Origin of the sequence: Mesorhizobium sp. IMUNJ 23232, from assembly GCF_044326205.1 — a bacterium.
Classification (GTDB): Bacteria; Pseudomonadota; Alphaproteobacteria; order Rhizobiales; family Rhizobiaceae; genus Kumtagia.
Genome location: NZ_JBIRCY010000044.1, coordinates 1 through 54,948, shown reverse-complemented (window position 1 = coordinate 54,948; position 54,948 = coordinate 1). Strand labels below are relative to the sequence as shown.

Below are 54,948 nucleotides of genomic sequence, written 5' to 3'. Positions count from 1 at the left end.
ACGCCTACGGCCTGACCTACCGCAAGGACCTGTTCGAGGATCCGAAGGAGAGGGAAGCCTTCAAGGCGAAATACGGCAAGGAACTCGCGGTTCCGCAGACCTATCAGGACGCCAAGGAGATCGCCGAGTTCTTCACCCGGCCCGACCAGGGTCTTTACGGCTGGGGCCAGATGGGCGGCCGCGACTACGACTTCGCCACCACTGCGTCCAACTCGTTCCTGTGGTCGTTCGGCGGCGAGCTCTACAATCCCGCCACCATGGAAGTGAAGGGCTACCTCGACTCGCCGGCCTCGGTCGACGGTGTGCAGGCCTATGTCGACATGTTCAAGTTCGGTCCTCCCGGCTCCGGCAACTGGGGTTTTGACGAGGTCAATGCCGCCTTCCAGCAGGGCCAACTCGCCATGGCCATGCAATGGTTCTACTTCAACGGCTCAAACGCCGATCCGAAGGTGAACAAGTTCGCCGACAAGACCGCCTTCGCCGTGCTTCCGGGCGCTGTCGGCCGCGACGGAAAATTCCGCCGCCAGTTCTCCGTTGGCGGCCAGGGGATGGGCATCAACAAATACTCTAAGAAGCTGCCGGAACTCGAAAAATTCATGGAATGGTATTTCCAGCCCGAGCAGCAGAAGCGCTACGCCGCCGTCTGCCAGACCGGCCTGAAATCCGTGCTGGAAAGCCCGGACTGGCAGGGCCTGAACTCCTACAACCGGCAGTTCTCGACCGCGCTTGCCTACCTCAACGACTACTGGCACCTGCCGGAATATCCGGCACTGCTGGATGAACTGCAGCAGGAAGTCTCGAACGCGGTTGCCGGCACCAAGACGGTGCAGCAGGCGCTTTCGGACGCCGCCGAGAAGAACGAGCGCACGCTGGAGCGCGCCGGCTACGAGATCAAGCGTGGCGAAAAGACCCCGGAAGTGCCGGACCAGGAGATTTCCCCGGTCGGCCAGGACAAGGTCGTTCCGGTGGAATGATCCCCTTACCCTCCCCCTTGTGGGGAGGGTCGCGGAGAAAGCTGAGCGGCACGCGAGGATTTTGACGCGGGGTGGGGGTTGCTGATGAAGTGCTCGACATTCTCTTCGTGTGAGCAGTTAAGGTCACCCCCACCCGGTCTCGCGGTTCTCCGCTTCGCTCCGATCGCTCGCCGACCCTCCCCACAAGGGGGAGGGTAAGCCGGCCGCACCGCCGGCTCACAATCGTCAACTGGACTGCTTCGATGAGCACATCCAAGACCTCAGCCATAGACCTCGCCGGCCGGTGGCTGCTCCTGCTGTTGCTTATCGCCTACACCTTCTACAATCTCGGCCCTATCTTCTGGCTCATCCTCTCGTCGCTGAAGAGCCGCGTCGACCTGTTCTCGATGCCACCGAAACTGCTCTTCACGCCGGACTTTTCCGGCTACCAGAGCGTCTTCGGCGTCGGCGCGGCGGCGGGCAGCGCCTCGGCCGTCGGCGTGTTCGATTCGCTGGTCAACAGCGTGCTGGTCTCGACGGTCGGCACCTTCCTCGCCGTCTTCCTTGGCACACTCGCCGGCTATGTCTGCTCGCGCTTCAATTTCAGGGGCAAGGGCGACTTCATGTTCTTCGTGCTGTCGACCCGCATGCTGCCACCGGTGGCGGTGCTTGTCTTCTATCACCTGATGTTCGCGCGGCTAGGTCTCGCCGACACGCGCACCGGGCTGATCCTCGTCGCCATCTTCGCCAATGTCGGCCTCGCCACCTGGATCATGAAGGGTTTCTTCGACGGCGTGCCGCGCGAGGTCGAGCAGATCGCCATCGTCAACGGCTATTCGCGCATGTATGCCTTCACGCGCCTCGTGCTGCCGATGGTCAAGGGCGGCATAGCGGCCTCGGCCGGCTTCTGCTTCATCTTTGCCTGGAACGAATTCGCCTTCGCCTCGATCCTGACCACCACGCAGGCCAAGACGCTGCCCGTAAAGATCTCGTCGGCGGCCGGCGCCACCGGCATCGAATGGACTCAGATCTGCGCCGCCGGCGTGGTGCTGATCATCCCCGTGCTGATCTTCTTCTACCTGATCCGAAAACACCTGCTGATGGGCATGACCTTCGGCGTGCTGGGGCGGAGGTGAGACGATGAGCGCCGCTTCCCACGACAAGCGCCAGGCCGAGCTGAAGAAGCGGTCCTCCGGCCGGCTGATGATCTTCGGCTTCCTGTCGCCGACTTTGGCGATCCTGATCTTCATGGTCGCCTACCCGATCTTCTCGCTGATCTATTATTCCTTCTTCAACTTCTCGGCGCTGCGGCCCGCCGCCGGCATGAAACCGGTCGGTTTGAAGAACTACACCTTCCTGCTCTCCGACCCCGAACTCTGGGACCGCTTCGTCTTCACCGGCAAATTCGTGTTCATCTGCGTGGCCATGCAGATGCTGATCGGCATTTTCGTCGGCTACCAGTTGCAGAAGAATTTTCGCGGCCGCGACGTTGTGTTCACGCTGCTGATGATGCCGATGATGCTGTCACCGGTCGTCGTCGGCTTTCTGTGGCGCTACATGCTGAATTCGGAATGGGGCGTCATCAACTATCTGCTGACCGTCGTCGGCCTGTCGAAGGTCGATTGGCTCGGCCAGACGACACCGGCGCTATGGGCTGCGGCGATTGCCGACACCTGGATGTGGGCGCCCTTCATCATTCTGCTCGCCACCGCCGCCTTCCGTGGCATTCCGGAGACCATCTACGAGGCCGCGGAAGTGGACGGCGCAAGTCCGGCCTACAAATTCTTCCGCATCACCCTGCCGATGTCGGCGCCGGTGCTGTTCATCGCGCTGATCCTCAGGCTGATCGACAGCTTCAAGCAATACGACCTGTTCTTCGCGCTCACCGGCGGCGGGCCGGGGTCGAGCACGGAGACCGTGTCGTTTGCTGTGGCGAAAACCGCCTTCAGCTATTTCTACACCGGCGAAGCTTCGGCACTGGCGGTCATGCTGCTGTTCATCATCATCGGCCTGTCGATGATCCTGGTCCGCCATCTCGGCAAGATGGGCGAGAAATACTGATGGCCGAGATAGAACTCAAGAATCTGACAATCGACTTCGCCGGCTTCAAGGCGGTCGACAACGTCAACCTGACGGTCAGGAACGGCGAGTTCGTGGTCTATCTCGGCCCGTCCGGCTGCGGCAAGACGACGACCCTGCGCTGCATCGCCGGGCTGGTGAAGGCGACGTCCGGCGACGTGCTGTTCGACGGCAGGCGCGTCAACGACATGTCGGCCAGCGAGCGCAACATCGCCATGGTGTTCCAGTTCGTCTCGCTCTACCCGCATCTGAAGATCCGCGAGAACATCGTCTTCCCGCTCAAGGCACGCGGCGTGCCTCGCGCCGAGATCGCCCGCAAGCTCGACTGGGTCGTCGGGATTTTCGGGCTCGCCGCCGACCTCGACCGCTATCCCGCATCCCTGCCGCCCGGTGCTCGCCAGAAGGTGGCGCTGGCGCGCGCCGTCATCCGTGAGCCGGCCGTGCTCCTGCTCGATGAGCCGCTGTCTGCGATCGACGAGCAGTTCCGCGAGGAGATGCGCTGGGAACTCGGCCATCTCCAGCGAGAACTCGACGTCACCACCATCTACGTCACCCACGACCAGCGCGAGGCGATGAGCCTGGCCGACCGCATTGTGCTGATGAGCGACGGGCGCATCGTTCAGGTCGGCGAGCCCGACCGCATCTTCTTCGAGCCGGAGAATGTCTTTGCCGGCCAGTTCATTGGCTCGCCATCCATGAACCTGATTGATCTGGTGCCGGTGGACGGCGGTCTGAGGCTCGGCGACAGCGGCGTCACGCTGACCCCCGCCCGCAACCGCATCCCGCAATGGGCAGTCACCAGCCGGCGAAAACTGAAGCTCGGCGTGCGGCCGCTCAACGTGCATCTGGTCGAGCCAGGCGTCCCGATCGCCTCCTCCCTTGCCGTGGACGATGTATTCTCGGTCGGCCGCGACCGCTTCTTCAATTTCTCGATCGGCGGCAACGCCTATCAGGGCGTCGACAAGCGGCCGAACCGGACGACGCCAGCCGAGGCGGTGCATTTCGTGCCGGAAGGACTTCTGTTCTTCGACGCGGAGACAGGCCGGCGCGTGACGGGGGACGCGGCATGAGCGTCCCAATGCTGAGACTGGAAGGGCTGAAGAAATCCTACGGCGCCAAGCGGGCGCTGCGCGGCCTCGACCTAGAAGTGCCCGATAACGAGATCATGGCTCTGCTCGGCCCGACGGGCGCGGGCAAAAGCTCGACCCTGCTCTCGGCCGCTGGCTCGCTCAGTCTCGAAGCCGGCAAAGTTTTCCTGGCCGGACGCGACGTCACGGACATCGATCCGTCAGGCCGCGACGTTTCCATCGTTTTCGAAGGTTTCAACCTGCTGCCTGTGCTGGACGTGAAGGACAATATCGCCTTTGCGCTGCGGTCGCCGACCTACCGCGAGGACGAGGCCGAGATCAGGACGCGCGTCGGCCGCACCGCCGAGCTTTTGCGCATCTCGCATCTGCTCGACCGTGACGTGGACACTTTGTCCGGCGGCGAACGCCAGCGTGTGGCCATCGCACGGGCACTGGTGCGCCGTCCAAAGATGTTCCTGCTCGACGAGCCGCTTTCGGCGCTCGACCTGAAGCTGCGCGAAGGCCTCCGTGCCGAACTCAGGCAAATCCATCGCCAGCACCGCTCCACCATGCTCTATGCCACCCATGATTATCACGGTGCGATCGCCATCGCCGACCGCCTGGCGATCATTGAGAGCGGCGTCATCCAGCAGACGGGCACGATCGACGAGATCATCGCTCTGCCGGCCAACATGGGCGTGGGCAAGCTGATCGGCAGTCCGTCCATGGCGTTCTTCAGCGCGACGGTGGCGGATGGCTGGGGCGTGCTGCCTGGCGGGGCGCAGAAGATACCGCTTTCCGCCTTCGGCGAGGCGCGGCTGGCGCCAGGCCGCAAGCTGCTGTTTGGCGTCTGGCCGGAGGACATCGAAGTCGGCGCGAATGACGCGGCCGACGCCAATGCCGGTTCGGTCTACGCGGTGGACAACCGCGGCTTCGAACGCGCGGTGCAGGTCAACGCCGACGCGGGCTCGTTCCGCAAGGTCGTGCCATCCGAGATGCTCTTCAAACAGGGCGACGCCTGTTCGTTCCGCATCGCCGACGGCGCCGGCTATCTGTTCGACGCCGAGACCGGCGCGCGCGTCTCGCATTTGGGAGGCAAGGCACGATGAGCGCTTACCTCACCAAGAACTGGTTCTATCGCTTGGCCTCGGCGCTGATCCTGATCGGCTTCGCCATGCTGTGCCAGCCTTTCCTGCATGGGCTTTTTGTATTCGGTTTTCCAGTGCTGCTTGCCGGCGTGATCCTGTTCATGATCCTGGATCATGTGCCCGATGCGCGGCGACAGGAAGAGGAGGAGAAAATTGGCTAATCCGAAGAAGATCCTGAACGATCCCAAGAAGGTCGTAGCCGAGATGCTGGAGGGCTTGGTGCTGGCCAATGACGGCCGCGTCCGCAAGCTCGATAAGCACGCGGCGATCGTCCGCACCGACCTGCCCGAGAGCAAGGTCGCGCTGCTGATCGGCGGCGGCAGCGGTCACGAGCCCGTCTTCCACGGCTTCGTTGGGAAAAACATGGGCGATGGCGCCGCGTGCGGCCAAGTGTTCGCCGCGCCTTCGCCGGACATCATCTACGAAGCGGCAAAGGCCGTGCACCGCGGCAAGGGCGTGCTGTTCCTCTACGGCAACTATGCCGGCGACAATATGAACTTCGACATGGCGGTCGAGTTGCTGGAGGAGGACGGCATAGAGGTGCGCACCGTGCGCGTCACCGACGATGTCGCCGCCGCACCGCCGGAGCGCACGCATGACCGGCGCGGCATCGCCGGCGACATTTTCATGATCAAGATCGCGGGCGCCGCCGCGTCTGAACTCGACACGCTGGACGCAGTCGAGCGCGTGGCGCGCAAGGCGGTCGCCAATGTCCGCTCGATCGGCGTCGCGGTCGCCGCCGGCTCCATTCCCGAGACCGGCAAGCTGGCGTTCGAACTCGCTGACGAGGAGATCGAGATCGGCATGGGCGCGCATGGCGAGGCCGGCGTGTCGCGCCAGAAGATGGCGCCGGCCGACGAGATCACCGACCAGCTCATGGCGAAACTCCTGTCGGACCTGCCGTTCAAGCGCGGCGACGAGGTCGCGCTGATGATCAACAATCTCGGCGCCACGACGATGATGGAGATGCTGATCGTCAACCGCCGCATCCGCCAGATCCTCGATCGCGAAGGCATCGAGGTGCATCGCTCGGATGTCGGCACCTGGCTCACCGTGCAAGAGATGGCCGGCTTCTCGGTCACCCTGCTCAAGCTCGATGACGAGCTGAAGCACTATCTCGACATGCCGGCCGAATCCCTCGGCTATTCGCGGATGTGAGGCGGCCATGGCAAAAACGCTCGACGCGGCCGGCGCCCGCGACATGCTGGTCGCGGTCAGCCAGGCGCTGATCGACCAGACCGAAATCTTGACCGACGCCGACCTCGCCATCGGCGACGGCGACCATGGCATCGGCATGCGGCGCGGTTTTGAGGCCGCGCTCGAAGCGCTCAAGGCATCCGAGCCGGACAGCGTCGATGCCGCCTTCAAGACGATCGGCATGGCAATCCTGTCGAACACGGGGGGCGCGGCGGGCGCGGTGTTCGGCACGCTGTTCCGCTCCGGCGCCAAGGGTTTTGCCGGCGGCAGCATCGACGGGGCGAGCTTTGCCGCGTTCCTCGAGGATGGGCTTGCCGCCGTGCTGAAGCGCGGAGGCGTTATGGAGGGCCAGAAGACCATGGTGGACGCGCTTGCTCCGGCCGCCCGCGCGGCGCGGGCGGCATCCGACAAAGGGCTTGAGGCAGCGACGGCCGCCGCAGTCGATGGCGCGCTGCAGGGCGTTGAGGCGTCCAAGGCGATGATCGCCACCACCGGCAAGGCGCGCTCGCTGGGCGAACGCAGCATTGGCCACCCCGATCCCGGAGCGATCTCGATCTCGCTGATCCTCAAGGCGATGCGCGATTTCGTCGCCAGGGCCTGATCCCGGCCGCGACCAGAAACGAAGGACAAGAAAATGGCAGATCTCCACGACATCAAGGGCGGCAAAGATTGGAGCCAAGGCCGTCCGGCGGACACCGAGACGGTGGAGCGGGCATACGTGCTGTTCCGCGACCTGTCGCTGAAGCAGGCTGCGTGATCATGGCGAGCGCAGCGCCGGCAAATCTTCTGACTCGCCCGCTGGAGGGGCGACGGGTCGCCGTGACGGGGGCGGCGAGCGGCATCGGCCGCGCCGTGGCGTGCGCGTTTTCCGGCGCGGGCGCGACAGTCGCCTGCCTCGACATCAACGAGGAGGCACTCCAGGCGCTGGCCGCCGAGATCGAGGGTTTCGCGCTGCGCTGCGACGTGACTGACCGCGCATCGGTCGAGGCGGCGTTCGAAAAGATCGTCGAGCAGCTCGGCGGGCTCGACCTCTTGGTCTCCAATGCCGGATCGGCCGACCAGGGGGCGATCGCCGACCTGCCGATGGAAGCGCTGCGCAGAAGTTTTGATCTCAACTTCTTCGGCCACCAGCATGTCTGCCAGGCGGCCGTGCGGTTGTTTCGCGCCCAGGGCGGCGGCGGCACGATCCTGTTCAACATCTCCAACCAGTCGGTCAATCCCGGCAAGGATTTTGGGCCCTACGGCATTCCCAAGGCCGCCACCATGGCGCTGATGAAGCAATATGCGGTGGACCACGGCGGCGAAGGCATTCGTGTCGCCGGCGTCAATGCCGGGCGCATCCGCACCGGCCTGATGACCGACCAGATGATTTTGGAACGCGCCGCCGCGCGCGGCATGACGCCGAAGGAATACATGTCCGGCAACCTGCTCGGCGTCGAGGTGATGGCGGAGGACGTGGCGGACGTGTTCCTGCACCTCGCGCAGATGGACAAGGTCAACGCCGCCGTGCTGACCGTCGACGGCGGCGTGATGGCGACGTCGCTGCGGTAGCGCGTCATCGTCCGCCGCCTTCGTCGGCTTCGGCCTGCCCGGCCAGCACCCACTCATTGTGCTGCTCGAGCTTGATGTTGACCATGTGGCGCACCAGCGCGGTGCGCTCGGTGGTGTTGCAGCAGGGCGGCATCATCGGTCCGGGGAACACCGTCCAGTCGTCCTCGGCGCGGCGCGAGGCGCATTTGCGTGCCCGCCGGCAGGCCTCGCGCGTACAGGTCTTGTGCAGGCCGATGCAGGTGGCGGCCCTTTGCGAGAGACCGAGAAAAATGCCGAGGAAGTAATAAAAACCCTCCTTGTCACGGCGCCCCGCTTCATACTGCGCGTCGTTCTGGTATTCGCTACGCGGCGAATGCACGATGCGGAAGCTCGGATACCCCTCCGGCATCACCTCATATTCGAACGTGTCGGAAATATCGGGGTCGTCCCAGTCGTAGGGCGTGTAGGGTTTCGGCGCGAAATATTCTTCTTCGGTCATGCCGCGCGGCGGATCGCCGATCGGCCGCACGTCGAGCAGCTTTTCCATCCACCGCCTTTCGAAGGGTGTGAGGCTGGCGACGTCCGCCTCGGTGACGAATTCGGTCTCTGGGTTCTTGCGTCTGGGCATGGGTTCGCGCTCCCGCGCTTGTTGGCCGGGTTGGTGAGGGTCGGGAAGACGGGCGGCCGCGGGGTCGCTCATCTAAATTTTGTGCGACCTCGCGGCCGCCCGTCCGGCGATTTCTGGCCTCGTCCGTTCCGCTTCGCCTTGCTCCGGCTCCGGCATTTTCGCCTCGGCTGGCCCGGTCTTAAGCACTCGTCCAGTGCGCCCCGACCGTAGTGTCGAGGGAGGAACCTTCGGACGCGGCCTCCCCGGCCATGCCGCTTCGTCGGCAGCATGACGGAGGCGCCGGTTCCTCCCCGCTTTCAAACGACTCCGGAAGCGTTCCCGGCGGGAGAAACTGGCGAAAAGTATGCGCGCGTTTTTGGCGAGGGGGATAGCCAGCGCCGTTTTTTGTCAAAAGGCGGCTGCGATGCGGAATCGCCTGCGAGCGATTTCAATGGGTTGGCGAGGCCAGGCCGGCGCGCTCAAAAATATTTCTTCAAAACGGCGCATTTTTCATCCCCGTTTTAGGCACCGTTTTCGGAAAACCGCCGGCGCCCTACGCCCGCTGCGGCAAGCTTTTGCGCTTGAGGTTGTGTTCGCCGGCCTAAGGTCTTAGGCAGGGGGCCACGCAACAAAAAAGGAGAAGCCGATGCCGAGGCCGCCCAACTACAATCACGAACGCAAGGAACGCGAGCGCATCAAGGCCGCCAAGAAGGCGGAAAAGCTGGCCGCCAAGGCCGCCAAGAAGCAGTCGGAGACGGATGAGGCCGAGCCCCGCACCGAGGAAGAGAAGGCCGAGTAGCTGTTCAGACCTTGTCGGTGACCAGCACGGACGCCTCGCGCGCCGCGGCGACGAAGGCGCGGCGCGCCGTCATCGCCGGCTTGGTGCCGGCCAGCGCATCGTGGCAGGCCTGCAGCGCCTCGCGATGCTTCGGGCCGCGCTTGCCGGTCCAGTTGTTCAACAGATAGTCGGTCGCCTCGCGGGCGGTGTTCAGGGCCCTGTCAGGCCCTTGCGAGGACTTGACGGTGACGGGCGTCTCGAAGCGATTGTTTTCCATGGCCGGCGTCTTACGCCTGTTGCAGTGCGGAAGCGAGGGAAAAGGGTGGCGCCAGGAATTCGTAGGGCGGACGCCGCTTCGAATGTCGCCAGGCGCCCCCTGAGCCCGCCTGACCACAAGACGGGCAACGGTGCATTCTGACAGCACGAATAGTCGCCACGGGGCGGAAAAATCCGCCGTGGGAGCATGTTCACGGAGTACCATCAATCAAAGAACCGTCTGGGATCGCCCGACGAGATTACCTCCTAGTTGATCCCTTAAGTCATCGCGAATAAAATCGAAGCGGCGATCTCTTTCTTTTATAAGCCGTTCTCTGAAGAGACCCACATGTCTATCAACCATATACAATATAGAATAACCATAGAACTCCTCGACATTGAAAAATCTTAAAAGAAATCCTTGCTCATTCCAAATCTTGAAGAGGAGTACCTGCTCTCTTTCAAATAACCTCAGAGTAGATCTAGAAAATTCAAAGGTCTTTGCAACTTTGAAGAATATTCGGCTATTAAGGTGTGGCTTGGATGAGAAAGCATCCCCTAAGAGATGATGTTGAAGAGCTTCGTCGCTCCAAAAGCGGCGCCCAATAAATTCGTCCTCTTGTAAGGACCTGGAGAAATTGACCACTTTGTCGAGAAATTCTGGGGCTCGCATTTCCTCCCGATGGCGTGAGAGCGTATCTCGGACCATGACGGCGCGCCTCTTTCCGATGGCGATAGCGGCTGAATCCAAGGCCGCGAATACCACTTCGGGAAGACTCACGCGTATTGCCACCAATTCCGTTGTCGACGGAGTGTTCGAAGCAATTATTTGATCAATGCTATCAATAACATCTGGATGTAGTCCGCAGTTTCTTTTCCAAGCGTGCGCAATGCTCGGGGCGATCCTAGCGATTTTTGCTGCGCCCTTCTTCGCCGCTTCGTTAACGATACCCACGTCATTCAAAATATATCCCAGCTCCATATGCAAAAAAGGATGTTGTTTTACCACAGAAGCATATCGGGGCTCCAAAATATCTTTCCTTATGCGGTCTCTATCACCGAGCCAAGACCACTCTTTTGATATTGCAACGCAGTACAAGATCTTACTTCCTACATCTCTTTTCTCATGGTTAACGCCGGTGTAAAGTAGTCTGTCGCGAGGTAGCGACCTTACCGAGGCGAAACTATCAATATTTCGTCCATCATTTGATACTTGAAAGTACAAATTGCCGTCGCCGTTAGAAAATATTGGCGTTCCAATCAATGGGAAATTGTTGTCGCTAACATGTATGGCGGATAGTCTCATCATTGTAGATAACCTAGCTGTCGCAAAGCGCTTTCGACCTTGCTATAAACAACGCCGGCAAAAAATTCAGGATGGACGGCGTTATGAACGGAGTAAGGTTCGATAACAGTCGGACTCCATCGGTTGAGTGCCGCAACCCATCTCGACACTTCCATGAGACGTAACGGGCAAACTACTGCACGCAGCGCACCGCTGAGTGCGAGATCCTCCTCCAGTTGAGCCTCTATGGATGACGCGCGCTCATCTGGAGGCACCCGCGAAGACGCCTCTGGATCCGCGGGTTGTCGCGCCATTTCGTGCAGTCCGATAGCTTCGAATTGATCAATGGCGATATCAACATTCTTTCGGCTTGCTCCGGTAAAGTACTCATAATTACTCTGATAAAACGCAGAAACAACCCTTAAAATTGTTTCCAGAGTAGGTTCAAGGCTAAAGTCGCCAATTGTACTAGCCTTATCAAAAAATCGTTCATACTTTTTTATAAAAAAGCCACCTGTATCAAACGGGTACAATCTCGAAATCTTTTTAGCAATTATCCTTTCGTCAAATATTAAAGCCACAGGCCAATCAAATGGGAGATTTCCATTAAGGGTTTTTTTAATTCTGTAAGCAGGTCGACCATAAAATAGGTATATTAGTTCCTCTTTAAAATACCTGCATCGCTCTGTCTTAATAATATCAGAAGCAGCTATTTTGTCGAATTTGTACGTGTTGGTCAGGTGAATAAAAGGCAGGGTGTCGGATACCGCCTCCTGCTTGGCTACAAACTCATTGAGGCGGGATAGAGGGGAGGCTGTGACAACCATGTTCAGCAATGCACCGAGTCATCAAAGCACGAACATAGTACGTTAGGACGTTATTGTATACCGTCTTAGATGCAACCGTGCACGCATGCTTTCGGATCAAGGTCGTCGCGGATGCGCGACTATACGACGGCTCTGGAGTCCTTATGGTCTAATTTCGGCCTCACTCCTCGGTAGTCGTGCCGAAGAGATCGCAGATAAGCTGGACAGATCACGCCTCAACTCCCCGCCGAATACGCCGCGATCGCAGCCATGTTGACGATGTCCGAATCCTTGGCGTTCAGGCTGACGATCTGCACCGGCTTGTTCAGGCCGACCAGCAGCGGGCCGATGACGGTGGAGCCGCCGAGTTCCTGGAGCATGCGGGTCGAGATCGAGGCGGAGTGGAAGGCCGGCATGATCAGCACGTTGGCGGGGCCTGAGAGGCGGCAGAAGGGGTATTGCTCGCGCATCAGCCGATGGTTCAGCGCCACGTCGGCGGCCATCTCGCCGTCATATTCGAAATCGACGCGGCGCCTGTCGAGGATTTTGACCGCTTCCTGCACGCGCTCGGAGCGCTCGCCCGGCGGGTGGCCGAAGGTGGAGTAGGCGAGCATGGCGACGCGCGGCTCGTAGCCCATGCGGCGGGCAAAACCGGCGGTTTCCTCGGCGATGTCGGCTAGCTCCTCGGCGTTGGGCATGTCGTGCACGGCGGTGTCGGCGACGATCACTGTGCGGCCGCGCGACAGCACGATCGAGGCGCCGATGACGCAATGGCCGGGTTTCGCGTCGATGACGCGCCTGATGTCGTCGAGCACGGTGGAATAGTTGCGCGTCACCCCGGTGACCACGCCGTCGGCGTCGCCCAGCGCCAGCATGCAGGCGGCAAAGTGGTTGCGGTCGTTGTTGATCAGCCGCTGGCAGTCGCGGAACAGAAACCCTTTTCGCTGCATGCGCTCGTAGAGATGGTCGGCATAGACGGTGTTGCGGCGCGACAGGCGGGCATTGATGATCTCGATGCCGGATTTGTTCAAATCGACGCCGGCGTTGCGGGCGTTCTCCTTGATCACCTCGTCGCGGCCGACCAGGATCGCGGTGCCGAGTTTCTGGTTCGCATAGGCGACGGCGGCGCGCATCACCTGCTCCTCCTCGCCCTCGGCGAAGACGATGCGTTTCGGCTGGCGGCGGACGCGGTCGTAGATGCGCTGCAAGGTCGACGCGATCGGGTCGCGGCGGGCGGAAAGTTCTTGGGCGTAGCGGTCGAGGGCGACGATCGGCCGGCGCGCCACGCCGGAATCCATCGCAGCCTTGGCGACCGCCACGGGGATGGCGGAGATCAGCCGTGGGTCGAAGGGCACGGGGATGATATAGTTGGGGCCGAATTTCGGCCGCATGCCCTGGTAGGCGGCGGCGACATCGTCCGGCACGTCCTCGCGGGCGAGGTCGGCGAGCGCTTTGGCGGCGGCGACCTTCATCTCGTCGTTGATGGTGGTGGCGCGCACGTCCAGCGCCCCGCGAAAAATGTAGGGGAAGCCGAGCACGTTGTTAACCTGGTTCGGATAGTCGGAGCGGCCGGTCGCCATGATGGCGTCGGTGCGGATTTCCGCGACCTCCTCCGGCGTGATCTCGGGATCGGGATTGGCCATGGCGAAGATGATCGGGTTTTTTGCCATGGACTGGATCATCGCGGTGGTGAGCGCCCCCTTGGCGGAGAGGCCGAAGATGACGTCGGCGCCGTCCATGGCGTCGGCCAAGGTGCGCGCGTCGGTTTTTGCCGCATGCGCCGACTTCCACTGGTTCATGCCTTCGGTGCGGCCCTGGTAGACCACGCCCTTGGTGTCGCAGAGGATGACGTTTTCCGGGGCGAACCCCATCGACTTGATCAGCTCGACGCAGGCGATGCCGGCGGAGCCGGCGCCGTTGCAGACGAGTTTTGTGGTCTTCATGTCGCGGCCGGTGATCTGCAGCGCGTTGATCAGGCCGGCGGCGGCGATGATCGCGGTGCCGTGCTGGTCGTCGTGGAAGACCGGGATGTCCATCACCTCGCGCAGCTTCTGCTCGATGATGAAGCAGTCGGGCGCCTTGATGTCCTCTAGGTTGATGCCGCCGAAGGAGGGGCCGAGATAGCGCACGGCGTTGATGAAAGTCTCGGCGTCCTCGGTGTCGACCTCGAGGTCGATGGAATCGACGTCGGCGAAACGCTTGAACAGCACCGCCTTGCCTTCCATGACGGGCTTCGAGGCAAGCGCGCCGAGATTGCCGAGGCCCAAAATGGCGGTGCCGTTGGAGATGACGGCGACCATGTTGCCGCGCGACGTGTAGTCGAAGGCGCGGGAGGGATCCTCGGCGATGGCCTTCACGGGGACCGCGACGCCCGGCGAATAGGCGAGGCTGAGGTCGCGCTGAGTGGCCATCGGCTTGGTCGGCACGATCTCCAGCTTGCCCGGCCGGCCCATGGCATGGAAGTCGAGCGCCTCCTGCGCGCTGACGGAGGGTCCGTTGTCGGCTTTCTTCGAGGCCATGTGAAACGTGTTTCCTTCCCGAAGGCCGCGTTGCACGGCCCGATGCTTCTTTTTGTGGAGTGTTTTGGATTAAGGCTACACTCGGCGGTCGTAAAGCGCCAAGCAGGGATGAAAGCGTTTTTGCGCAATGCGAAAGTTCCCTCTCCCTGGTGCGGAGGGGCAGGGGTGGGGGTTCGCCTTCACCGAAGATCGGGACGGTGATGGAGACTGCAACGCCCTATGCCGCTGGCCCCGGCCCTTCCCCGCAAGCGGGAGGGGGCTCGGCGCCTACGCCGATGATGGAGCAGTATATCGAGATCAAGGCGGCGAACCCGGATTCGCTGCTGTTCTACCGCATGGGCGATTTCTACGAGCTGTTCTTCGACGACGCCGAAGTGGCGAGCCGCGCGCTGGGTATCGTGCTGACCAAGCGCGGAAAACACGCCGGCGCCGACATCCCGATGTGCGGCGTGCCGGTCCACGCGGCCGACGACTATCTGCAGAAGCTGATCGGGCTCGGCCACCGCGTCGCCGTCTGCGAGCAGATCGAGGATCCGGCGGAGGCGAAGAAGCGCGGCGGCAAGTCGGTGGTGAAGCGCGACGTGGTGCGGCTGGTGACGCCCGGCACCATCACCGAGGACAGGCTGCTTTCGCCGGCCGAGTCCAGCTTCCTGATGGCGCTGGGGCGGGTCAAGGGCGGCGCGCGAAGCGACGGCGCCGGCGGCAGTTTTGCGCTGGCCTGGCTGGAACTGTCGACCGGCCTGTTCCGGGTGGCCGAGAGCGCGCCGGACCGCCTGCTCGCCGACATTTTTCGGGTCGATCCGCGCGAGCTGATCGTCGCCGATCCCGTGTTCCGCGACCCCGAGCTGAAGCCGGTCTTCGACGTTCTGGGGCGCATGGCGAGCCCGCAGCCGCCGAGCCTGTTCGATTCGGTGAGTGCCGCCGACCGCATCGCGCGGTTCTACCAGGTGGCGACACCCGACGGTTTTGCCAGCTTCAGCCGCGCCGAACTGTCGGCGATCTCCGGCATCATCGCCTTCGTCGAGAAGACGCAGAAGGCGGAACGGCCGCCGCTGGGACATCCCGAGCGCGAGACGGCGGGCTCGACGCTGTTCATCGATGCGGCGACCCGCGCCAATCTGGAGCTTACGCGCACGCTGTCCGGCAGCCGCGACGGCTCGCTGCTTTCGGCGATCGACCGCACGGTGACGGGGGCCGGTGCGCGGCTGCTGGCCGACCGGCTGACCTCGCCGCTGACGGCGCCCGACGCGGTCAATGCGCGGCTGGATTCGGTGGCGTGGCTGATCGGCGAGCCCGATCTGCGCGACGGCTTGCGCGCAGCGCTAAAAGGCCTTGCCGACATGCCGCGCGCGCTGACGAGGCTGGCGCTGAATCGCGGTGGGCCTCGCGATCTCGGCGCGCTGTGCGCCGGGTTGCAGGCTGCCGCGGAGATCGGCGACCTGCTGGCGCCAGCCGAGCCGCCGGCGGAAATTGCCGCGGCACTGGAGGCGATACGCGCGCTGCCGGCCGATTGTGCCACCCGCCTGGCGCGGGCACTGGCCGACGAGATGCCGCTGCTGAAACGCGACGGCGGCTTCGTGCGCGCCGGCTGGGACGCGGAACTCGATGAGATGCGGGCGCTGCGCGACGAATCGCGAAAAGTCATCGCCGGGCTGGAGCGCGGGCTGATCGACGAGACCGGCGTGCGCTCGCTGAAAATCCGGCACAACAATGTGCTGGGTTATTACATAGAGGTGACGGCCAACCATCAGGCGGCGATGACCGGGAGCGACGCGCTGCGCGCCCGCTTCATCCATCGCCAGACCATGGCCAGCGCCATGCGTTTCACCACGACGGAACTCGCCGACCTGGAGACGAAGATCGTCAACGCCGCCGACCGGGCGCTACAGATCGAACTCGCCGTGTTCGACGATCTCGTTGCCGAGGCGGTCGGCCACGCGGAGAAAATCCGCGCCGGCGCTCAGGCGCTTGCGGTGCTCGACGTTTCGGCGGCACTAGCCACGCTGGCGATCGACGAGAACTGGACGCGGCCGGTGGTGGATGACGGCCTAACTTTCGACATAGATGGCGGCCGCCATCCGGTGGTCGAGCAGTCTTTACGCAGGTCGTCCGGCCAGCCCTTTGTCGCCAATGATTGCGATCTTTCGCCGGCTAATGGCGGAAAATTCGGCGCGATCTGGTTGCTCACCGGCCCGAACATGGGCGGCAAGTCCACGTTCCTGCGTCAGAATGCGCTGATTGCCATTCTGGCGCAGACCGGCTCCTTCGTGCCGGCGGGACATGCCCATATCGGCGTCGTCGACCGGCTGTTTTCCCGCGTCGGCGCCTCCGACGATCTGGCGCGCGGTCGTTCGACCTTCATGGTCGAGATGGTCGAGACGGCGGCTATCCTCAACCAGGCCGGCGAACGCTCGCTGGTCATTCTGGACGAGATCGGCCGCGGCACCGCTACCTTCGACGGCCTGTCGATCGCCTGGGCGGCGGTGGAATATCTGCATGAGAAGAACCGCTGCCGGGCGCTGTTCGCCACGCATTTCCACGAGATGACGGCGCTGGCCGACAAGCTGGCACGGCTGCACAATGTCACCATGCGGGTGAAGGAGTGGGAAGGCGAGGTGATTTTCCTGCACGAGGTCGGCAAGGGGGCCGCCGACCGTTCCTACGGCATCCAGGTGGCGCGGCTGGCAGGCCTGCCGCCCGCCGTGGTGGACCGCGCCCGCGACGTGCTGCACCAACTGGAGAGCGGCGAGACGTCCGGCAAGGCCAACCGGCTGGTCGACGATTTGCCGCTGTTTTCGGTGGCAGCAAGGCGGGAGGCTACACCGAAACCGCAACAAACCGATCGGCTGCGCGAGGCGGTGGTCGCGCTCAACCCCGACGACATGACCCCGAAGGAGGCGCTGGAGGCGCTGTATCGGCTGAAGGAAGCGGCCCGGTAAGGTGAATTTGCGAAGAGGGCGACAGGCTGTTTCGTATCCAGTGGTGCCCGGATTCGGGGAAACGCCAAGCCTTGTGGAGAACAGAGACGTCATGGCGCGCACGCCTTCGTTGAATGTCGAAAAACTGTCCGAGCTCGGAACCGAGAGGCTTGCGCGGCTTGTTCTCGACGAGGCGGCGCGCAGCGCGCCCTTCCGCAAGCTGGTCAATGCGGCGCTCGCCGCGACCAAGGGGCCGGATGCCGTCGCTAAGCTGATCGACAAGCGGCTCTCGGCGCTGGAGCGCGCCCGGAGCTTTATCGACTGGGAGAAGGTTAAGCCCTTCCAGCAGGATCTTGCGGCCACCGTTGGCAGCATCGTCGGCGAACTGGCGCCGGCCTCGCCGGCAATGGCGGTCGACAGATTGCTCCGCTTCCTTTCGACGAGCGAGTCCGTGTTCGAGCGGATCGACGATTCGCGCGGGCAGGTGCAGGAACTCTACGCCGGCATGGTCGAGTCGATTGGCGATATCACCGCACGGATCGCGGCGCCTGACAAGGAATACCTGGCCGACAGGATCATGGCAGCACTGGGCGACAACTCATATGGTTATCTGCTGGCGGTTTCTCGTGCCGTCGCCGATCATCTCGACAAGCCTGCCCTGCGGCGCTGGGACGAGCAGCTTGCCGGAAGGCAGCAGAAGCTCGACGCCGCGACGAAGGGTGACCGGGACTGGAAAGGCCAGGCGCTGGCGCGGCAGGTCCGTGACGTCAGACAGGTCATGGCCGAAAAGCTCGGCGACCTCGACGGCCTGATCGCCCTGGAAGCTTCCAAGCCGGAACATGCACAGGACACCATCGCCATTGCCGAAAGGTTGCTGGAGGCGGGCCGGCTGAAGGAAGCGCTGGACTGGATTCGCAGGAAAAGCCGTCCGGTAATCCGCTACATGCGCATGAGCGATCTGGCCGACGGCACCGGGACTCGCGAACCGGGCACAGTCGCCCGCAGTATGGTCGAAGCCCGCATCATCGAGGCGCAAGGAGACAAACCTGCCGCGCAGAAGCTGCGCTGGACCTGCTTCGAGGCCACCCTGGATGCCGGCGCGTTGCGCGAATATGTCGAACGCCTTGGCGACTTCGAGGAATTCGACACGCTGGACCGCGCCTTCGATGTCGCGTCCGGATCGAAGCAGCGTTATCTCGCGCTGGAATTCTTTCTCAAATGGCCGCGTCTCGATCGCGCCGCGCGGCTGGTGATCGAGCACCGCCGGAATTGGGAAGGCAGGCACTACGACTTTCTTGCGCCGGCAGCCGAAATCCTGGAGCACGAGCGTCCGGCCGCCGCGACGGTGCTCTATCGCGCCCTGTTGGATGACATTCTGGCGCGTGCGAAATCCAATGCCTATGGGGCTGGCGCCCGCCATCTCGCCAGGCTCGATGCGCTGGCGCCGGCTGCCGCCGCAGATCTGCGACTGGCCGGTATCGATCCGCATGCCGCCTACCGCGCCTCGCTGCGGAAGACCCATGGGCGCAAGGCCGGTTTCTGGGCGGTGGCGCCGAAGGTATAGAAAACAGCTGGGATTGCCGTTGCTGATCAGGCACCCATCACCCACTGGCCTGGTTGGCAGCTCGTAGGGAGCGGCTTGACGGCATGCCTAGTTTGACGCATAATTAGGCGTACTTTAGTGCCAAATGGTGTGGCAATGGCCGTGCTTCGCAAAAAACATCGTCCCGCCGGGCTTGAGGAAAGTGTCACGCCCTATCTGGCGCCGACGCCCGCCGAGATGGGTTTCGGCCATACTGCGGGCATGTTCGCCGAGGACGGGGCGGTCGAGATCGACCAGGTCGTGGAGCGCTTCGGCATGTCGAAGGGCCAGTTCGCCGAGACGGTCGGACTGGCGCCCGAAACACTGCGCCGCACCAGCCGCCTGACGGCGGCAAAAACCCAGGCGAGGATAACGGAGATGCTGGAAATCATCGCGCGTATCACCGGCTGGGCCGGCGGCGAGAAGCAGGCTATGGCGTGGTATCGCGCTGAGCCGATCCCAGCCTTCGGCGGGCGCACGGCGGAAAGCCTGGTCAAGGACGGCAAGGCCACCGCGGTGCGCGACTATCTCGACCACCTCGCGATGGGCGGTTTTGCTTGAGGTTTGCCGGCGACTGTTATCGCGCTCACAATCCGAAATGGTCATTTGCCCCGCTTTCCGGCGATGGCGCAAAAGTCCACGGCGGCCGCTTCAATCCGAGGGGTATTCCGGCGCTTTATCTCGGGCTGACGATCGAAGGCGCGGTGATCGAGGCGTCGCAGGGTTTCGCGGCGAAGCTCGAGCCGCTGACGATCTGCCTCTACGAGGTCGACTGCGAGAATATCGTCGACCTGACGACCGACGAGGGCCGGAGCGCCGCGGGCGTTTCACTTGATGATATGGCTTGCGCATGGGCATTCGATGCCGCCGAACGGCGAAAGCCCACCTCGTGGAAAGTGTCGCAGGACCTGATCGCCGGAGGCGCGGCCGGCATCGTCGTGCCCTCCTTTGCACGCGGCACGCGGCCCGACATGCGCAATCTCGTGCTGTGGAAATGGGGACGCGACCTGCCCTGGCGTGTCACGGTTCACGATCCTTCCGGGCGTTTGCCGAGGGATATGCTGTCGTGGGAAAAGTCATAACGCCGGTTTGCCAGCACCTCGCAGGCTCGAGAAAATCGTCCGCAACGAATTGTCGGTTTTGCGGTTCCTGACACGTCCTTGATGAATGCAAGCGACGGAGGATTCCGATGTATGAACTGAAACCTGCGAAAGAACTCGCCGAAGCAAGCGGCTACCGCGTGCCCAACGAAAGCGCGGAGTACCGGCAGGCGCGCACCAGGCTGCTGGCCGAGGAGATTGAACTTCGGCGCCATATCGAGCGCGTCGCGGAGATGCGGCGCGCCCTGCCGGCGGGCGGCGAAGTCCTGAAGGATTATGGGTTCGAGGGTGAGGGCGGACCCGTGCATTTCGCCGACCTGTTCGGCAGCCACGACACGCTGGTCGTCTACAACTTCATGTTCGGGCCCGAACGGGAACGTCCATGTCCGATGTGCACGGCCTTCCTCGGCAATCTCGCCGCCAACGCCGCCGACATCAGGCAGCGCGTGGCTCTGGCCGTGGTGGCGCGCGCGCCGATCGACAGGCTCACCGCGTTCAAGCAGGAACGCGGCTGGAAGAATCTGCCGATCTATCGCGACACGACCGAAGAGTTCGGCCGCGACTATCATAGCTGGACCGAGAAGGGCGACATTCCGGGCTATCAGGTCTTCACCAGGCGCGACGGCAGGATAAGGCATTTCTGGAGCGAAGAGCTGGGCGACACCGCCGATCCCGACCAGGATCCGCGCGGCGCCCCGGACATGACCGTGCTGTGGAACGTGCTGGACACCACGCCCGCCGGCCGTGACCCGAAATGGTATCCGAAGGTGGACTACGACTGAGAGGGCAGTCCATGCTGTATCCGTGGCTGCGTCGGTCGCGAGGGGGTTGGCGCGCTCGGCAGGATTTGAACCTGCAACCTACGGATTCGAAGTCCGGTGCTCTATCCGGTTGAGCTACGAGCGCGGCGCCCACTTTGGGCATTGCGGGTTCATCTAGCGCGATGGGAGCGCACAAGCCAAGCCCGATCGCCATTGATACCAGGACAAGGCATGGTTTATGCGAGCTGGCGGCATGCGACTAGCGGGCCGTACCGGCAAACTGCCGCACCAGCCCGGCGGGCAGTTTCTTCACGAGCGCTTTCGCCCAGGGCCGCGCATGTTTCAGCACGGCCTCGTGATAGATCCGGCCGCACAACGTGAAGGCGAAGGCCTGGTCCTGGATTCCGGTCTGGCCGTCGGCATGGCGCAGCTTGTAGGGATCGGCGGGCGCCATCATGTCGAAGATGCTGGCGCCGCGCTGCCTCGCGGCGGCGAAGACATGATGGATCAAGAGCCCGCCGACGCCTTCGTGCTCGCAATCCGGGTCGCTGGCGATCACATGGCCGAAACTCTTGCCCTTGCAGTCGAAGGACAGGTCGATGCCGATCGGCCGTCCGGCGCGCTTGAGAGTCGAGATGCGCAGCGACGAGGCCGGATCGACGGCGCAGTCGGCGAAGAAGGTGGAAAACCGCGGATCGGACAGCGTCGGCGACAGGACCGCATGGCGCTTCAACTGATCCAGCTTGAAGGCAATCGCCTGGCGTGCCATCGCCGCCGCCTCTTGCCCCGGCATCGCGGCGCCGAAGGCGAGTTCCCCGTGCTCGGCAAGACGCTTAAGCCGGCGGCGATAGGCCGAGCGGTCGCGCGGCGAATAGGCGCTGCCGGGCCCGTCGGCGCAGACCCTGACGGCGAGGTCGGCGAACGGCGCCCGCTGGCTTTCGACGATCGCCGGCTGATGTCTGCCTGACAGGCGGAAGAAGGTGGAATCCTCGCGCACCTTCTGCGCGAAGAACAGATCGGCCCCGGAACCCCCGACGGCTGTCCATCCGGCGCCAGCCAGCCCATCGGCGTCGCTTTCGGGATCGAGCAGAATGTCGCCGAACTGCGCCACCGGGCTGCCCATGAATTGCAGGATGGTGAGCCCGGCCCGCCGCCGCTTGACCAGCGGCCACACCATGATCAGCCGGCCGTCCTGCCTGCCGGCGATGATGTGGAGCGTCATCGAGCGGTCGAGGTAATGCCGCACCCAATGGCTGAGGAAGGAATGGCTCTGGAACAGTTGCTGCGGCAGCGCCGCGCGATCGAAGAGGGCATCCCATTCGGGACGCAGCGCCTCGAAGGCTTCGCGTGTCGCTACGATCTCGATGCCATGCGCAAAGCTCATGGCGCGCCCGGTTGGGCGCGCATCGCCACTCGCTGCTGCTCCAGCCGCCAGTATGCCAAGCGTATTCACCCGCCGCCGCGCATAAAAGCGATGAGACGCTTCGGCCCGGCGATCGGGAAGCGCAGCAGATACGGGACGAGCAGCAGCTTGTGCCTTGCGGCGAAAGGCGCGTCCTGTTCGACCAGGTGGCGGATGGCGAGCACCGGCAGCGGCGCGCGCAACGGCCGGAATGTTGGGTTCCACAGGCCTGGCGCATCGTTCGTCGCATGCATGAAGCCGATCATGCGGAAGCGGGCGAGCGAATAGAATTTGTGCCGGCGCTGCACGCGTTGCAGCATGTCGATGCCTTCCGGCGATCCGCAATTGGGAAAGCCGACGATCACGGTGCGGAAATGGCGCATGGATGGCTTGCAGGGAATGGCTTCGAGATCGGCGAACCCCTTGCGGATGATGGTGAAGGCCTCTTCCTCGCCGTCAGGGCCTGCTTCGCAGATGGCCAGGCGCACGAGGTCGAGTTTCGCGGCCTGCTTGGTGAAGGGGCAGACGGCGCCGGTGCGTCCAAGATCGGCATGGCCGCGCATCAGGTAGGATTCGACCCAGCCGCGCAACATCGCCAGCGCGCCGTCGCCGGGCTCGCGGAGGCGCGCTTCGTCCATGGTCAACAAAGGCGTGCCGACAGATGGTCTTTCAACCTTGTCCAGCATGGCGTCCACTCTTTCTCCGAAGGTGCACCGAACGCTAGCGCTTGTCGCTTGCCGAATGATTGAACTGCCGGATGCCGGCCGCGCCTTGCGTATTTATGGTTTCCGGTTGGTTTAACGGCAAGAGCCGAGGCCGTGATCAACGCCATACGGCAAGTAACACCGGCGCGCCGCCTGTTTTCGTGCGGGCAGAACGGCGAGGGGATGGAGCCTCGGCAGGTCCAGTGCCGGCCATCGATCGGGCCTCGCCGTAAAATGTCCTTGCTTTTCGTTGACTTGCGCATAGCGAAGCCGCACTGACTTTGCCGCCCGACAATACGATGATTTGTTCCGCATGACACTGCCGACCGACCCCGCCGAAAACCTTGCGACGCTGATCCGCTGCCCGTCCGTGACGCCGGCCGAGGGTGGAGCACTGTCGGCGCTGGCCGAAATGCTCGCGCCGTTGGGTTTTTCGACCGACCGGCCGACCTTCTCGGAAGACGGTACGCCGGATGTCGAGAACCTCTATGCAAGGCGGTCGGGCAACGGGCCGCATCTGATGTTCGCGGGCCATACCGACGTGGTGCCGGTCGGCGATGAAGCGGCCTGGACGCTGCCGCCCTTCGGCGCGGAAGTGCGCGGTGGCGAGATGTATGGACGCGGCGCGGTCGACATGAAGGGCGGCATCGCCTGTTTCGTCGCGGCCGTGGCGCGCGAGATTGCCGAAGGCCGCGCACCGCGCGGTTCGGTTTCGCTGCTGATCACCGGCGACGAAGAAGGGCCGTCGATCAACGGCACGACAAAACTGCTCGACTGGGCGGCGGGGCGTGGCGAGACCTGGGACGCGGCGATCGTCGGCGAGCCGACCAATCCGGATGCGCTGGGCGACATGATCAAGATAGGCCGGCGCGGCTCGATTTCCGGCGTCATTACCGTCAACGGCAGGCAGGGGCACGTCGCCTATCCACATCTGGCCGACAATCCGGTGCGCGGGCTGATGTCGCTGGTCGACGCCCTGCTGGTTCCGGTCTTCGACAAGGGCACGAAGGATTTCCAGCCGACCAATCTGGAGATCACCACCATCGATGTCGGCAACCCGGCGTCCAACGTCATTCCGGCAAAGGCGACGGCGGTCTTCAACATACGCTTCAACGATACGTGGACCGCTGAAACGGTGCAGGCCGAGATCCACAACCGCCTTGACAATGCCGCCGGGCGGAAAAAGTACCGGGCCGGCCGCAAGGAGCGTATCGATTTCGAGCTTGTCTGGCGCGACCGGCCGAGCCACGTCTTCCTCACACGCGACGACAAGCTCGTGGGCACGCTGTCGGCGTCGATTGGCGCGGTGACCGGCCGGACGCCGGCGCTGTCGACCTCCGGCGGCACCTCGGATGCACGCTTTATCAAGGATTTCTGCCCGGTGGTGGAGTTCGGCCTGGTCGGCAAGACCATGCACATGGTCGACGAGCGTGTGGCGTTGGCCGACCTGGAGACGTTGACGCGGATCTACCAGCGCTTCCTGCAAGACTGGTTCGGATGAAAAAATGCTTCCGGCCGAGGAAATTCAACGCAGCCTGACCGGAGCCTGGCGCCTGCTGCTGGGCAAGGCGGACGGGCTGCGCCTGCTCGATCTCAGCGTTGACGGGTTCTGGAATTCCTTTTTCTCCATCGTGGTCGCCCTGCCGGCGATGGCCCTTGGCTGGGTCTCCGTCGCCGATCAACTGGCAGGCGACATCGGCACGATCTCGCGTTTCGGCGTGGTCGTCAGGCTGGCGGTGGTCGATCTGGGAACCTGGCTCTTGCCGCTCATTGCATTTGCATTGGCCGCCAGGCCGGCCGGTCTCGGCGATCGTTTTGTCGCCTATGTCGTCGCCTCCAATTGGGGCTCGGTCGTGCTCGTCTGGCTCATGCTGCCGGTCGCGATCCTCAAGCTCATTGCGCCTTCAGCGAATGATGCGGCGATATTATTCTCCTTGTTGCTCTACACGGCCTCGCTGGTGCTCGGCTGGCGGCTGACCAATGCTGCCGTCGGCAAGGGGGCGGCAATCGGCACCGCCGTCTTCGCCGCCATGTTCGTCGCTTCGCTGGTCGTGCTTTTCACGCTTCAGGGAATGTTGGGGCTTTCGGTCCCGTATTCCACGCCAACCAGATAAAGCCCGTCCGGCGGCGCCACCTGGCCGCAAGCGGCGCGGTCGCGGGCGGCGAGCGCGGCGGCGAGGTCGTGGGCGCTCCAGCCGCCTTCGCCGACGCGCTTCAGCGAACCGACCATCGAACGGACCTGGTTGTGTAGGAACGAGCGCGCCTCTGCCCGCACCTCTATGATGTCGCCGTCGCGGCTGACCTCGAGCCGGTCCAGCGTTCGCACGGGGCTGTCCGCCTGGCATTGCGCGGAGCGGAAGGTGGTGAAGTCGTGCCGTCCGACCAGCCTTTGCGCGGCATCGTGCATTGCGCGCTCGTCGAGCGGTTTCGGCACCCACCAGGCACGGCCTTTTTCAAGCGCAGCCGGGGCGCGGCGATTGAGGATACGGTAGAGATAGCGCCGGCCGGTCGCGGAAAAGCGGGCGTCGAAGTCGAGTTCCACGACAGAGGCCGCGAGAATGACCACCGCGTCGCCGGCCATATGCAGATGCGCGTTGATCGCGTCACGCACCGTATCGGCCGGCCAGTCCCTGGTCAGGTCGGCATGGGCGACCTGGGCCGTGGCATGCACGCCGGCGTCGGTGCGCCCGGCGGCACGGAGGCTGACAGTGTCGCCGCAGAATTTCCGGATCGCCTGCTCGATCGCCGCCTGCACGGAGCGCGGCCCGTCCTGCCGCTGCCAGCCGGCATAAGGCGTCCCGTCATATTCGATGTCGAGCCGGTAGCGCGGCATGGCTCAGAGATCCGCGAAGGCCGCGGCATAGACCAGCCGGCCGGTCGTCGGCGCCTCTCCCCAAGCCAGCGCCTGCAGCGCATAGCATTGGTAGTCGCTGGAAAATCCCTCCGCCGGGCCACGCCGGTAGCCGAACCGACTGTAGTAGGCTGGGTCGCCGAGCACGACGGAAAGCTTTTCGCCGCCGGCCTGGAGTCGGCGGAGGGCCTCCTCGACCAGCGCCACGCCGATGCCGGTGCGCTGCGCGTCGGGATCGACGCCGAGCGGCGCCAGCGCCACAGCCGCGAAGGACGCGCCATCGCCTTCGACCATCAATCGCGAGAACAGGACATGACCGACAACGTCGCCATCCTTTTCCGCAACCAGTTCCAGGACAATATCGCCGTCCGCGGCGAGTCGGTCGACGAGATCGGCTTCGAGCGGCTGGCGGAAGGCGCGCTCGACGAGGACCTGGATGGCGCTTCGGTCGGCGGCTTGCGCCGTCCTGATGGCCACGCCGCTCATGACATTTTGTCTCCGGCCGTCAGTTTTGCCCCACGCAGGAATTCCTGCGCTTCGACGGCACGCCCGCCAGCGCGCTGGACTTCGACGAGACGCACCGCCTGGCTGCCGCAAGCGATGGTCAGCTGGTCGTCGAGGAGCGTTCCCGGCGCGCCCTCGCCATCGGAAACTTTCGAGCGCAGCAGCTTCAGCCGTTCCGTCTTTGCGCCGGCCGCGAATTCGCACCATGCGCCGGGGAAGGGCGACAGCCCGCGTATGCGGTTGTGCACGTCTTCCGCCGGCAGCGACCAGTCGATGCGCGTCTCGGCCTTGTCGATCTTTTTCGCATAGGTGACACCCGTCTCCGACTGCGGCGTCAGCACCAGCCAGCCGCGCTCCAGTTCGGCCATCGCCTCGACCATCATCACGGCGCCGCGTTCGCTCAGCCGGTCATGCAACTCGCCGGTGGTCATGTCGGGGCCGATCGGTATGCGCGTCGAGGCGGCCACCGGGCCGGTATCCAGCCCTTCCTCCATCTTCATCACCATCACGCCGGTCGCTTCGTCGCCGGCCATGATGGCGCGGTGGATCGGCGCGGCGCCCCGCCAGCGCGGCAGCAGCGAAGCATGACCGTTGAAGCAGCCCAGCCTCGGCGCCTCCAGGATGGCGCGCGGCAACAGCAAACCATAAGCGACGACCACGGCGACGTCGGCGCGGAGCGACGCAAAGGCCTCCTGTTCGGCCAGCGTCTTCAGCGAGGCCGGGCAGCGGACCGCGATACCCAGGCGTTCCGCCTCGCGCTGCACCGCCGATGGCTTCAGCTCCAGCCCGCGCCGGCCGGCCGGCCGCGGCGGCTGGGTGTAGACGGCCAGGATTTCATGGCCGGCCTCGGCCAGCGCCTTCAGCGTCGGCACCGAAAAATCCGGCGTACCCATGAAGATGATGCGCAGAGTCATGCGGTTCCCGCGTTGCCGGCTGCCTCGGAAGACCGATCGCCAGATGCTTCCTGCGCCCCGGTCGCGGCAACGATCCGTCAGGCCAGTGCTTCAAACGGGTTTACGAGCTTGAGGTCAAGCCCGTCGAAGTCGCGGATGGCGCGGGTGGCGAGCGTCGCGCCATGGCACCTGCCTTGCCGCTCGTGCCGATCAGCCATGCGTTGCCAGCATTGTTCGCCGTATCGCCAGGTCCTATATGGGTCGGGCGCAGGGACGGCCCTGCATTTCCAGAAGAATTCGGTCGGGACGGCCCGCCATAAGGAGTTTTCCCATGGCATGGATTCTGCTGTTCTTCGCCGGCCTGTTCGAGATCGGCTGGGCCATCGGCCTCAAATATACCGACGGATTTACACGCCTCACGCCGTCGTTGCTGACGGTGGCGAGCATGATCGTCAGCCTCGGACTGCTCGGCCTTGCGCTGAAGACGCTGCCGGTCGGCACCGCCTATGCGGTGTGGACAGGCATCGGCACGGTCGGCACCGCGATGCTCGGCATCTGGCTGCTGGGTGAGCCCGCGACCGCCATGCGGCTTGCCTGCATAGGCTTGATTGTCGCCGGCATCGTCGGGCTGAAGCTGGTAGCCTAGTTTTCGGCAGCGGGCAGGGTTGGAAAGTCCGCTATGCACGGCCGAAATCGTGACGAGGCCACCTGCCACATAACGTTGTCGGCGCCTATCACCGGATAAGCCAAAAGAACCGGGGCGCGATTGCGCCCCGGCCCTTGAAATTTCCGGGAGCCTCGAAAGGCTTAGCTGGTGCGGCCGCCGCGCTTCCGCTGCTTGCGCGCTGCGTAGCGTGCGTCACGCTTTGCCTTGCGCTCCGCCTCTTCGGCGAGTTCAAGCGCGACGCGCTCGATTTCCTGCTGTTCGCGGATCTTGGCTTCTGCGGCGAGCCGCTCTTCCTCGATCCTGCGCTGCTCTGCCTCCGCGGCCTCGCGGCGAGCCCGTTCGGCAGCCTCGAGCGCCTCGCGCTCCTTGCGCAATTTTTCCTTCTCGATCGCCCGCTTCTCGCGGGCGTCAAGGATAGCCTGCCGCTCCGCCTTGCGCGCAAGCACCTGCGGATCGTTTTCCGCCGGCCGCGCTTTGAACCGTTCGAGCAATGCTCTTTTCGCCTCGTTCGCCGCGCCGCGGCGTTCGAAGATGTCTTTTTCCCTGTAGAGTGCCAAGTGTCGCCTTCGATATGATCAGTCGATACGCGCCGCTTACATACGCACGATTGTGGCGAGATCAAGCGCCAATCGCGTATGCCACCCATGAAAATACGCACTGTTGCAGCCATGAAACGGCCCGCCCTGCCGTCGCGGTAGCGAGAAGGACTGTTCAGCAAGTCGCGACTGGTGGCTGGGCCGGTCGATGACTAAGTGAGGGCGAATCCTTTCTCAGCCGGAAGACGCTCCCATGGAACTCGGCCTCTACACCTTCGCCGACCTCGATCCCAATTCGGCGACGCGGAAAATCTCGCCGCACCAGCGCATGCGCAATCTGATCGAGGAGATCGAGCTTGCCGACCAGGTCGGGCTCGACGTATTCGGGCTGGGCGAGCATCACCGGCCCGACTACATCGCCTCCGCGCCGGCCGTCGCGCTGGCCGCCGCCGCCGAACGCACCAAACGCATAAGGCTGACAAGCGCCGTCAGCGTGCTGTCGTCCGACGATCCGGTTCGCGTCTTCCTGCAGTTCTCCACGCTCGACCTGATTTCCGGCGGACGCGCCGAGATCATGGCTGGCCGCGGCTCCTTCATCGAATCCTTCCCGCTGTTCGGCTATGACCTCGGCGACTACGACGAGCTGTTCACCGAAAAGCTCGACCTGCTGCTGAAGCTGCGTGACAGCGAGCAGGTCACCTGGTCGGGCCGGCTGCGCGGGCCGATCAATGACCGCGGCGTCTACCCGCGCCCATACCAGGAGAAGCTGCCGATCTGGATTGCGGTCGGCGGGACGCCCAATTCGGTCGCCCGCGCCGGCGTGCTCGGCCTGCCGCTGGCGCTGGCCATCATCGGCGGCGAGCCTGCCCGCTTCGCGCCGCTGTTCAGCCTCTACCGCCGCGCCGCGACGCAGGCCGGACACGATCCTAAGACACTGGCCACCAGCATCAACGTCCATGGCTTCGTCGGCGAAACGACGCAACAGGCCGCCGACGATTTCTACGGCCCGCAAGCCGAGGTGATGAACCGCATCGGCCGCGAGCGCGGTTGGGGGCCGACCAATCGTGCGCAATTCGACGCCTCGCGCGGGCCGGACGGCGCGCTGTTCGTCGGCGATCCGGAGGCCGTCGCGGAGAAGATCGTCGCCATGCACAGGATCTTCGGCAACGACCGGTTCCTTCTGCAGATGGCGATCGGATTGATGCCGCACGACAAGCTCATGAAGGCCATCGAACTGTACGGCACAAAAGTCGCCCCGCTCGTGCGCCGCGAGACAGCCGCAACCCCGGCGCTGGCAGGCGCCGCCGGCTAAGCACCGGGAACCTGAAACGCTCCTGCCGCGTTTTGCGGGGCACAGCGCGCATCTCGTTTGCGCGCGTGCCTTTGGGGGCTCGGATGTCAGAACAGATCTCTTCCGGCAACGATGTGCCGGACATGGCGCGTGCGGCCTCGGATGCACGGCTGATGCGCTCGCTTTTGATCGGCATCTTCCTGTTCGCGCTGGTCTATGCGCTGTATTTCGCCCGCGATTTCTTCATGCCGGTCACCCTCGCCTTCATGCTGGCGCTGATGCTGACGCCGATCGTCCGCCTGCTGCGCCGCCACGGTGTGCCGGAATTCGTCTCCGCCACCATGCTGGTGTTCCTGACGGTCGCTGCCGTGGCGGCAATCGGCTATTTCATGAGCGGCCCGGTGATTGCGCTCGCCAATGACTGGCCGGCGATCGGCCGAAAACTCAGCGAAAGGCTGACCGAGCTCAGGCACCCATTCGAGCGGCTGCTGGAAATCCTGAACCAGGTCGACCGCGCGGCGGAGACGACGCAGGAGCCCGGCCTGCAAAAGGTAGTGGTGGCGCAGCCCGGCATCGTCTCGCAGGCGGCCGGCAATCTCTTGTCGGGCACCACGACGATCGCCATCACCTTCGTGCTGTCGCTGTTCCTGTTGGCCTCCGGCACGCTGTTCTACGAGAAGATCGTTCAGTCCTTCACGCGCATGAGCGAGAAGAAGCGGGCGCTGCGCGTCGTCTACGACGTCGAGCGCGAGATTTCCCGTTACCTGCTCACCGTCACGCTGATCAATGCCGGGCTCGGGCTGGCGGTCGGGCTCGGCCTGTGGGCGATCGGCATGCCGACGCCGCTGGTCTGGGGTGTGGCGGCGATGCTGCTCAATTTCCTTCCCTATATCGGCGCGGCCACCACCATCCTGCTGGTCGCGGCGATCTCGATCATCACCTTCGACAGCCTGTCTTATGCGCTGCTCGCGCCGGCCTTCGTCGTGCTGTGCAATGTCATTGAAGGGCAGGTGGTCACGCCGCTTGTGGTCGGCCGCAGGCTGGAGATCAACGCGGTGGCGATCTTCATCGCAGTGGCGTTCTGGTCCTGGCTTTGGGGTTTCGTCGGCGCGCTGATCGCGGTTCCGATCCTCGTGGTGATCAAGGTCTTCTGCGACCATTTCGACAGCCTGCGCCATGTCGGCAATTTTCTGGCCGCGCAGCAGACGATCGAGGCGGCGGAGGACGAAGCGGCGGCGCCGGTCGTGGCCGACAGGTAAAGCGGGACAGCCTTTGCGCGAGCTCGCGCGCATGCCTATATCCGGAGCCCAAGACCGGATTCCCGTCATGACCAAGCTTTCCGTCCTCGACCTGTCGCCCGTGCCGGAAGGTAGTGGCGTTTCGCAATCGCTCGCCAACACGCTGGACCTTGCCCGCCACGCCGAGGCGCTGGGCTACGAGCGCTATTGGCTGGCCGAGCATCACAACATGCCGGGCATCGCCAGCGCGGCCACGGCGGTGGTCATCGGCCATGTCGCGGCGGGGACGAAAACGATCCGCGTCGGCGCCGGCGGCATCATGCTGCCAAACCATTCGCCGCTGGTCATCGCCGAGCAGTTCGGCACGTTGTCGGCGCTGTTTCCGGGCCGCATCGATCTGGGCCTCGGCCGAGCCCCTGGGACCGACATGGCGACGGCCCGCGCGCTGCGTCGCAATCTGGAAGCCGGAGTCGATGGCTTTCCAAACGACGTGGTCGAACTGATGAGCTATTTCCGGCCGGCGCAGCCGACGCAGCATGTGCGTGCCGTGCCGGGAGAAGGCGAGGACGTGAAGGTGTGGATCCTGGGCTCCAGCACCTACGGCGCGCAGCTCGCCGCCATCCTCGGCCTGCCCTACGCCTTCGCCTCGCATTTCGCGCCGGCCGAGATGGAGAGCGCGATCAACATATACCGGACGCAGTTCCAGCCGTCGGAACATCTGGCAAGCCCGCGCCTCATGCTTGGCCTCAACGTCGTCGCCGCCGAGACGGATGCCGAGGCAAAACTTCTGTTCTCCTCACTGCAGCAGGCTTTCGTGAACCTGCGCTCCGGCAGGCCGGGCAAGCTGCCGCCGCCGGTCGAGGGTTACTTCGAGACGCTCGATGCGATGGCGAAGACCATGCTCACTCAGGCGCTGTCCTGCGCCATTGTCGGCGGGCCGGAGACCGTGCGCCGGGGCCTCGAGGCCTTCATCCGCCGCACCGGCGCGGACGAGCTGATGGTGACGGCGCAGATATTCGACCACGCTGCGCGAAAACGCTCGTTCGAGATTCTTGCCGGCGTGCACGGGGAGATGGCGAAAGCGGCTTGAGGTCGTGACGCCGAGGCGCTCATCCCTCCCACGGGACGCGCACCATGCCGCAGCGCTGGTAGAGGCGCATGCCTTCGGCATTGTCGAGTTCGACCTTGAGATCGATATGCGTCGCGCCACGCGCCCGGAAGATCGAGAAGACGTGAAGCAGCAGTGCTTCGCCCAGTCCGCGCCTTCGCATGTCGGCGCGCACCGCGAGGTCCTTCAGGAAAGCGCTCGTCCAGCAGAGAGCCACGCCCGCCAGCCCGTCTTTGGAATCGAAGGCCAGGAAGCAGAGGTCGCCATCGAATTCGGGATCGCCGGAAAACCGCGCCCACCAATCCTCGGCGGACGGAAAGATGTCCTCGTCGCCCTCATAGGCGCGGATCAGCAGCGCGTGCACGGCTTTTGCGTCGGCGGGTGTTTTGAGCGTGCGGACGTCGATGCCCGCGGGCCAGCGCGGCGCCGGCTGGTCGCCGTCCAGCAGTTTGCGCATGCGCCAGGCGCGCCGGTCGATCAACGCAATGCCTCGACCAGGTCCGTATCGGGAAAGCAGGTAATAGCCCGGCCGCTCTTGGCCTGCCAGTCGCCAATCGAACGCCGCGTCTTGAAGCCGGGCAGGCCGTCGGCGCCGCCAACGTCATAGCCCTTGGCTTCCAGCGCCTTCTGCAAGTCCGCAATGTCCGAGCGGTAGAGGCCCCCGACCTTGCCCCACCGGCCGGCGAAGGTACGGTCTCCACCGGCGATGCGGTCGGCGCCATGGCCAATGAACAGCGCGTAGAGGTCACTCTCGTTGTATTCCTTGAGCACATAGAAATTCGGCGTGACGATGAAGGCCGGACCGCCGCGGCCTGCCGGCATCACAAGAAAACCCTCGGCACGAAGCTCGGAGGCCGGAAACGGTCTTCCGCCGGCGCGCGCAATCCCCATGCTCACCCAGTCGCTGATCTTCTTGCCTTGATCCGGCCCTTCCAGCGCGCAGGAAACGCGCTCCGGTACGGTTACCTCGAAACCCCAGTCGCGGCCCCTCGCCCAGCCATAGTGGACGAGGTAATTGGCGATCGACGCCAGCGTGTCCGGCACCGAGTTCCAGATGTCGGCCCTTCCGTCGCCGTCGAAATCGACCGCATGGTCGACGAAGGAGGTCGGCAAAAACTGCGGCTGGCCGAGCGCGCCGGCCCAGGAGGATTTCATGGCGCCGCGCGAGGCCAGCCCGCGCTGGACGATGACCAGCGCGGCCAGCACCTCCTTGCGGAACATCTCCTTTCGCGTCGCCATGAAGGCTTTCGTACCGAGCACCTCGAACGCGTCGTAGGGCATCTTCGCCGCGCCGAAGCCGGATTCGCGGCCCCAGATGGCAAGCACCACCTCGCCCGGCACGCCGTAACGCTTCTCCACGGCGGCAAGCGTCTTGGCATGTTTGCCGGCCCGCGCGCGTCCGCCGGACGTCACCGCGCCGATGGTCTTTTCGGCGAAATAATTTCCTGGCGAGCCGAATTCTGCCTGATGCTGCTTCTTCGGCGTTTTCGCCTTCTCGCCGGGCATGACGAGGTCGGGGAGTTTCAGGTTGGGTCTTATGCCTTTGAAGGCTGCGTCGAAGGTCTGTTTTGACACGCCCTGCGCCTTGGCGTCGGGCCACAGGTCGTTTTCCAGCCAGGTGCGGAACTGGTCGTCGATTTTCGCGGCGGAGGCGAGAGAAGTTATCGAAAGACTGGCGGCAGCGAGGGTCCACACCATCGCGATTGCTGTAAAGATCGACGCCCTATAGGTCATCCGAGCCGCCTACAGCCCATTCGTGTCAAAACACAGTCCGCGATTTGAGGGCCGCCGCAAGTGTGCCCTCGTCGAGATAATCGAGCTCGCCTCCGACCGGCACGCCATGCGCGAGCCGCGTGACCTTAACGCCGAAGCCGGAAAGCTGGTCGGTGAGATAATGCGCCGTGGTCTGGCCCTCGACGGTCGCGTTGACGGCGAGGATGATCTCCGTCACCCCGCCGGTCGCCACGCGCGAAACCAGCCCCTTGATGTTGAGCTGGTCCGGGCCGATGCCGTCCAGCGGCGACAGCGTGCCGCCAAGCACGTGATATTGCGCATTGAGCGCCGCCGCCCGTTCCAGCGCCCAGAGGTCGGAGACATCCTCGACCACGACGATGGTCGTGCTGTCGCGGCGCGGGTCGGAGCAGATCATGCAGGGGTCGACGGTGTCGACATTGCCGCAGGTCGAGCAGATGCGCACCTTCTCCGCCGCCTCGCTCATCGCGCCGGCCAGCGGCGCGAGCAACTGTTCCTTCTTCTTGATCATGTGCAGCGCGGCGCGGCGGGCCGAGCGCGGCCCCAGCCCCGGCACTTTTGCCAGAAGCTGGATCAGGCGTTCGATCTCGGGACCGGCGATTCGCTTGGACATGGAGCACCCATATAACAACTACCGCTTCATGCGAATGCAGGTCGCATACCACCGGCCTCACCAGGTTCCGGATTGGCGCGATACACCTTTGGGGCGTGGAGCCGACCTATTGGAGGTCAATGCGCATCACCGCCGCGCGAAATCATCCGGACACACGCCGGGCGGTAGAAATCAAAATCCCCTCCGCGTTTCCGCGGAGGGGACAAGGGATAGGTGAAAGAGAAGACGGCCGTCCGGCCGACGGTCAGGATACCTGCTCGACCTGCTGGACTTCCGGCACGAAGTGGCGGAGCAGGTTCTGGATTCCGTGCTTCAGCGTCGCCGTCGAGGACGGACAGCCCGAGCAGGCGCCCTTCATGTTCAGGAAGACGGTGCCGTTCTCGAAACCGCGAAAAGTGATGTCGCCGCCGTCCTGGGCCACAGCCGGGCGCACGCGCGTCTCCAGCAGTTCCTTGATGGTGATGACGATCTCCTCGTCTGCCTTGTCATAAAACTCGTCGCCGGTCTCGGCGGCGTCGCCGAGCGCCTGGGCGGCGCGGGTCATCACCGGCTGCCCGGACATGAATTGTTCCATGATGGCGCCGAGGATCGCCGGTTTCAGATGCTGCCAGTCGGGGCCGTCGGCCTTGGTGACGGTGACGAAATCGTAGCCGAAGAACACACCGGTGACGCCATTGATGTCGAACAGGCGGCCCGCCAGCGGCGAGGCTTCACGCGCAGCGGCGGCGTCGCGGAAATCGGCGGTGCCTTCCGCCAGGACCTCGCGGCCGGGCAGGAATTTCAGCGTGGCGGGATTGGGGGTCGCCTCGGTCTGGATGAACATCGCCGCATCTCCGTGCGTCATTCTTTGGAATAGTTCTAAATAGGCTTATTCATCGGCGGGTACAAGCCGCATTTGCCCTGGTCCTCAAATGGAAATCGCGCCGGGATCGATCAAGTGAGGCTGGCTATTTCCTCATCCGAAAGATTCTGCGGCACCACGGTGACCGGAATGGGAAACGCCGCGTTCTTGCCGGCGATCGAGGCGACGAGCGGTCCGGGACCCTCCTTGGAAGCGCCGGCGGCGAGAACCAGTATGGCGATGTCCTGGTCGTCCTCGATCAATTGGTGGATCTGTTCGGTCGGCTTGCCCTCGCGCACCACCAGTTCCGGCTCTATGCCGAGTCTGGTGCGGACCTTTGTGGCATGCATATCGAGCGCGGCGTTGGCGGTGGCCTGTGCTTCCTCGCGCATGATCTTTTCGACCCCCAGCCAGTGCTGGAAATCGCCGGGCTCGATGACGTAGAGCAGCACGACGACCCCGCCCGTCGATTTGGCGCGCATCGAGGCATAGGCGACGGCACGCTCGCACTCCGGCGTCTCGTCGACGACGGCGAGGAATTTTCGGCGATGGCCGGCTTCCCGGCTGAGACGTTTCGAGACCATACGCTACCCCCTCACGAGGCTCCGGCCGAACGGCCGCAATCTGCCACCGCCGCAGCCTTGCGGCAAGCGGCGCCGGATGGGCCAAGGACCAATCCGCTCAGCCTTGCAAAAGCCCGATGATGTCACGCACCGTCTTCATTGTCGTCTCGGCAAGCTTGCCCGCCCGCTCACCGCCATCGCGCAGCACGCTGTCGACATAGGCGTGGTCGGCCGAGATGCGACGCATCTCGGAGGCGATAGGCGCCAGTTTTTCGACCGCCAGATCGGCAAGCGCCGGCTTGAAGACGGAGAACTGCTGGCCGCCGAATTCCCGCAGCACCGCATCCTTGCCGATCTCCGCCAGCCCCGCATAGATGCCGACGAGGTTTTCGGCCTCGGGCCGGCTGGCGAGACCGTCAACCTCGCTCGGCAGCGCTTCCGGGTCGGTCTTGGCCTTCCTGATCTTCTTGGAGATCGTGTCGGCATCGTCGGTCAGGTTGATGCGCGACAGGTCGGACGGGTCCGACTTCGACATCTTCTTGGAGCCGTCGCGCAGGCTCATGATGCGCGCGGCAGGCCCGCCGATGACAGGCTCGGTGATCGGGAAGAAGCCGTTCACCGTCTCCTCGCCAACCTGCATCTCGACCCCGACGCCGAGCTCGGCAATGCGGGAGGAGAAGTCGTTATTGAACTTCTGCGCGATGTCGCGGGTCAGTTCCAGGTGCTGCTTCTGGTCCTCGCCCACCGGTACATGGGTGGCGCGGTAGACGAGGATGTCGGCCGCCATCAAGCTCGGATAGGCGAGTAGGCCGAGCGAGGCGTTCTCGCGGTCCTTGCCGGCCTTGTCCTTGAACTGCGTCATGCGGTTCATCCAGCCGATGCGGGCGACGCAGTTGAAGATCCAGGCGAGCTCGGCGTGCTGCATGACGCGGCTCTGGTTGAAGACGATGTGTTTTTTCGGATCGATGCCCGACGCCAGGAACGCGGCCGTGATCTGGCGCGTCTGGTCCTGCAGGTCGGCATGGACGAGTTGGGCCGTCAGCGAATGCAGGTCGACGACGCAGTAGATGCAGTCCGACGTATCCTGCAGCGCGACGAACTTCTTGATGGCGCCGAGATAGTTGCCGAGATGCAGATTTCCGGTTGGCTGGACGCCCGAGAAGACGAGCGGCTTGAAGGCGGTCATTTAAAAAATCCTCGTGGCTTGTGGAGGGCCGTTTCGCGCGCGGCGAAAATCGAGACGGGCTTATGGCGGAACGATGGGCGAAGAGCAAGAGGCTGCCGGCTCGGTAATGAGCGGCCCGCGCGCCGCGTGATCACTCCACTGGCGGCTCGGCCCTGGTTCCGGATCGCTTCACGCTGCGCTTGATCATGCCGATATCCGCGCCGCCTATGGCGAAGACGGTGACGAAATAGAGCACCATCGCACCGGCGACCATCGCGCCGAGCACCACCGCCTGCTCGTAGAAGGGCGAGCCGGGACCGAGGCTGCCGGAAAGCCAGCGGGCGGCGAAATACAGCGCGCCTGCCATGACCGCCGAGGCGATGAGGAGCCGCGGGATGCGTTTCATCAGCCCGGCGTCGCGGCCCCAATGGCCGCGCCGCACCAGCACGCCGAGCAGCAGCGCGGCGTTGACCCAGCCGGCGATGGCCGACGCGGTGGCGATGCCAGCGCCGCCCATCGAAGGAAAAAGGGTAAGCGCTATGGCAATGTTCACGCCGACCGAAATGGCGGCAAAAATCATCGGCGTGCGCGTGTCCTCGCGGGCGAAATAGCCGGGGGTGAACGCCTTGATCAGCACGAAGGCCGGCAGGCCCATGCCGAAGATGGCGAGGATCGCCGAGACCACCGGCGTGCCGTTGGTGGCGGCGAAGGCGCCGCGCTCGTAGAGCAGCCGCACGATCGGCTCGGAAATCACCAGCAGCGCGGCGGCGGCCGGCAGCGTCAGGAACAGCGTGAATTCCACCGAACGGTTCTGCAGGTTGGACGCCTCCTGCAGATTGCCGGCCTTCAGCGCGCGGGCCAGTTCAGGCAGCAGCACGATCGCCACCGCGATACCGACAACGCCGAGCGGCAACTGGTAGACGCGGTCGGCATAGGCGAGCGAGGAGACGGCGCTTTCCTTGCCGGAGGCGATCGCCGTGCCGATCAACTGGTTGATCTGGGTGATGCCGCCGGTGATCGCCGCCGGGAAGGCCAGCACCAGCAGGCGCCTGACATTTGGCGTGAAATGCGGACGGCGGAAGCCGATCGACACGCCGGCATGGCGCACCGCCACCCAGACGATGGCAAGCTGCACCAGCCCGGCGGCGAGCACGCCCCAGGCCAGCGCGTAGCCGATGTCCAGGCCGCCCATGCCCTCATGCCAAGCATAGGCCAGAACGCCGATCAGGATGATGTTCAAAAACACCGGCGCCACGGCCGCCGCGAAATAGCGGCGCAGCGAATTCAGCATACCGGCCATCATCGCGGCCAGCGACATGCACATCAGATACGGAAACATGATGGTCGCCAGCGCCACTGTGAGGTCGTGCTTTTGCGGATTGCCGGAGAAGCCGGGCGCCACGACGGTCGACACCAGCAGCGGCATCGCCAGCTCCATCAGGATGGTCAGCGCCACCAGCGTGGTGAACAGCACGCCGAACACTTCCTCCGAAAAGCGTTTCGCACCATCGATGCCGCCGGCTTCGATCTCCTTGGCGAATAGCGGCACGAAAGCGGCATTGAACGCGCCCTCGGCGAACAGCCGGCGGAACGTGTTGGGGAACTGGAAAGCGGCATTGAAGGCGTCGGCGATCGGCCCGGTGCCGAGGGCCGCCGCCATCAGCATCTCGCGCGCAAAACCCAGCGCCCGGCTCATCAGCGTGCCGGACGCGACCGTGGCGAATTTCTTGACGAGGCTCATGTGCGGACCGACCTCCCCCATGAGGGGAGGGTCCGGCCGTAGGCCGGGGGTGGGGTCGGTGCGGCAGTGCGCGACTTACTTGAGGTGCCTTCTGAGGTTACCCCCTCTGTCGCCTTCGGCGACATCTCCCTCTCGAGGGGGGAGAGGGCGTCGTCGCTACCGCTCCTCATTCCGCCGCGGCCCGCTCGTCCGTCTTGGCGGCTTTGGCCGCCTTGCCCTCCAGCGTGGCCGCCAGAGCCGCGCGGATGGCCTGGAGCTTCATGGGGTTCTCGATCTTCGCACCGGTCAGGTCGCTGACATAAAACGTGTCGATCACTTTCTCGCCGAAGGTGGTGATGTGGGCCGACGCGATGTCGAGCGACAGGTCCGACAGCGTACCGGTGATCTCCGACAGCAGGCCCGGCCGGTCGAGACACGACACCTCGATGACGGAAAGCCGGTTCGACAGTGTATTGCGGATGTCGACGCGCGGCTCGATGCGGAACGCTTTTGATCCACGCTTCGGCTTGGCGCGCTTGGCGATGATCTCCGGCAGCCAGCTTTTTCCCGACAGCACGTCCTCGATCAGCCCGCCGACGCGCTCGGCGCGCCGCTGCTCGTCCTCGTCGCGGTCGAACTCGCGCGAAATCAGGATGGTGTCGAGCGCCCGTCCGTCGGATGTCGTGAAGATCTGCGCGTCGACGATGTTGGCGCCGGCCGCGGCACAGGCGCCGGCGATTACCGACAGCAGGCGCGGATGGTCCTGCGCCAGCACCGTGATCTCGGTCACCGCCTCGAAGCCGTGGGTCTTGACCATGGTCGAAAGCTTCTTGCCGGACTGGTCTGCGGCGCGGATGAATTCGGCATGCCGCACCTGATCGTCGACGGCGACGGCGAGGAGATAATTTTCGTAGTGCAGCTTGACCAGCTTGGTCCGCGCTCTCTCGCTCCAGCCAGAGAGCGCCTCGGCCAGCCGGTCGCGCGCCGCCTGGGCGCGCAGCGAGCGCGAGACTTCGGAGAAGCCGCCGGTGAGCAGCAACTCGGTCTCGTAGTAGAGGGTGCGCAGCAACTGCCCCTTCCAGCCGTTCCACACGCCGGGGCCGACGCCGCGTATGTCGCAGATGGTGAGGATGAGCAGCAGCTTCAGCCGCTCGACGGACTGCACCACGTCGGCGAAGTCGCTGATCGTCTTGCGGTCGTTGAGGTCGCGCGTCTGCGCGGTCATCGACATCAGCAGGTGGTTTTCGACCAGCCACGCGACCGTCTCGGTGTCTTCCGGCGACAGGCCCATATGCGGGCAGATGCGGCGCGCGATCTTGGCGCCTGCCTCGGAATGGTCGTCCGGCCGGCCCTTGGCGATGTCGTGGAGCAACACGGCGACGTAGAGCACTTCGCGCTGCGCGATCAGGCCGGGCATCAGCTTGTGTGACAGTGGATGCAATTTCTCGCCGTCTCCACGCTCGATCTCGGAAAGCACGCCGATGCAGCGCAGCAGGTGCTCGTCGACCGTGTAGTGATGATACATGGAGAACTGCATCATCGCGACGATGCGGCCGAATTCCGGGATCAGCTTGCCGAGCAGGCCGGCCTCGTTCATGCGGCGCAAATTGAGCTCGGGGTTGCGGTCCGAGGTCAATATGTCAAGGAAGATGCGGTTGGCCTCGGGGTCGCGGCGAAGCCCCTTTCCGACCAGGTCGAGCGAGCGGCGCAGCAGCTTCAGCGCGTCCGGGTGATACTCAAGCCCATGCCGGTCGGCGAACCAGAACAGCCGCAGCAGATTGACGGGGTCACGCGTAAAAACGTCCTGATCGGCGACGTTGATGCGGTGGTTGTCGACGATGAAGTCGCCGGTTCCAGCCAGCTTGCGCTTGCGCCGCGAGAAGGTGAAAAAAATGCGGTTGAAGCCCGGCACATGCTTGGCCTGTTCTTCCTCAAGCGCCGCGCAGAATATGCGGGTTAAATCGCCAACGTCCTTGGCGATCAAAAAATAGTGCTTCATGAAGCGCTCGACCGCCGACATGCCGGGATGGCTGGTGTAGCCCAGCCGTTCGGCGATATCGCGCTGGATGTCGAAATGTAGCCGTTCCTCGGCCTTGCCGGTGAGGAAATGCATGTGGCAGCGCACCGCCCACAAAAAATCCTCGCACTTCAGGAACTGGTTGTATTCGGCGCGGGTGAAGACCCCGGCCTTCACCAGTTCCTCGCCAGAACGCACACGGTAGAAGTACTTGGCGATCCAGAACAGCGTCTGCAGGTCGCGCAGCCCGCCCTTGCCGTCCTTGATGTTGGGCTCGACGAGATAGCGGCTTTCGCCGGCCTTGGCGTGGCGCTCGTCGCGCTCGCCGAGTTTCGCCTGCACATATTCGGGGCCGGTGTCCTTCACCACCTCGCGGTCGAAGCGCGAAAGCAACTCGTCGAACAGTGCCTGCTCGCCCCAGACAAAACGCGCCTCAAGGATGGCGGTGCGGATTGTGGTGTCGGAGCGCGACAGGCGCACGCAATCGTCGATGTTGCGGGTGGCGTGGCCGACCTTCAGGCCGAGATCCCACAGCATATAGAGCATGTATTCGACGATCTGCTCGCCCCAGGGAGTCTGCTTGTAGGGTAGCAGGAATAAGAGGTCGATGTCGGACCCCGGCGCCAGCGTGCCGCGGCCATAGCCGCCGACCGCGACGATCGCCATGCGTTCGGCCGATGACGGGTTTTTCGCACGGTAGACGTGGGTGGCGGCAAAATCGTAGAGGACGCGGATGACCTCGTCCATCAGGTGCGACAGCCGCTGCGCGCAGGCTGTGCCGCTGCCATCCTCCATCAGAAGACGCTCGGCGAGGCGTTTTCCGGCGGCGATGCGGTCCTTCAGCGCACCAAGCACCAGCGCGCGAACAGCAGCCGTCGAGCCGTCGCCCGAACTGGGCGCGGTCAGGGCGGTGAGGTCGTGGCGAAGCTGGGTGGCGTCGACCAGCTCTTCCAGCTTCAGGGGCACTTTCGTCATCGGGCAGCGTAGTTTCTCACGGCGGTCGCGGCGGTCTATAAACTGTTTTGCGACAGGTGGGTATCGCCCGAAAGCATTGCGAGAGGCTGAAGAAAGCGGGCGAATGTGACGCTTCTCAGCAGCGTATGACCAGTCGGAAGATGGAAAGGCGGCCGCGGTCCGCCTGTTCTTGTCTTCCAGCAAACCAACTCTCCATCTATCATGATTTCCGGGAGCCTATTCGATCCTGCTCAGCTCGTTGCGCAGGTCTGCTTCCAAGACTTCAAGGGCAGGCACGATACCGCCGACACCTGGCACGGGGAACACCGTAACGAGCTTGCCGTCGTCCCGCAGTCGCGGAATGAGTTCGTCGAAGAGATCGTCGAGATCAATTTCGCCCGCTTCGAAATGCGACCATTCATCGGTCGCACAAAGCTCCGCGTAGACTTTCTCAGGCCAGATCGGGAAAACGATCGTGCCGTCGTCATCGGTCTGGTGAAGTGCCCATCCGTCGGACCAAAGCCCCCAGACCAAACGTCTGTCTGCCGCTACCTTGATGAAATGAGAATATCTCTCCGGTGCCGGCAGTGACATCACAGCCCGAATTTTCTTCTGGTTCATCGCTCCGCCTCACAACTGGCTACGCCTCGTTTGCCGCGCATCCAACCGTCCGTGCTCATCTCTAGCAAGAGTCGGGAGCCTTGGTGAAATCATTGCGACCCTTGCATTCTCACCCCAAATCCCCGATATGAGCCTCGGGAGGTTGGTGGTGGACGCGCCACTCGCCAACCGGGTCAGGTCCGGAAGGAAGCAGCCCTAACGAGCCCGGAACGGGTCATTGTTCCAGCCTCCCACCCTCCTTTAAGCTTCGACTTCTGCCGTCACGGCGTTGACGGAGCGATGCCGCGCGGGCGAAACTCGCGCTGAGCGAAACGGCTGCGCAGGCGGCCAGCGGAGACCGACCTTCGGATGAGCGACGCCGGACTTGAGCAGACGGGAAAAGCCGGCGCCTATCGGGTGCTGGCGCGAAAGTACCGTCCCGCCGACTTTTCCGCCTTGATCGGCCAGGAGCCGATGGTGCGCACGCTCACAAACGCGTTTTCGTCCGGCCGCATCGCCCAGGCCTGGATGCTGACCGGCGTGCGCGGCGTCGGCAAGACCACCACCGCCCGCATCCTCGCCCGCGCCCTGAACTACAAGACGGACACGGTCGACCAGCCCTCCGTCGACCTCGCCATCCCCGGCCAGCACTGCCAGGCGATCATGGAAGGCCGCCATGTCGACGTGGTCGAGATGGACGCCGCCTCCCACACCGGCATCGACGATATCCGCGAGATCATCGAGCAGGTGCGCTACGCGCCGCAATCGGCCCGCTACAAGGTCTACATCATCGACGAGGTGCACATGCTCTCCACGCAGGCCTTCAACGGCCTGCTGAAGACGCTGGAGGAGCCGCCGCCCCACGTCAAATTCATCTTCGCCACCACCGAGATTCGCAAAGTGCCGATCACGGTGCTGTCGCGCTGCCAGCGTTTTGACCTGCGCCGCGTCGGGGCCGAGATGCTGGTTGCGCATCTCGGAAAAATCGCCGGGCTGGAGGCGATCGAGGTCGAGGATGCCGCACTCGCCATGATTGCCCGCGCCGCTGAAGGCTCGGTGCGCGATTCGCTGTCGATCTTCGACCAGGCGATCGCCCACAGCGCCGGCGCGGTGACTGCAGAGACCGTGCGCGGCATGCTGGGCCTTGCCGACCGCGCGCGTGTCATCGACCTGTTCGAGCATGTCATGAAAGGCGACATGCCCTTGGCGCTGGCCGAGTTCCGCGCGCAATACGACACCGGCGCCGATCCGGCGACGGTGCTGACCGACCTCGCCGAATTTACGCATTTCGTGACGCGGCTGCGCTTCGTGCCGAGTGCCGCCAGCGACGCCTCGCTGACCGAGGACGAGCGCAAGCGCGGCGCTGCCTTCGCCGAAGCGCTGTCGGTCAAGGTCCTGTCGCGCGCCTGGCAGATGCTGTTGAAGGGCATTCCCGAGGTGCAGTCGTCGAACCGCCCGGTGGCGGCGGCAGAGATGGTGTTGATCCGGCTGGCGCATGCCGCCGACCTGCCGACGCTGGACGAGGCGATGAAATTTTTGGACGGAGCCACGCCGGCTCCCGGCAATGGCGGGTTGCCTCGACCGCCGATGCCAAGTGGTTCCAGCGCTTCGGCGATGGCGCGCGCCGTACCGGCCGCCATGTCCAGCGCCCCGGCGGCCCTGGCACGCATGCCGCAGAGCGCCAATGGCGGGCCGGTGGCGCGGCTGGTCGAGCGCGAGCCGGAAGCTGAACAGCCTCAGCCGATGCCCATCGCCGAGGTCAAGGCAGAACCGGACGCCGTGCCGGTGCGCTCGCTGGCCGACATCGCGGCCCTCGCCGACGCCAATCGCGACATGGCCTTCAAGGTGCTGGTTCGTCGTTGCGTCCGCCCCGTCCGCATCGAGCCGGGGCATCTGCAGATCACGTTGACGCCGGACGCGCCGAAAACTTTACCCACCGACCTCAGCAACAAGCTCAAGACCTGGACCAGTCGCAACTGGCTGGTGTCGCTGTCGCGCGAGGAAGGCGGCAGGACGCTGGCCGAGGAAGAGGCGGCGCGGCGCGAAACGGCTTTCCTCGACGCCAGCCAGGAGCCGGCGGTCGCAGCCATCCTGGCGCGTTTCCCCGGCGCCAAGGTCATCGACGTGCGCATTCCCAACGCCCAGGATCTGCCGGACGCCGGGAGCGACGCAGACATTTCCCCCGACCCGACGGTCGAAGACGACGAGAACTGAAAGGATTTTCCATCATGAAGGATCTGCTCGGCCTGATGGGCAAGGCGAAGGAGATGCAGGCCAAATTCCAGGCCATGCAGGAAGAGATCGCCGAGATGGAGGCCACCGGCCAGGCCGGCGGGGGGCTGGTCGCGGTGACGCTGACCGGCAAGTTCGAGATGAAATCGCTGAAGATCGATCCTTCGCTGTTCAAGGAGGACGATGTCGAGATTTTGGAGGATCTCATCCTCGCCGCCCACAATGACGCCAAGGCAAAAGTCGAGGCGGCGATGAAGGACAAGACCGCCGCGCTCACCGCCGGCCTGCCGCTGCCTCCGGGCTTCAAGCTGCCGTTCTGATCGCCAGAATCACCCACCGGTCTGGGCTGATTCGTGCAGAAATCCAGCAGGCGCCGGCCATCATGACGTGATGATCTGGCTTTCCGGCATTTGTGGTTAATTTTATTTAAATTGCTGAATTGAAAGGAGAAAACTGGCTGCCGATTCGGCTGAACGACCCCGCGTCACGCTGCCGATCACGAATTGGAAACGTAAAAGTCATCATTTCGCCCGAAAATTGCACAGTGTTGCCATTCGTACACACAGCCGCCGGAGCGACGATGAGGGCATGTCAGTGAGCGCGCGCAAGCGCGTGTCGGTCGTTTTGGTGGCCGTAATCCTCCCCCTGCTGATCTCGGCTTGCAGCCAGACGGGCGATCTGGCGGGCAGCGTCAGGTCGATGGTGATGCCGGCCGGGTATCACGGCTACTCCGCCCGCGAGAAGGAGTGCCTGATGCGGGCGATGTTCTTCGAGAGCAATCGCTCCAGCCGAGACGGCCTGGTTGCAGTCGGCACCGTGGTGATGAATCGCGTGCGCTCCGGCAAATACGGCGACACGATCTGCGAGGTGGTCGGCCAGCCGCGCCAGTTCGCGCCGGGCGTGATGACCCGCAAGATGAACTCGAAAGCCTTGCCCGATGTCGAGGCCGCCGCCGACGCTGTGCTGAAGGGCGAGCGGCATCCAAAAGTGAAGAACGCCATGTTCTTCCACACGGCCGGCCTGAAATTCCCATACAAGAACATGCACTACACGGTGGTGGCCGGCGGCAACGCCTTCTACGAGAAGCGCGGCCGCAAGGGCGAGCCGGTGGTGCTGCCGCCGGAACGGGCCCAGCCGGTGGTGATGGTGGCGCAGGCCAACATCAAGCCGGTGACCGCGGCGCGGGCGCGCCCAGCCGCCAGCGGGCGTTCCACGGCCATGATGAGTTCGCGCGGCGACGACGCGCAGGTGGCGATGGCCCGCGTGGCGCCGAAGCCCGCGACCATCCCCGCTCCGGCCGCCGACCAGCCGGTCGCCGTGGCAATGCAGCCAGCGGACGCTCCTACGCCGCCCGCCGCCGCGCAACAGGCGGAACCCGTGGCCGTCGCCATGGCGATCGACGGGCCTTCCCCGTCGGCGAAAGCAAACGCCGCCGCGCCGTTCCCCGATGCGCCGGCGCCGGCCGATCCGGTTCTGCCGGCGGTGACGGACGCCGTGCCGACATCCGAACGGAAAGTGGCCGAGGCGGCGCGCGCCGATGGCTGGACCACCGGCGCTCCGGCGCTTGCCGCATCCGCGCCAGAACCGGCTACCGTGACGGCCGCGTCCTTCGAGGTCGATGCCGACGACGCCGACGCCATCGGCGCCATGATCTCCGGCCAGGACCGGCCGGCGATGGGCTTCAACTGAACCGACGGAATTGCATCTGCATTGGAGGTGTGACGTCACGCCCGCCAGAATCAAAAAACCGGACTTTGCGGCCCGGTTTTCTGCTTGCGACGTCCTTGTTGCCGAGACGGTTCGCGTAAGAATTCCTATTCGACGATGACCTTGGCGCCGACATCGGCGCGGCTGTAGAGGTCGATGACGTCCTGGTTGAGCATGCGCACGCAGCCGGACGACATCGCCTTGCCGATCGACCACCATTCCGGCGTTCCGTGCAGCCGGTATCCGGTGTCGCCCTTGTTGTAGAGGTAGAGGGCGCGCGCGCCGAGCGCGTTGCGCGGTCCGCCGGGCATGCCGCCGCGCCATTTGGCCAGTTCGGGCTGCCGCCGGATCATCGCCGAGGGCGGCGTCCACACCGGCCATTCGCGCTTCAGCCCGACGCGCGCCGTGCCCTTCCATTCAAAACCTTCGCGGCCGACGCCGATGCCGTAGCGCACGGCGCGTCCGTCCGGCAGAACGAAATACAGGTGTTTTGAACCCGTATCGACGATGATCGTGCCTGGCGCCTCGTCCGTCTGGTAGCGGACGATCTGCCGGCGATATTGAGCCGGCACCTTGTAGATCGGAATAGCCGGCACGCTGTAGCCGGCATCGTTGCGGGCGCTGTAGTCAGCGGCCGAAAAAATCTCGAAGGAGCCGATCGAACTGCAGCCCGTCAGCGCGGTGGAAAGGGCCAGTCCAGCCAGCACGGCGAGGGTCTTGAGCTGCATGAAGAGATCGTTGCTCCCCTGGTGACGATCCCGGCCTGATTCGGCCGCGTGTTCGACGACTTCTACTAGGAAGCTTTGTGCATGGCTGCCAAGCGCCGTGTGGCCCGGATGCCGCAGCAACGCTCAGGTCTGCGGCTTGATATGGCATTTTCGCAACAATACTTCACGGTTCCGTGAGTTTTTGGGGCGTTGTTGTCCGGTCTGCACGTGTACGGCGCCCCGACCTCCACGCTTTCAGTCAAGCCCCTTGCGACGTCGTTCCGGTTTTGTACTATGGGCCATGCCGATCATCTCGCCCTTGCCGCAGAATCCGCTGATCGACGGCCGCCAGTCCGAGCGCGCTATGCGTGTGCGGCGCGGCGTGCAGCGCTTGCTGACAGAGATGGGCGCGCATGTCCTGCCGGAGATTTCGTTGGCCACCGGCCGCCGCGCCGACCTCGTCGCGTTGACCCGGCAAGGCGACATCTGGATCATCGAGATAAAATCCTCGGTCGAGGATTTTCGGGTCGACCGCAAATGGCCGGAATACCGCCTGCACTCCGACCGCTTCTTCTTCGCCACGCACCCGGACGTGCCCGCCGCAATCTTCCCGGAAGATTGCGGCTTCATCCTCTCCGACGGCTATGGCGCGGAGATTCTTCGCGAGGCGCCTGAACATCGGCTGGCGGCGGCCACCCGAAAAGCGCTGATGCTGCGTTTCGCCCGCGCCGGCGCCGCCCGTCTGCTCGCCGCCGAACTTGCCGGCGTCGCCGTGCCGGCGCTGGAGGGCGAGAGCGAGTAGGGAATTGCCGGGGAAGCCAATTGCAGATCTCGCCGCCACGAAGTGCGAGGGTCACGACCGGCTTCGATAGGGGTCGGGCAGGGCAGTTCGAAAACTGGCACCTTGCAGCGGATATGACAAAGGAAGGTCCTTCGAAGAACTGACTCTCCGCCCCTTGGTCATGCTTGGTGCGACAAGAACCGCCTGCCTTGCCGTTAAAGGTCTGATTGCGCTTGGCTTTACAGGCATGACATGCATTCCGGCGCGCTTGGCGCCCAAATTGGGAAGGCCCGGAGGCAGTTAGCCACTTTCCTGAAATGTCGAGCTTTTCCAAGCTGTTGTAAGGACGAGCACAATGCTTAAAGGATTATTTTCCTAGGACTATTTACATTTCTTCCATCCGGAGCGATAATCTTCGCGGCCTGTGCTGGAAAGGAGGGGCGGCGGTGGAGGACTGGAATGCGGCGATCGAGCGGAATCTGGTGGCGCTGAAGCGCGTGCTGGCGCCGCTCTTCGCGATGCTGGCGGCGGAAAGACCCTGCCCCGCCATCTCCATCGCTTCGTGCTCGGCTTGCTGCTACCGGCCGAGGCCGCCGCCCGGCGGCTGGTCATCGCGGCGGCGCGCGGCATGGTGGTGGAAGTGCCGCCGCAGCGCGAGCCCGGGCCGGACTCCATCGGGCCTTGGCTGTGCTGCCCCGGCGTCGCCGTCACCCCGTCGCATGCCGATGGCGAGCGCGCCGAAGGGGAGCGGCAAGCCGCACCACTCGGGGCCGCCCGTCCGCGCGTGCTTTCCCTGTCGCTGTTCGATCCGCTCGAACGTCCGTTCCGCGTCCCACACCGCGACGCATCCGCCGATGCGGCCCAGCGCTTCCCGTCGCTCGATTTCGAGGCACGTCTCCCGCCGCCGCCGTCGCCGGACGATCCGCTCAGCACGGCACGGCTGATGCTGCGGCTGGATGCGCTTGGCCGGGCGCTGGACGACCTGCCGGCCCAGGCAAGACGGTTTGCCCGCTGGAAAGCGCGACGCGACGAGGCGCTGGCACGGGAACAGCAAGGGGGCGCAGTCGCGCGAGGCGAGCCAGGCGGTGCGGCGGCCGCTCAGGACAAAACCCGCGATGCCGCGGGCGCACAAGACAACCAGGGCCATGCCGGCGCGACACGGTCCCGCCGAATATTGCCACTCAAAACCGGCCGGCCGCCGGGCTGGCGGCGAAAGACCGCCGACGAAGTGCACGCGGTGTTGAACGCCGTGCACCAGCTTGCCCTTTCGGCGCCGGAGGCGCCGGACACGTCCTAGACGGCTGCCCGGACGCCAAAAAGCCAGGAATCGATGGCCGGCGCGGATTTTTTCGCGGTCAGGCGGTGAAAAGTGCTGTCAAAATATACCGTTGCCCATCCGTTGGCGAAGCCGGCCTGTTAGCGCTCCTCTTCCTCAAGCTCCTCCCCCGCCCCCGGCGCCATCATCAGAACCGCCGTTCCCAGCAGCGCCGCCACCAGCGAGCCGGCCAATATGCCGAGCTTCACCGCCTTCTGCAGGTCCGGATCCTCGGCGAAGGCGAGCAGGCCGATGAACAGGCTCATGGTGAAGCCGATGCCGCAGAGTAGCGCCACGCCTGTCAGGTGCGTCCAGTTCGCGTTTCGGGGCAGGTCGGCGAGGCCGAGTTTTATGGCCAGCGCCGAGGTGCCGAGCACACCGACGAGTTTGCCGAGTACAAGGCCGGCGGCGACGCCAAGCGTCAGCGGTTCGACCAGGGACGACAGGCTCATGCCGGCGAAGGAAACGCCGGCATTGGCGAAGCCGAACAAGGGGATGATGACGAACGGCACGATCCCGTGCAGCGAATGCTCCATCCTATGCAGCGGCGAATGCTCGAGGTCGTGCGCGATGCCGGGCGACACGCGCAGCGGCACGGTCAGCGCCAGTGCGACGCCCGCCAGCGTGGCATGCACGCCGGATTTCAGCACCAGCAGCCACAGCACCAGCCCGAGTACTGCGTAAGGCACCAGGTTGAGCACGCCCATGCGGTTCATCGCGATCAACACGGCGAGAACGGCCGCAGCGCCCGCCAGATAGGGCATCGACAGGCCGCTCGTATAGAAGATGGCGATGATGATCACCGCGCCGAGGTCGTCGATGATGGCAAGCGCGGTGAGGAACACTTTCAGCGAGGCCGGCACGCGGCTGCCGAGCAGCGACAGCACGCCGAGCGCGAAGGCGATGTCGGTGGCAGTGGGGATAGCCCAGCCGCGCAGCGCCTCCGGATTCTGCAGGTTGAGCGCGACATAGATCAGCGCCGGCACGGCCATGCCGCCGGCCGCGGCAATGCCCGGCAGCACGCGGCGCGGCCAGGTCGAAAGCTGCCCGTCGAGCATCTCGCGCTTGATCTCGAGCCCGACCAGCAGAAAAAACACCGCCATCAGCCCGTCATTGATCCAATGCTCAACATTGAGCGGGCCGATATAGGTTTTCAGCGCAGCGAAATAGGCGCCCGAAAGCGGCGAGTTGGCGACGATCAACGCCAGCAACGCGGCGCCCATCAAGACGATGCCGCCCGACGCCTCGCTGTCGAGGAATTCGCGGAAGATCGAGACGGAGCGATCGCTGGATTTGGTCACGTCACTATCCTTCGGTCGCTGGGGTTTCCAACCTCAATGCCGTCTATCGACGATAATAGGTATCAGTAAGTTCTTGCAGGCGAGCTACAGCGCGGGGCGGGATGGCTCCTAGAGCTCAGGGCTGTTCGTGAGGCGTGGCGGTTCCGCCGGTCCCGGACCGGCGCGGTAACGCCCGGATTTCTTCACCCGACAAGTTTTCCGCCATGCGCAGGTCGTAGGCGGACTGGAGATTCAGCCAGAATTGCGGGCTCGTGCCGAACCAGTGGCCAAGACGCAAGGCCGTGTCGCCAGTTATGGATCGCCGGCCCTTCACCATCTGGGTGATGCGGTTCGCCGGAACAGCTATGTGCCGCGCCAGCTCGGTCGCGGTAATGCCGAGTTCGGCCAACTCGTCAGCCAGGATTTCGCCGGGGTGGATTGCGGGACGAGACATTAGATGCCCCTACCGCGGCGCGCGCTTGGCCAGAATGCGCTGCAGCGTGCGGCGGTGCATGTTGAGCCGGCGCGCCGTTTCGGAAACGTTGCGGTCGCACATTTCGTAGACGCGCTGGATATGTTCCCAGCGGACACGGTCGGCCGACATCGGGTTTTCCGGCGGCGCGGCGCGCTGGCCGCCGGTGCGCGTCAGCGCGGCGTAGATGTCGTCGGCGTCGGCTGGCTTCGACAGATAGTCGATGGCCCCGAGTTTCACCGCCGTGACCGCCGTGGCGATGTTGCCGTAGCCGGTGAGGATCACCGTGCGCGTGTCGGCGCGGTTTTCGCGGATGGCGGCGACCACGTCCAGCCCGTTGCCGTCGCCGAGCCGCATATCGACAACCGCATAGGCCGGCGCGCCGGCCTTGGCCTTGGCCACTGCCTCCTCCACGCTTTCGGCCGTGTCCACCGCGAAGCCGCGTGCCTCCATGGCGCGCGCCAGACGCGTCAGGAACGGCTTGTCGTCATCCACCAGCAGCAGCGAGGCGTCGGGTCCTATGGCCTTGTCTTGCAGCGTTTCCTCGGCGATCATCGGCGTCCATCCGTTTCTTATTGGCTATGGAAGATATAGCTTTCTTAGGCGCTTAATACCACCTCATGCCGTCTCGTACATGTCGTTCGCGGCGCTTCGCCGGCTGAGGAATTGCTCGCGGCTCCATGCCACCTGCACCACCGCGCCCTGGCCGCGCTGGTTGGCGTTGAAGAACGACAGCGTGGCGCCCGAGCGTTCCAGCAAAGTCTTGGCGATGAACAGGCCGAGCCCCAGCCCGCCGCCAGGCTCGGCGCCCTGCCTTGTCGACATATAGGGCTCGCCGATGCGGTCAAGGATTTCCGGCGGAAAGCCCGGCCCGTCGTCGACGACGTCTATGATCACCGCGGTGTCGTCCCAGCGCCAGCGCACCGTGACCACGCCCGCCGCGAAGTCGACCGCGTTCTCGACCAGGTTGCCCAGCCCGTAGATGACGCCGGGATTGCGGTGGCCGACCGGCTCCTCGCCGACACGCTCACCCGGCTCCAGGCGGATGGCGATGCCGAAATCGCGGTGTGGCGCGATCACCTCCTCGATCAGCGAGGTCAGCGGCAGGCGCGCCAGATGTTCGTCGCTTTCGGTCGACAGGCTGGTCAGGCGCTTCAGGATTTCGCGGCAGCGCTCGCTCTGCGAACGCAGCAGGGTGACGTCCTCGCGGAACTTCGGGTCGTTGCCCAGCGCCCGCTCCATCTCCTTGGCGACGACGGTGATGGTGGCGAGCGGCGTGCCGAGTTCGTGCGCCGCCGCCGCCGCCAACCCGTCGAGCGCCGAGAGATGCTGTTCGCGCTGCAACACCAGTTCGGTGGCGGCAAGCGCATTGGCGAGCAGCCGCGCCTCTTCGGCGACCCGCCAGGCATAGACGGCGGTGAAGGTGATAGACGAGAACACCGCCATCCACATGCCGGCGACATAGACGAACGGGATGGTCAGTTCCGCGCCTTCGATCCACGGCAGCGGGAAATGGTAGAACACCAACGCGCTCACCATTGCCATCACCAGCCCGCCCAGCACGGCCGTCATCTTCAGCGGCAGCGTCGTCGCAGAGATGACCACCGGCACCGTGAGCAGCAGCGAGAAAGGATTGGTGAGACCGCCGGTGAGAAAGAGCAGGCCGGCGAGCTGCAGGGAATCGAACAGCAGCGTCGCCAGCGCCGAACGTGGCGCCAGCCGATGGGCGGAGGGATAGCGGAAGGTGAGATAAAGGTTCAGCCAGGCCGAGCAGGCAATCAGCGCGAAGCACAGGCTGACCGGTAGCGGAAAATCCAGCCAGTAGGCGACGACGACGACGGTGACGCTCTGGCCGACCACCGCCAGCCAGCGCAGGCGGATCAGCGTGTTCAGCCGAAGCCGGTGAGCCTGTTCGAAATCGGGCGTGGCGAGTGACTTGATCATGCCGGTTTATGACGCCCGCCGGTCGCCGCGCCAAGCGCTATCTTGCGCGCTGTTGCGCCGGATCGCTCGCATAACGGCGCTGAATCTCAAAGCCGCGAGACGCGCGTTGCCTTCCTGGCGCGAGCCACGAATTGCTTGATGAGGGGGAGGAAGAAAGCCTTGCTGAAATGGCCCAGGGGTGGCGAGGGGTCGATATAGAACGACCGTCCGACTGCATCTTCATTGTATTCGTCGAGAATGAGCCAGCAGCGCGTCAACGCATCGAGCCCAGCGCGGTGCTTTTCCGTCTCGGGCACCTCAACCGCAAACCGCGTCTCCAGCGGACGCTTCGTGGTGATCGGAAACAACAGGAGGACATCGCCTGATTGTCTGGGGATGCGCACGCCGACTGCGGCCGGACGCGGCTTGCGCCCCTCGGTCTCGCCTCTTCCTGCTTCATGTGACCAAAGGAACTGATATCGGATGACGGCACCCGTCCTGAGGTCATCCCGGGTCACCGATTGCCGTCCTCGGCCTCATAGTCCGCAATCGCCATCTCGATCTCGGCCAGCAGCGAGTCGGAAATCGTCTCGATCGTGCCACTCCGGCGCGTGTCGGCTCGCGCCAGCAAATCACGATAATCTTCCACACTGAGCAGCACGAGTCGCGGCTTGTTGCGCTGTGTGATCGTCACCGGCGCGCGCAACGCCTGCGCGATGATGTCTCCCGACTTTCTGCTGAGGTCGCTGGTCGAAAAGCTGGACATGTCGGAATCCTGAATTTGCTGCAAAATACAGCAATGCTGAGTCTCTCGCAAGCCGGATATTCCGATGCAACTCCATCACGTCCCGCGCGGTTTTGCCCGGCTGGTGGCTGCGGCATTCGCCGGGTCCTCCGGCCAGACGTGTTTCGGATAGCGGCCGCGCATGTCGGCGCGAACGTCCGCCCAGGAGCCCTTCCAGAAGGCGGGCAGGTCGCGCGTCGTCTGGATCGGCCGGTGCGCCGGCGACAAGAGCTCCAGCGTCAGCGGCACTTTCCCGTCGCCGACCGCCGGGTGTTTGGTCAACCCGAACAGTTCCTGTACGCGGATCGAAAGTACTGGCGTGTCGCCGTCGTAGCGGATCGGCACGCTGCTGCCGGACGGCGCTAGATAATGCGTTGGGGCTGCCTGGTCGAGCCGGCGACGGAGATCGTGCGGCAGCAGCGAAAGCAAGCCCTGCGTCGCCGCGCTAGGGTCGATACGGGCGAACGACGCCTCGCCGCTGAGGAAGGGCAGAAGCCAGTCCTCCAGCGTCCCAGTCAGCGCCGCGTCGGAGACATCCGGCCATGGTGCGCCGACATTGGTGTGCAGCCATTCCAGGCGGGCACGCAACGTTTCGGCCTCCTTGCTCCACGGCAGCAGCGACAGCCCATGCTCGCGCAGTGCGTCGAGGATCGCGCTGTCGGCCTCCGTGCCTTTCGGCGGCGGCAGGAGTTGTTCGGACAGCACCACAGCGCCGAGCCGCACGCTTTCGCGCGTCCGCACGGCCCGCCGCTCCACGTCGAATTCGGTGCTTCGCCGGCGCTCGAGACGGTCGCCGAGCATCGCGCGGATGTCGGCCTCGCTTACGGCGGCAGCAGATGTGATCCGCGCGTTCTGCGCCTTGCCTTGCAGGTCGGCGACGACGAGATATTGCTCCCCCGCCAGCGGATCGGCGGCGTCCAACATAGCGCCGCTGCCATTCGCCAACACGAAGCGCCCTCGCTCGCCGCGCGCCTTCGCCACCCGGTCCGGCCAGGCGAGGAGGAGGAAGGTGCCGGCGCTTTCCTCCCCCCTTGAGGGGGAGGTGCCCGGGAAGCGGGCGGAGGGGGTCGGTTCAGGTAGCGCGCGCCCTTCACCCTCCCCCTTGAGGGGAGAGTCGGCGAGCGATCGGAGCGAAGCGGAGATCGCGAGACGGGGTGGGGTCGCTTCAGGATGGAGCACTTCATGGCCGACCCCACCCCGCGTCGCAATCCCACTCGTTCCGAGCGGGTTGCTCCGCGACCCTCCCCGCAAGGGGGAGGGTAACGCTCGCGCCAGCCTCTCCGCCAACTGCCTCGCCGCCACCGCCCTTGGCGACTTCTCGCCGCGAAACCGCGAAACTCGCCTTTCCAGGTCTACACTATCGCCGCCTAGCCCGCGTTCGGTGATCAGCACGGCGAGTTCCGCCGCCTCCCGCCCGGCGCCGCTGCGCGTCGCCTCCGCCACCATATGCGCCAGCCGCACCGGCAGCGCGAGCTTTCGCATTGCGGCACCCGCTTCGGTCAGCCGGCCGCTTTCGTCGAGCGCTTCGAGCGCGGTCAGCAGCGTTCGCGCCTCGGCAAGCGCCGGCGCCGGCGGCGGATCGAGGAAGGACAGCGCGCGCGGGTCGGCGATGCCGAAGGCCGCGCAGTCGAGCAGCAGCGACGACAGGTCGGCTTCCAGGATCTCCGGCGTGTTGTAAGCCGCCAGCGACGCGGCCTGCTCGGCCCGCCACAGGCGGATCGCTGTCTCTTATACACATCTCCG

54 protein-coding genes, 1 tRNA gene, 1 other RNA gene and 2 pseudogenes (1 of these 58 only partly in view) are annotated in these 54,948 nt (G+C 64.5%); 28 read left to right on the top strand and 30 right to left on the bottom strand.

What is annotated here, in order from left to right; genetic code table 11:
• From ACH196_RS26820 to ACH196_RS26775, 10 genes are all read left to right on the top strand, one after another.
• Positions 1–974: the 3' portion of an ABC transporter substrate-binding protein gene (locus tag ACH196_RS26820; RefSeq protein WP_396647670.1), read on the top strand. It extends 439 nt beyond the left edge of the window; 974 of the gene's 1,413 nt are visible here — the last part of the coding sequence; its start codon lies beyond the left edge, outside the window; the stop codon is at positions 972–974.
• A 242-nt stretch (positions 975–1,216) separates the two neighbouring features.
• Complete coding sequence (locus tag ACH196_RS26815) at positions 1,217–2,089, top strand: carbohydrate ABC transporter permease (RefSeq protein ID WP_396647669.1); 873 nt, start codon at positions 1,217–1,219, stop codon at positions 2,087–2,089.
• 4 nt (positions 2,090–2,093) lie between these two features.
• Entirely contained in the window at positions 2,094–3,014 is a 921-nt protein-coding gene (locus tag ACH196_RS26810) for a carbohydrate ABC transporter permease (RefSeq protein WP_396647668.1), read from the top strand.
• Entirely contained in the window at positions 3,014–4,102 is a 1,089-nt protein-coding gene (locus ACH196_RS26805; RefSeq protein WP_396647667.1) for an ABC transporter ATP-binding protein, read from the top strand. Before ACH196_RS26810 ends, ACH196_RS26805 begins: the two co-directional genes overlap by 1 nt.
• Positions 4,099–5,208, top strand: coding sequence for an ABC transporter ATP-binding protein (locus tag ACH196_RS26800; RefSeq protein WP_396647666.1), 1,110 nt, complete (start codon positions 4,099–4,101; stop codon positions 5,206–5,208). The genes ACH196_RS26805 and ACH196_RS26800 overlap by 4 nt, the downstream gene beginning before the upstream one ends.
• Positions 5,205–5,408 (top strand): hypothetical protein, encoded by a 204-nt coding sequence (locus ACH196_RS26795; RefSeq protein WP_396647665.1) that lies wholly within the window; start codon positions 5,205–5,207, stop codon positions 5,406–5,408. The genes ACH196_RS26800 and ACH196_RS26795 overlap by 4 nt, the downstream gene beginning before the upstream one ends.
• Positions 5,401–6,405: a dihydroxyacetone kinase subunit DhaK gene (locus ACH196_RS26790; protein ID WP_396647664.1), complete on the top strand. Its 1,005-nt coding sequence runs from the start codon at positions 5,401–5,403 to the stop codon at positions 6,403–6,405. The genes ACH196_RS26795 and ACH196_RS26790 overlap by 8 nt, the downstream gene beginning before the upstream one ends.
• 7 nt (positions 6,406–6,412) lie before the next feature.
• The gene (dhaL, locus tag ACH196_RS26785) at positions 6,413–7,045 is read left to right on the top strand and encodes a dihydroxyacetone kinase subunit DhaL (RefSeq protein ID WP_396647663.1); all 633 of its coding nucleotides are present in this window, start codon (positions 6,413–6,415) and stop codon (positions 7,043–7,045) included.
• A gap of 33 nt (positions 7,046–7,078) precedes the next feature.
• A complete protein-coding gene (locus ACH196_RS26780) occupies positions 7,079–7,201 on the top strand; it encodes a hypothetical protein (protein WP_396647662.1) in 123 nt (40 codons plus the stop codon).
• 2 nt (positions 7,202–7,203) lie between these two features.
• Entirely contained in the window at positions 7,204–7,995 is a 792-nt protein-coding gene (locus ACH196_RS26775; RefSeq protein WP_396647661.1) for an SDR family oxidoreductase, read from the top strand.
• A gap of 4 nt (positions 7,996–7,999) precedes the next feature.
• On the opposite strand, the gene ACH196_RS26770 is transcribed toward ACH196_RS26775, so the two are convergent.
• Positions 8,000–8,602 carry a hypothetical protein gene (locus ACH196_RS26770; RefSeq protein WP_396647660.1) on the bottom strand — a complete coding sequence of 201 codons (603 nt, stop codon included), beginning with the start codon at positions 8,600–8,602 and terminating at the stop codon, positions 8,000–8,002.
• Between the two features lie 625 nt (positions 8,603–9,227).
• Between ACH196_RS26770 and ACH196_RS26765 the strand changes: the two genes are divergently transcribed.
• Positions 9,228–9,380, top strand: a complete 153-nt coding sequence (locus ACH196_RS26765; RefSeq protein ID WP_396647659.1) for a hypothetical protein — start codon at positions 9,228–9,230, stop codon at positions 9,378–9,380.
• A gap of 4 nt (positions 9,381–9,384) precedes the next feature.
• On the opposite strand, the gene ACH196_RS26760 is transcribed toward ACH196_RS26765, so the two are convergent.
• The 4 genes from ACH196_RS26760 to ACH196_RS26745 form a co-directional block, all read right to left on the bottom strand.
• Complete coding sequence (locus tag ACH196_RS26760) at positions 9,385–9,636, bottom strand: DUF982 domain-containing protein (protein ID WP_396647658.1); 252 nt, start codon at positions 9,634–9,636, stop codon at positions 9,385–9,387.
• A 207-nt stretch (positions 9,637–9,843) separates the two neighbouring features.
• Positions 9,844–10,923: a hypothetical protein gene (locus ACH196_RS26755; RefSeq protein ID WP_396647657.1), complete on the bottom strand. Its 1,080-nt coding sequence runs from the start codon at positions 10,921–10,923 to the stop codon at positions 9,844–9,846.
• Positions 10,920–11,726, bottom strand: a complete 807-nt coding sequence (locus ACH196_RS26750) for a hypothetical protein (protein ID WP_396647656.1) — start codon at positions 11,724–11,726, stop codon at positions 10,920–10,922. The genes ACH196_RS26755 and ACH196_RS26750 overlap by 4 nt, the downstream gene beginning before the upstream one ends.
• Positions 11,727–11,941: 215 nt before the next feature.
• On the bottom strand, positions 11,942–14,224 hold the full coding sequence (locus ACH196_RS26745; RefSeq protein WP_396647655.1) for an NADP-dependent malic enzyme: 2,283 nt from the start codon (positions 14,222–14,224) through the stop codon (positions 11,942–11,944).
• A gap of 200 nt (positions 14,225–14,424) precedes the next feature.
• Here ACH196_RS26745 and mutS point away from each other — a divergent pair, with 200 nt between their 5' ends.
• From mutS to ACH196_RS26720, 5 genes are all read left to right on the top strand, one after another.
• Positions 14,425–17,163: a DNA mismatch repair protein MutS gene (gene mutS / locus ACH196_RS26740; protein ID WP_396647737.1), complete on the top strand. Its 2,739-nt coding sequence runs from the start codon at positions 14,425–14,427 to the stop codon at positions 17,161–17,163.
• A gap of 91 nt (positions 17,164–17,254) precedes the next feature.
• The gene (locus tag ACH196_RS26735; protein ID WP_396647654.1) at positions 17,255–18,706 is read left to right on the top strand and encodes a DUF6880 family protein; all 1,452 of its coding nucleotides are present in this window, start codon (positions 17,255–17,257) and stop codon (positions 18,704–18,706) included.
• A gap of 216 nt (positions 18,707–18,922) precedes the next feature.
• The gene (locus ACH196_RS26730; RefSeq protein WP_396647736.1) at positions 18,923–19,285 is read left to right on the top strand and encodes an MbcA/ParS/Xre antitoxin family protein; all 363 of its coding nucleotides are present in this window, start codon (positions 18,923–18,925) and stop codon (positions 19,283–19,285) included.
• Entirely contained in the window at positions 19,282–19,806 is a 525-nt protein-coding gene (locus ACH196_RS26725) for an RES family NAD+ phosphorylase (protein ID WP_396647653.1), read from the top strand. The genes ACH196_RS26730 and ACH196_RS26725 overlap by 4 nt, the downstream gene beginning before the upstream one ends.
• 107 nt (positions 19,807–19,913) lie before the next feature.
• Entirely contained in the window at positions 19,914–20,606 is a 693-nt protein-coding gene (locus ACH196_RS26720) for a DUF899 family protein (RefSeq protein ID WP_396647652.1), read from the top strand.
• Between the two features lie 47 nt (positions 20,607–20,653).
• Here the strand turns inward: ACH196_RS26720 and ACH196_RS26715 are convergent.
• From ACH196_RS26715 to ACH196_RS26705, 3 genes are all read right to left on the bottom strand, one after another.
• Positions 20,654–20,730, bottom strand: a tRNA-Arg gene (locus tag ACH196_RS26715).
• A 114-nt stretch (positions 20,731–20,844) separates the two neighbouring features.
• The gene (locus ACH196_RS26710) at positions 20,845–21,969 is read right to left on the bottom strand and encodes a GNAT family N-acetyltransferase (protein ID WP_396647651.1); all 1,125 of its coding nucleotides are present in this window, start codon (positions 21,967–21,969) and stop codon (positions 20,845–20,847) included.
• A gap of 65 nt (positions 21,970–22,034) precedes the next feature.
• Entirely contained in the window at positions 22,035–22,673 is a 639-nt protein-coding gene (locus ACH196_RS26705; protein ID WP_396647735.1) for a DUF6875 domain-containing protein, read from the bottom strand.
• Between the two features lie 331 nt (positions 22,674–23,004).
• Here ACH196_RS26705 and dapE point away from each other — a divergent pair, with 331 nt between their 5' ends.
• Together dapE and ACH196_RS26695 are read left to right on the top strand one after the other, a co-directional pair.
• Positions 23,005–24,192 (top strand): succinyl-diaminopimelate desuccinylase, encoded by a 1,188-nt coding sequence (gene dapE, locus ACH196_RS26700; RefSeq protein WP_396647650.1) that lies wholly within the window; start codon positions 23,005–23,007, stop codon positions 24,190–24,192.
• A gap of 4 nt (positions 24,193–24,196) precedes the next feature.
• A complete protein-coding gene (locus ACH196_RS26695) occupies positions 24,197–24,805 on the top strand; it encodes a transporter (RefSeq protein WP_396647649.1) in 609 nt (202 codons plus the stop codon).
• Here the strand turns inward: ACH196_RS26695 and truA are convergent.
• The 4 genes and pseudogenes from truA to ACH196_RS26675 all read right to left on the bottom strand — a co-directional run.
• Positions 24,757–25,524, bottom strand: coding sequence for a tRNA pseudouridine(38-40) synthase TruA (truA, locus tag ACH196_RS26690; RefSeq protein WP_396647648.1), 768 nt, complete (start codon positions 25,522–25,524; stop codon positions 24,757–24,759). The two genes, ACH196_RS26695 and truA, sit on opposite strands and share 49 nt — an antisense overlap.
• Positions 25,525–25,527: 3 nt before the next feature.
• Positions 25,528–26,028 carry a GNAT family N-acetyltransferase gene (locus tag ACH196_RS26685; protein ID WP_396647647.1) on the bottom strand — a complete coding sequence of 167 codons (501 nt, stop codon included), beginning with the start codon at positions 26,026–26,028 and terminating at the stop codon, positions 25,528–25,530.
• On the bottom strand, positions 26,025–26,960 hold the full coding sequence (gene fmt, locus ACH196_RS26680) for a methionyl-tRNA formyltransferase (protein ID WP_396647646.1): 936 nt from the start codon (positions 26,958–26,960) through the stop codon (positions 26,025–26,027). The genes ACH196_RS26685 and fmt overlap by 4 nt, the downstream gene beginning before the upstream one ends.
• Before the next feature lie 77 nt (positions 26,961–27,037).
• Positions 27,038–27,124: pseudogene (locus ACH196_RS26675) on the bottom strand (type II toxin-antitoxin system VapC family toxin); the annotation flags it as partial.
• 146 nt (positions 27,125–27,270) lie between these two features.
• Here ACH196_RS26675 and sugE point away from each other — a divergent pair.
• Entirely contained in the window at positions 27,271–27,585 is a 315-nt protein-coding gene (gene sugE / locus ACH196_RS26670) for a quaternary ammonium compound efflux SMR transporter SugE (protein WP_396647645.1), read from the top strand.
• Between the two features lie 161 nt (positions 27,586–27,746).
• On the opposite strand, the gene ACH196_RS26665 is transcribed toward sugE, so the two are convergent.
• Positions 27,747–28,163, bottom strand: a complete 417-nt coding sequence (locus ACH196_RS26665) for a DUF6481 family protein (RefSeq protein WP_396647644.1) — start codon at positions 28,161–28,163, stop codon at positions 27,747–27,749.
• Between the two features lie 232 nt (positions 28,164–28,395).
• Between ACH196_RS26665 and ACH196_RS26660 the strand changes: the two genes are divergently transcribed.
• The 3 genes from ACH196_RS26660 to ACH196_RS26650 all read left to right on the top strand — a co-directional run bounded on the left by ACH196_RS26660 (position 28,396) and on the right by ACH196_RS26650 (position 31,761).
• Entirely contained in the window at positions 28,396–29,454 is a 1,059-nt protein-coding gene (locus ACH196_RS26660; protein ID WP_396647643.1) for an LLM class flavin-dependent oxidoreductase, read from the top strand.
• Between the two features lie 83 nt (positions 29,455–29,537).
• Positions 29,538–30,692, top strand: a complete 1,155-nt coding sequence (locus tag ACH196_RS26655; protein WP_396647642.1) for an AI-2E family transporter — start codon at positions 29,538–29,540, stop codon at positions 30,690–30,692.
• 67 nt (positions 30,693–30,759) lie between these two features.
• Positions 30,760–31,761 carry an LLM class flavin-dependent oxidoreductase gene (locus tag ACH196_RS26650; RefSeq protein ID WP_396647641.1) on the top strand — a complete coding sequence of 334 codons (1,002 nt, stop codon included), beginning with the start codon at positions 30,760–30,762 and terminating at the stop codon, positions 31,759–31,761.
• A 19-nt stretch (positions 31,762–31,780) separates the two neighbouring features.
• On the opposite strand, the gene ACH196_RS26645 is transcribed toward ACH196_RS26650, so the two are convergent.
• From ACH196_RS26645 to ACH196_RS26605, 9 genes are all read right to left on the bottom strand, one after another.
• Positions 31,781–32,260: a GNAT family N-acetyltransferase gene (locus ACH196_RS26645; RefSeq protein WP_396647640.1), complete on the bottom strand. Its 480-nt coding sequence runs from the start codon at positions 32,258–32,260 to the stop codon at positions 31,781–31,783.
• Entirely contained in the window at positions 32,257–33,477 is a 1,221-nt protein-coding gene (locus ACH196_RS26640) for a lytic murein transglycosylase (RefSeq protein WP_396647734.1), read from the bottom strand. The genes ACH196_RS26645 and ACH196_RS26640 overlap by 4 nt, the downstream gene beginning before the upstream one ends.
• A gap of 61 nt (positions 33,478–33,538) precedes the next feature.
• Entirely contained in the window at positions 33,539–34,144 is a 606-nt protein-coding gene (gene recR, locus ACH196_RS26635) for a recombination mediator RecR (protein WP_396647639.1), read from the bottom strand.
• A gap of 244 nt (positions 34,145–34,388) precedes the next feature.
• Positions 34,389–34,967 carry a NifU family protein gene (locus tag ACH196_RS26630; protein WP_396647638.1) on the bottom strand — a complete coding sequence of 193 codons (579 nt, stop codon included), beginning with the start codon at positions 34,965–34,967 and terminating at the stop codon, positions 34,389–34,391.
• Between the two features lie 110 nt (positions 34,968–35,077).
• The gene (locus tag ACH196_RS26625) at positions 35,078–35,569 is read right to left on the bottom strand and encodes a universal stress protein (protein WP_396647637.1); all 492 of its coding nucleotides are present in this window, start codon (positions 35,567–35,569) and stop codon (positions 35,078–35,080) included.
• Between the two features lie 97 nt (positions 35,570–35,666).
• Entirely contained in the window at positions 35,667–36,734 is a 1,068-nt protein-coding gene (trpS, locus tag ACH196_RS26620) for a tryptophan--tRNA ligase (RefSeq protein ID WP_396647636.1), read from the bottom strand.
• Between the two features lie 130 nt (positions 36,735–36,864).
• Positions 36,865–38,454 carry a murein biosynthesis integral membrane protein MurJ gene (gene murJ / locus ACH196_RS26615; RefSeq protein ID WP_396647635.1) on the bottom strand — a complete coding sequence of 530 codons (1,590 nt, stop codon included), beginning with the start codon at positions 38,452–38,454 and terminating at the stop codon, positions 36,865–36,867.
• Between the two features lie 166 nt (positions 38,455–38,620).
• On the bottom strand, positions 38,621–41,425 hold the full coding sequence (locus ACH196_RS26610; RefSeq protein WP_396647634.1) for a [protein-PII] uridylyltransferase: 2,805 nt from the start codon (positions 41,423–41,425) through the stop codon (positions 38,621–38,623).
• Positions 41,426–41,641: 216 nt separating this feature from the next.
• The gene (locus ACH196_RS26605; protein ID WP_396647633.1) at positions 41,642–42,025 is read right to left on the bottom strand and encodes a DUF2750 domain-containing protein; all 384 of its coding nucleotides are present in this window, start codon (positions 42,023–42,025) and stop codon (positions 41,642–41,644) included.
• Positions 42,026–42,162: 137 nt separating this feature from the next.
• Between ACH196_RS26605 and ffs the strand changes: the two genes are divergently transcribed.
• The 4 genes from ffs to ACH196_RS26585 all read left to right on the top strand — a co-directional run bounded on the left by ffs (position 42,163) and on the right by ACH196_RS26585 (position 45,925).
• Positions 42,163–42,259, top strand: an RNA gene (gene ffs / locus ACH196_RS26600) — signal recognition particle sRNA small type.
• Between the two features lie 114 nt (positions 42,260–42,373).
• The gene (locus tag ACH196_RS26595; protein ID WP_396647632.1) at positions 42,374–44,218 is read left to right on the top strand and encodes a DNA polymerase III subunit gamma/tau; all 1,845 of its coding nucleotides are present in this window, start codon (positions 42,374–42,376) and stop codon (positions 44,216–44,218) included.
• A gap of 14 nt (positions 44,219–44,232) precedes the next feature.
• Positions 44,233–44,556, top strand: coding sequence for a YbaB/EbfC family nucleoid-associated protein (locus tag ACH196_RS26590; RefSeq protein ID WP_396647631.1), 324 nt, complete (start codon positions 44,233–44,235; stop codon positions 44,554–44,556).
• Between the two features lie 268 nt (positions 44,557–44,824).
• Entirely contained in the window at positions 44,825–45,925 is a 1,101-nt protein-coding gene (locus ACH196_RS26585) for a cell wall hydrolase (protein ID WP_396647630.1), read from the top strand.
• A gap of 125 nt (positions 45,926–46,050) precedes the next feature.
• Here ACH196_RS26585 and ACH196_RS26580 read toward each other — a convergent pair whose 3' ends face one another.
• Positions 46,051–46,671 (bottom strand): L,D-transpeptidase, encoded by a 621-nt coding sequence (locus ACH196_RS26580; RefSeq protein WP_396647629.1) that lies wholly within the window; start codon positions 46,669–46,671, stop codon positions 46,051–46,053.
• A 280-nt stretch (positions 46,672–46,951) separates the two neighbouring features.
• Between ACH196_RS26580 and ACH196_RS26575 the strand changes: the two genes are divergently transcribed.
• Together ACH196_RS26575 and ACH196_RS26570 are read left to right on the top strand one after the other, a co-directional pair.
• Positions 46,952–47,452 (top strand): MmcB family DNA repair protein, encoded by a 501-nt coding sequence (locus ACH196_RS26575; protein ID WP_396647628.1) that lies wholly within the window; start codon positions 46,952–46,954, stop codon positions 47,450–47,452.
• A 403-nt stretch (positions 47,453–47,855) separates the two neighbouring features.
• Entirely contained in the window at positions 47,856–48,728 is an 873-nt protein-coding gene (locus ACH196_RS26570) for a hypothetical protein (RefSeq protein ID WP_396647627.1), read from the top strand.
• Positions 48,729–48,847: 119 nt separating this feature from the next.
• On the opposite strand, the gene nhaA is transcribed toward ACH196_RS26570, so the two are convergent.
• The 7 genes and pseudogenes from nhaA to ACH196_RS26535 all read right to left on the bottom strand — a co-directional run.
• On the bottom strand, positions 48,848–50,047 hold the full coding sequence (gene nhaA, locus ACH196_RS26565; protein ID WP_396647626.1) for a Na+/H+ antiporter NhaA: 1,200 nt from the start codon (positions 50,045–50,047) through the stop codon (positions 48,848–48,850).
• A gap of 115 nt (positions 50,048–50,162) precedes the next feature.
• Positions 50,163–50,480 (bottom strand): HigA family addiction module antitoxin, encoded by a 318-nt coding sequence (locus ACH196_RS26560; RefSeq protein ID WP_396647625.1) that lies wholly within the window; start codon positions 50,478–50,480, stop codon positions 50,163–50,165.
• Between the two features lie 9 nt (positions 50,481–50,489).
• On the bottom strand, positions 50,490–51,053 hold the full coding sequence (locus tag ACH196_RS26555) for an ActR/PrrA/RegA family redox response regulator transcription factor (protein WP_396647624.1): 564 nt from the start codon (positions 51,051–51,053) through the stop codon (positions 50,490–50,492).
• 63 nt (positions 51,054–51,116) lie between these two features.
• Positions 51,117–52,442 (bottom strand): ActS/PrrB/RegB family redox-sensitive histidine kinase, encoded by a 1,326-nt coding sequence (locus tag ACH196_RS26550; RefSeq protein WP_396647623.1) that lies wholly within the window; start codon positions 52,440–52,442, stop codon positions 51,117–51,119.
• A gap of 86 nt (positions 52,443–52,528) precedes the next feature.
• A complete protein-coding gene (locus ACH196_RS26545) occupies positions 52,529–52,939 on the bottom strand; it encodes a hypothetical protein (protein WP_396647622.1) in 411 nt (136 codons plus the stop codon).
• The gene (locus ACH196_RS26540) at positions 52,936–53,187 is read right to left on the bottom strand and encodes a type II toxin-antitoxin system prevent-host-death family antitoxin (protein WP_396647621.1); all 252 of its coding nucleotides are present in this window, start codon (positions 53,185–53,187) and stop codon (positions 52,936–52,938) included. The genes ACH196_RS26545 and ACH196_RS26540 overlap by 4 nt, the downstream gene beginning before the upstream one ends.
• A gap of 75 nt (positions 53,188–53,262) precedes the next feature.
• A pseudogene (locus ACH196_RS26535) lies at positions 53,263–54,927 on the bottom strand (ATP-dependent helicase C-terminal domain-containing protein); the annotation flags it as partial.
• Positions 54,928–54,948: the final 21 nt, after the last annotated feature.

What these genes read in the sequence shown, in the direction of transcription:
- ACH196_RS26560 (WP_396647625.1), bottom strand. Translation starts at nt 50,480, where the DNA reads ATGTCTCGTCCCGCAATCCACCCCGGCGAAATCCTGGCTGACGAGTTG.
- ACH196_RS26750 (WP_396647656.1), bottom strand. Translation starts at nt 11,726, where the DNA reads ATGGTTGTCACAGCCTCCCCTCTATCCCGCCTCAATGAGTTTGTAGCC.
- ACH196_RS26630 (WP_396647638.1), bottom strand. Translation starts at nt 34,967, where the DNA reads ATGTTCATCCAGACCGAGGCGACCCCCAATCCCGCCACGCTGAAATTC.
- ACH196_RS26755 (WP_396647657.1), bottom strand. Translation starts at nt 10,923, where the DNA reads ATGATGAGACTATCCGCCATACATGTTAGCGACAACAATTTCCCATTG.
- truA (WP_396647648.1), bottom strand. Translation starts at nt 25,524, where the DNA reads ATGCCGCGCTACCGGCTCGACATCGAATATGACGGGACGCCTTATGCC.
- ACH196_RS26625 (WP_396647637.1), bottom strand. Translation starts at nt 35,569, where the DNA reads ATGGTCTCGAAACGTCTCAGCCGGGAAGCCGGCCATCGCCGAAAATTC.
- ACH196_RS26660 (WP_396647643.1), top strand. Translation starts at nt 28,396, where the DNA reads ATGGAACTCGGCCTCTACACCTTCGCCGACCTCGATCCCAATTCGGCG.
- ACH196_RS26575 (WP_396647628.1), top strand. Translation starts at nt 46,952, where the DNA reads ATGCCGATCATCTCGCCCTTGCCGCAGAATCCGCTGATCGACGGCCGC.
- ACH196_RS26800 (WP_396647666.1), top strand. Translation starts at nt 4,099, where the DNA reads ATGAGCGTCCCAATGCTGAGACTGGAAGGGCTGAAGAAATCCTACGGC.
- ACH196_RS26810 (WP_396647668.1), top strand. Translation starts at nt 2,094, where the DNA reads ATGAGCGCCGCTTCCCACGACAAGCGCCAGGCCGAGCTGAAGAAGCGG.
- dapE (WP_396647650.1), top strand. Translation starts at nt 23,005, where the DNA reads ATGACACTGCCGACCGACCCCGCCGAAAACCTTGCGACGCTGATCCGC.
- ACH196_RS26760 (WP_396647658.1), bottom strand. Translation starts at nt 9,636, where the DNA reads ATGGAAAACAATCGCTTCGAGACGCCCGTCACCGTCAAGTCCTCGCAA.
- fmt (WP_396647646.1), bottom strand. Translation starts at nt 26,960, where the DNA reads ATGACTCTGCGCATCATCTTCATGGGTACGCCGGATTTTTCGGTGCCG.
- ACH196_RS26685 (WP_396647647.1), bottom strand. Translation starts at nt 26,028, where the DNA reads ATGAGCGGCGTGGCCATCAGGACGGCGCAAGCCGCCGACCGAAGCGCC.
- ACH196_RS26730 (WP_396647736.1), top strand. Translation starts at nt 18,923, where the DNA reads ATGGGTTTCGGCCATACTGCGGGCATGTTCGCCGAGGACGGGGCGGTC.
- ACH196_RS26640 (WP_396647734.1), bottom strand. Translation starts at nt 33,477, where the DNA reads ATGGTGTGGACCCTCGCTGCCGCCAGTCTTTCGATAACTTCTCTCGCC.
- ACH196_RS26795 (WP_396647665.1), top strand. Translation starts at nt 5,205, where the DNA reads ATGAGCGCTTACCTCACCAAGAACTGGTTCTATCGCTTGGCCTCGGCG.
- ACH196_RS26735 (WP_396647654.1), top strand. Translation starts at nt 17,255, where the DNA reads ATGGCGCGCACGCCTTCGTTGAATGTCGAAAAACTGTCCGAGCTCGGA.
- ACH196_RS26540 (WP_396647621.1), bottom strand. Translation starts at nt 53,187, where the DNA reads ATGTCCAGCTTTTCGACCAGCGACCTCAGCAGAAAGTCGGGAGACATC.
- recR (WP_396647639.1), bottom strand. Translation starts at nt 34,144, where the DNA reads ATGTCCAAGCGAATCGCCGGTCCCGAGATCGAACGCCTGATCCAGCTT.
- dhaL (WP_396647663.1), top strand. Translation starts at nt 6,413, where the DNA reads ATGGCAAAAACGCTCGACGCGGCCGGCGCCCGCGACATGCTGGTCGCG.
- murJ (WP_396647635.1), bottom strand. Translation starts at nt 38,454, where the DNA reads ATGAGCCTCGTCAAGAAATTCGCCACGGTCGCGTCCGGCACGCTGATG.
- ACH196_RS26610 (WP_396647634.1), bottom strand. Translation starts at nt 41,425, where the DNA reads ATGACGAAAGTGCCCCTGAAGCTGGAAGAGCTGGTCGACGCCACCCAG.
- ACH196_RS26555 (WP_396647624.1), bottom strand. Translation starts at nt 51,053, where the DNA reads ATGATCGCCGAGGAAACGCTGCAAGACAAGGCCATAGGACCCGACGCC.
- ACH196_RS26655 (WP_396647642.1), top strand. Translation starts at nt 29,538, where the DNA reads ATGTCAGAACAGATCTCTTCCGGCAACGATGTGCCGGACATGGCGCGT.
- ACH196_RS26765 (WP_396647659.1), top strand. Translation starts at nt 9,228, where the DNA reads ATGCCGAGGCCGCCCAACTACAATCACGAACGCAAGGAACGCGAGCGC.
- ACH196_RS26815 (WP_396647669.1), top strand. Translation starts at nt 1,217, where the DNA reads ATGAGCACATCCAAGACCTCAGCCATAGACCTCGCCGGCCGGTGGCTG.
- mutS (WP_396647737.1), top strand. Translation starts at nt 14,425, where the DNA reads ATGGAGACTGCAACGCCCTATGCCGCTGGCCCCGGCCCTTCCCCGCAA.
- ACH196_RS26770 (WP_396647660.1), bottom strand. Translation starts at nt 8,602, where the DNA reads ATGCCCAGACGCAAGAACCCAGAGACCGAATTCGTCACCGAGGCGGAC.
- ACH196_RS26805 (WP_396647667.1), top strand. Translation starts at nt 3,014, where the DNA reads ATGGCCGAGATAGAACTCAAGAATCTGACAATCGACTTCGCCGGCTTC.
- trpS (WP_396647636.1), bottom strand. Translation starts at nt 36,734, where the DNA reads ATGACCGCCTTCAAGCCGCTCGTCTTCTCGGGCGTCCAGCCAACCGGA.
- sugE (WP_396647645.1), top strand. Translation starts at nt 27,271, where the DNA reads ATGGCATGGATTCTGCTGTTCTTCGCCGGCCTGTTCGAGATCGGCTGG.
- ACH196_RS26580 (WP_396647629.1), bottom strand. Translation starts at nt 46,671, where the DNA reads ATGCAGCTCAAGACCCTCGCCGTGCTGGCTGGACTGGCCCTTTCCACC.
- ACH196_RS26550 (WP_396647623.1), bottom strand. Translation starts at nt 52,442, where the DNA reads ATGATCAAGTCACTCGCCACGCCCGATTTCGAACAGGCTCACCGGCTT.
- ACH196_RS26650 (WP_396647641.1), top strand. Translation starts at nt 30,760, where the DNA reads ATGACCAAGCTTTCCGTCCTCGACCTGTCGCCCGTGCCGGAAGGTAGT.
- ACH196_RS26595 (WP_396647632.1), top strand. Translation starts at nt 42,374, where the DNA reads ATGAGCGACGCCGGACTTGAGCAGACGGGAAAAGCCGGCGCCTATCGG.
- ACH196_RS26720 (WP_396647652.1), top strand. Translation starts at nt 19,914, where the DNA reads ATGTATGAACTGAAACCTGCGAAAGAACTCGCCGAAGCAAGCGGCTAC.
- ACH196_RS26780 (WP_396647662.1), top strand. Translation starts at nt 7,079, where the DNA reads ATGGCAGATCTCCACGACATCAAGGGCGGCAAAGATTGGAGCCAAGGC.
- ACH196_RS26705 (WP_396647735.1), bottom strand. Translation starts at nt 22,673, where the DNA reads ATGCTGGACAAGGTTGAAAGACCATCTGTCGGCACGCCTTTGTTGACC.
- ACH196_RS26745 (WP_396647655.1), bottom strand. Translation starts at nt 14,224, where the DNA reads ATGGCCTCGAAGAAAGCCGACAACGGACCCTCCGTCAGCGCGCAGGAG.
- ACH196_RS26585 (WP_396647630.1), top strand. Translation starts at nt 44,825, where the DNA reads ATGTCAGTGAGCGCGCGCAAGCGCGTGTCGGTCGTTTTGGTGGCCGTA.
- ACH196_RS26605 (WP_396647633.1), bottom strand. Translation starts at nt 42,025, where the DNA reads ATGAACCAGAAGAAAATTCGGGCTGTGATGTCACTGCCGGCACCGGAG.
- ACH196_RS26695 (WP_396647649.1), top strand. Translation starts at nt 24,197, where the DNA reads ATGCTTCCGGCCGAGGAAATTCAACGCAGCCTGACCGGAGCCTGGCGC.
- ACH196_RS26590 (WP_396647631.1), top strand. Translation starts at nt 44,233, where the DNA reads ATGAAGGATCTGCTCGGCCTGATGGGCAAGGCGAAGGAGATGCAGGCC.
- ACH196_RS26775 (WP_396647661.1), top strand. Translation starts at nt 7,204, where the DNA reads ATGGCGAGCGCAGCGCCGGCAAATCTTCTGACTCGCCCGCTGGAGGGG.
- ACH196_RS26710 (WP_396647651.1), bottom strand. Translation starts at nt 21,969, where the DNA reads ATGAGCTTTGCGCATGGCATCGAGATCGTAGCGACACGCGAAGCCTTC.